The sequence below is a fragment of the Noviherbaspirillum suwonense genome (assembly GCF_900182955.1).
In the GTDB taxonomy this organism is placed as follows: domain Bacteria; phylum Pseudomonadota; class Gammaproteobacteria; order Burkholderiales; family Burkholderiaceae_D; genus Noviherbaspirillum_A; species Noviherbaspirillum_A suwonense.
Genome location: NZ_FXUL01000008.1, coordinates 113,203 through 170,187 on the forward strand (window position 1 = coordinate 113,203; position 56,985 = coordinate 170,187).

48 protein-coding genes and 1 pseudogene (2 of these 49 cut by a window edge) are annotated in these 56,985 nt (G+C 62.0%); 23 read left to right on the top strand and 26 right to left on the bottom strand.

Going from position 1 to position 56,985, the window contains the following annotated elements; translation table 11 throughout:
- The 6 genes from QOL82_RS12495 to QOL82_RS12520 form a co-directional block, all read right to left on the bottom strand.
- Positions 1 to 1,476 carry the 5' portion of an SIR2 family protein gene (locus tag QOL82_RS12495; protein WP_283442603.1) on the bottom strand. The gene continues 213 nt to the left of window position 1, outside the view, so 1,476 of the gene's 1,689 nt are visible here — the first part of the coding sequence; its start codon is at positions 1,474 to 1,476; its stop codon lies beyond the left edge, outside the window.
- A 352-nt stretch (positions 1,477 to 1,828) separates the two neighbouring features.
- Positions 1,829 to 2,461 carry an Abi-alpha family protein gene (locus QOL82_RS12500; RefSeq protein ID WP_283442604.1) on the bottom strand — a complete coding sequence of 211 codons (633 nt, stop codon included), beginning with the start codon at positions 2,459 to 2,461 and terminating at the stop codon, positions 1,829 to 1,831.
- Between the two features lie 200 nt (positions 2,462 to 2,661).
- Complete coding sequence (locus tag QOL82_RS12505) at positions 2,662 to 3,108, bottom strand: hypothetical protein (protein ID WP_283442605.1); 447 nt, start codon at positions 3,106 to 3,108, stop codon at positions 2,662 to 2,664.
- A 454-nt stretch (positions 3,109 to 3,562) separates the two neighbouring features.
- Positions 3,563 to 5,206 carry a M48 family metallopeptidase gene (locus QOL82_RS12510; RefSeq protein ID WP_283442606.1) on the bottom strand — a complete coding sequence of 548 codons (1,644 nt, stop codon included), beginning with the start codon at positions 5,204 to 5,206 and terminating at the stop codon, positions 3,563 to 3,565.
- On the bottom strand, positions 5,193 to 5,552 hold the full coding sequence (locus QOL82_RS12515) for a hypothetical protein (protein WP_283442607.1): 360 nt from the start codon (positions 5,550 to 5,552) through the stop codon (positions 5,193 to 5,195). The genes QOL82_RS12510 and QOL82_RS12515 overlap by 14 nt, the downstream gene beginning before the upstream one ends.
- Positions 5,553 to 5,569: 17 nt before the next feature.
- On the bottom strand, positions 5,570 to 7,141 hold the full coding sequence (locus QOL82_RS12520) for a CHASE2 domain-containing protein (protein WP_283442608.1): 1,572 nt from the start codon (positions 7,139 to 7,141) through the stop codon (positions 5,570 to 5,572).
- 311 nt (positions 7,142 to 7,452) lie between these two features.
- Between QOL82_RS12520 and QOL82_RS12525 the strand changes: the two genes are divergently transcribed.
- Positions 7,453 to 8,010: a restriction endonuclease gene (locus QOL82_RS12525; RefSeq protein WP_283442609.1), complete on the top strand. Its 558-nt coding sequence runs from the start codon at positions 7,453 to 7,455 to the stop codon at positions 8,008 to 8,010.
- Positions 8,011 to 8,079: 69 nt separating this feature from the next.
- On the opposite strand, the gene QOL82_RS12530 is transcribed toward QOL82_RS12525, so the two are convergent.
- The gene (locus QOL82_RS12530) at positions 8,080 to 8,799 is read right to left on the bottom strand and encodes an alpha/beta fold hydrolase (RefSeq protein WP_283442610.1); all 720 of its coding nucleotides are present in this window, start codon (positions 8,797 to 8,799) and stop codon (positions 8,080 to 8,082) included.
- A 91-nt stretch (positions 8,800 to 8,890) separates the two neighbouring features.
- On the opposite strand from QOL82_RS12530, the gene QOL82_RS12535 reads away from it, so the two are divergent.
- The 6 genes from QOL82_RS12535 to QOL82_RS12560 all read left to right on the top strand — a co-directional run bounded on the left by QOL82_RS12535 (position 8,891) and on the right by QOL82_RS12560 (position 12,031).
- Positions 8,891 to 9,268, top strand: coding sequence for a MerR family transcriptional regulator (locus tag QOL82_RS12535; protein ID WP_283442611.1), 378 nt, complete (start codon positions 8,891 to 8,893; stop codon positions 9,266 to 9,268).
- Positions 9,269 to 9,542: 274 nt separating this feature from the next.
- On the top strand, positions 9,543 to 9,779 hold the full coding sequence (locus QOL82_RS12540; RefSeq protein WP_283442612.1) for a hypothetical protein: 237 nt from the start codon (positions 9,543 to 9,545) through the stop codon (positions 9,777 to 9,779).
- Between the two features lie 168 nt (positions 9,780 to 9,947).
- Positions 9,948 to 10,142: a hypothetical protein gene (locus tag QOL82_RS12545; RefSeq protein WP_283442613.1), complete on the top strand. Its 195-nt coding sequence runs from the start codon at positions 9,948 to 9,950 to the stop codon at positions 10,140 to 10,142.
- A 411-nt stretch (positions 10,143 to 10,553) separates the two neighbouring features.
- On the top strand, positions 10,554 to 10,787 hold the full coding sequence (locus QOL82_RS12550; RefSeq protein WP_283442614.1) for a hypothetical protein: 234 nt from the start codon (positions 10,554 to 10,556) through the stop codon (positions 10,785 to 10,787).
- 67 nt (positions 10,788 to 10,854) lie between these two features.
- Entirely contained in the window at positions 10,855 to 11,145 is a 291-nt protein-coding gene (locus QOL82_RS12555) for a hypothetical protein (RefSeq protein ID WP_283442615.1), read from the top strand.
- 121 nt (positions 11,146 to 11,266) lie between these two features.
- Positions 11,267 to 12,031 (top strand): PP2C family protein-serine/threonine phosphatase, encoded by a 765-nt coding sequence (locus tag QOL82_RS12560; protein ID WP_283442616.1) that lies wholly within the window; start codon positions 11,267 to 11,269, stop codon positions 12,029 to 12,031.
- On the opposite strand, the gene QOL82_RS12565 is transcribed toward QOL82_RS12560, so the two are convergent.
- The 6 genes from QOL82_RS12565 to QOL82_RS12590 all read right to left on the bottom strand — a co-directional run bounded on the left by QOL82_RS12565 (position 12,028) and on the right by QOL82_RS12590 (position 20,112).
- Positions 12,028 to 13,320: a sigma-54 interaction domain-containing protein gene (locus tag QOL82_RS12565; RefSeq protein WP_283442617.1), complete on the bottom strand. Its 1,293-nt coding sequence runs from the start codon at positions 13,318 to 13,320 to the stop codon at positions 12,028 to 12,030. The genes QOL82_RS12560 and QOL82_RS12565 overlap by 4 nt on opposite strands.
- Complete coding sequence (locus QOL82_RS12570) at positions 13,317 to 16,376, bottom strand: peptidase domain-containing ABC transporter (RefSeq protein WP_283442618.1); 3,060 nt, start codon at positions 16,374 to 16,376, stop codon at positions 13,317 to 13,319. Before QOL82_RS12570 ends, QOL82_RS12565 begins: the two co-directional genes overlap by 4 nt.
- 48 nt (positions 16,377 to 16,424) lie before the next feature.
- Entirely contained in the window at positions 16,425 to 17,177 is a 753-nt protein-coding gene (locus QOL82_RS12575) for a peptidylprolyl isomerase (protein WP_283442619.1), read from the bottom strand.
- A 138-nt stretch (positions 17,178 to 17,315) separates the two neighbouring features.
- Positions 17,316 to 17,831, bottom strand: a complete 516-nt coding sequence (locus QOL82_RS12580; protein WP_283442620.1) for a DUF1269 domain-containing protein — start codon at positions 17,829 to 17,831, stop codon at positions 17,316 to 17,318.
- A gap of 93 nt (positions 17,832 to 17,924) precedes the next feature.
- Positions 17,925 to 19,532, bottom strand: coding sequence for a gamma-glutamyltransferase (gene ggt, locus QOL82_RS12585; RefSeq protein ID WP_283442621.1), 1,608 nt, complete (start codon positions 19,530 to 19,532; stop codon positions 17,925 to 17,927).
- Positions 19,533 to 19,665: 133 nt separating this feature from the next.
- The gene (locus tag QOL82_RS12590) at positions 19,666 to 20,112 is read right to left on the bottom strand and encodes a nuclear transport factor 2 family protein (protein WP_283442622.1); all 447 of its coding nucleotides are present in this window, start codon (positions 20,110 to 20,112) and stop codon (positions 19,666 to 19,668) included.
- A 233-nt stretch (positions 20,113 to 20,345) separates the two neighbouring features.
- On the opposite strand from QOL82_RS12590, the gene QOL82_RS12595 reads away from it, so the two are divergent.
- Both QOL82_RS12595 and QOL82_RS12600 read left to right on the top strand, forming a co-directional pair.
- Positions 20,346 to 21,785, top strand: coding sequence for a dihydrolipoyl dehydrogenase (locus QOL82_RS12595; protein WP_283442623.1), 1,440 nt, complete (start codon positions 20,346 to 20,348; stop codon positions 21,783 to 21,785).
- A gap of 125 nt (positions 21,786 to 21,910) precedes the next feature.
- Positions 21,911 to 23,095, top strand: coding sequence for a GGDEF domain-containing protein (locus QOL82_RS12600; protein ID WP_283442624.1), 1,185 nt, complete (start codon positions 21,911 to 21,913; stop codon positions 23,093 to 23,095).
- 80 nt (positions 23,096 to 23,175) lie between these two features.
- Here the strand turns inward: QOL82_RS12600 and QOL82_RS12605 are convergent, their stop codons facing one another.
- Both QOL82_RS12605 and QOL82_RS12610 read right to left on the bottom strand, forming a co-directional pair.
- On the bottom strand, positions 23,176 to 25,383 hold the full coding sequence (locus tag QOL82_RS12605; protein WP_283442625.1) for an ATP-binding protein: 2,208 nt from the start codon (positions 25,381 to 25,383) through the stop codon (positions 23,176 to 23,178).
- 258 nt (positions 25,384 to 25,641) lie between these two features.
- Positions 25,642 to 27,396: a methyl-accepting chemotaxis protein gene (locus tag QOL82_RS12610; RefSeq protein WP_283442626.1), complete on the bottom strand. Its 1,755-nt coding sequence runs from the start codon at positions 27,394 to 27,396 to the stop codon at positions 25,642 to 25,644.
- A gap of 309 nt (positions 27,397 to 27,705) precedes the next feature.
- On the opposite strand from QOL82_RS12610, the pseudogene QOL82_RS29255 reads away from it, so the two are divergent.
- The 3 genes and pseudogenes from QOL82_RS29255 to QOL82_RS12620 form a co-directional block, all read left to right on the top strand.
- A pseudogene (locus QOL82_RS29255) lies at positions 27,706 to 27,828 on the top strand (type IV pilin protein); the annotation flags it as partial.
- A gap of 24 nt (positions 27,829 to 27,852) precedes the next feature.
- A complete protein-coding gene (locus QOL82_RS12615; protein WP_283442627.1) occupies positions 27,853 to 28,200 on the top strand; it encodes a hypothetical protein in 348 nt (115 codons plus the stop codon).
- Between the two features lie 3 nt (positions 28,201 to 28,203).
- Positions 28,204 to 30,930, top strand: coding sequence for a putative bifunctional diguanylate cyclase/phosphodiesterase (locus QOL82_RS12620; protein WP_283442628.1), 2,727 nt, complete (start codon positions 28,204 to 28,206; stop codon positions 30,928 to 30,930).
- Positions 30,931 to 31,060: 130 nt separating this feature from the next.
- Here QOL82_RS12620 and QOL82_RS12625 read toward each other — a convergent pair whose 3' ends face one another.
- The 3 genes from QOL82_RS12625 to QOL82_RS12635 form a co-directional block, all read right to left on the bottom strand.
- Positions 31,061 to 31,930, bottom strand: coding sequence for a hypothetical protein (locus tag QOL82_RS12625; protein WP_283442629.1), 870 nt, complete (start codon positions 31,928 to 31,930; stop codon positions 31,061 to 31,063).
- A 550-nt stretch (positions 31,931 to 32,480) separates the two neighbouring features.
- A complete protein-coding gene (locus QOL82_RS12630) occupies positions 32,481 to 32,885 on the bottom strand; it encodes a hypothetical protein (RefSeq protein WP_283442630.1) in 405 nt (134 codons plus the stop codon).
- Between the two features lie 39 nt (positions 32,886 to 32,924).
- Positions 32,925 to 33,047 (bottom strand): helix-turn-helix domain-containing protein, encoded by a 123-nt coding sequence (locus QOL82_RS12635; protein ID WP_283442631.1) that lies wholly within the window; start codon positions 33,045 to 33,047, stop codon positions 32,925 to 32,927.
- Between the two features lie 231 nt (positions 33,048 to 33,278).
- On the opposite strand from QOL82_RS12635, the gene QOL82_RS12640 reads away from it, so the two are divergent.
- The 3 genes from QOL82_RS12640 to QOL82_RS12650 all read left to right on the top strand — a co-directional run bounded on the left by QOL82_RS12640 (position 33,279) and on the right by QOL82_RS12650 (position 37,059).
- The gene (locus tag QOL82_RS12640) at positions 33,279 to 34,538 is read left to right on the top strand and encodes a PQQ-dependent sugar dehydrogenase (protein ID WP_283442632.1); all 1,260 of its coding nucleotides are present in this window, start codon (positions 33,279 to 33,281) and stop codon (positions 34,536 to 34,538) included.
- A gap of 251 nt (positions 34,539 to 34,789) precedes the next feature.
- The gene (locus QOL82_RS12645) at positions 34,790 to 35,776 is read left to right on the top strand and encodes an alpha/beta hydrolase family protein (RefSeq protein WP_283442633.1); all 987 of its coding nucleotides are present in this window, start codon (positions 34,790 to 34,792) and stop codon (positions 35,774 to 35,776) included.
- Positions 35,777 to 36,042: 266 nt separating this feature from the next.
- Positions 36,043 to 37,059 (top strand): sulfurtransferase, encoded by a 1,017-nt coding sequence (locus QOL82_RS12650; RefSeq protein ID WP_283442634.1) that lies wholly within the window; start codon positions 36,043 to 36,045, stop codon positions 37,057 to 37,059.
- Here QOL82_RS12650 and QOL82_RS12655 read toward each other — a convergent pair.
- The gene (locus QOL82_RS12655; RefSeq protein WP_283442635.1) at positions 36,983 to 37,396 is read right to left on the bottom strand and encodes a PPC domain-containing DNA-binding protein; all 414 of its coding nucleotides are present in this window, start codon (positions 37,394 to 37,396) and stop codon (positions 36,983 to 36,985) included. The genes QOL82_RS12650 and QOL82_RS12655 overlap by 77 nt on opposite strands.
- Positions 37,397 to 37,813: 417 nt before the next feature.
- Here QOL82_RS12655 and QOL82_RS12660 point away from each other — a divergent pair, with 417 nt between their 5' ends.
- Positions 37,814 to 38,371, top strand: coding sequence for a GNAT family N-acetyltransferase (locus QOL82_RS12660; RefSeq protein WP_283442636.1), 558 nt, complete (start codon positions 37,814 to 37,816; stop codon positions 38,369 to 38,371).
- 139 nt (positions 38,372 to 38,510) lie between these two features.
- On the opposite strand, the gene QOL82_RS12665 is transcribed toward QOL82_RS12660, so the two are convergent.
- Positions 38,511 to 40,463, bottom strand: coding sequence for a PAS domain-containing hybrid sensor histidine kinase/response regulator (locus tag QOL82_RS12665; RefSeq protein WP_283442637.1), 1,953 nt, complete (start codon positions 40,461 to 40,463; stop codon positions 38,511 to 38,513).
- A gap of 603 nt (positions 40,464 to 41,066) precedes the next feature.
- On the opposite strand from QOL82_RS12665, the gene QOL82_RS12670 reads away from it, so the two are divergent.
- Positions 41,067 to 42,980 (top strand): bifunctional diguanylate cyclase/phosphodiesterase, encoded by a 1,914-nt coding sequence (locus QOL82_RS12670; RefSeq protein ID WP_283442638.1) that lies wholly within the window; start codon positions 41,067 to 41,069, stop codon positions 42,978 to 42,980.
- Between the two features lie 134 nt (positions 42,981 to 43,114).
- Here QOL82_RS12670 and QOL82_RS12675 read toward each other — a convergent pair whose 3' ends face one another.
- Positions 43,115 to 43,918 (bottom strand): hypothetical protein, encoded by an 804-nt coding sequence (locus QOL82_RS12675; protein ID WP_283442639.1) that lies wholly within the window; start codon positions 43,916 to 43,918, stop codon positions 43,115 to 43,117.
- Positions 43,919 to 44,145: 227 nt separating this feature from the next.
- Between QOL82_RS12675 and QOL82_RS12680 the strand changes: the two genes are divergently transcribed.
- From QOL82_RS12680 to QOL82_RS12690, 3 genes are all read left to right on the top strand, one after another.
- Complete coding sequence (locus tag QOL82_RS12680; RefSeq protein ID WP_283442640.1) at positions 44,146 to 44,817, top strand: DUF5625 family protein; 672 nt, start codon at positions 44,146 to 44,148, stop codon at positions 44,815 to 44,817.
- Positions 44,818 to 45,178: 361 nt separating this feature from the next.
- Positions 45,179 to 46,363, top strand: a complete 1,185-nt coding sequence (locus QOL82_RS12685; protein WP_283442641.1) for an MBL fold metallo-hydrolase — start codon at positions 45,179 to 45,181, stop codon at positions 46,361 to 46,363.
- Entirely contained in the window at positions 46,353 to 46,889 is a 537-nt protein-coding gene (locus tag QOL82_RS12690) for a hypothetical protein (protein WP_283442642.1), read from the top strand. The genes QOL82_RS12685 and QOL82_RS12690 overlap by 11 nt, the downstream gene beginning before the upstream one ends.
- Positions 46,890 to 47,017: 128 nt before the next feature.
- Here the strand turns inward: QOL82_RS12690 and QOL82_RS12695 are convergent, their stop codons facing one another.
- The gene (locus tag QOL82_RS12695; RefSeq protein ID WP_283442643.1) at positions 47,018 to 49,855 is read right to left on the bottom strand and encodes a cation-translocating P-type ATPase; all 2,838 of its coding nucleotides are present in this window, start codon (positions 49,853 to 49,855) and stop codon (positions 47,018 to 47,020) included.
- 62 nt (positions 49,856 to 49,917) lie between these two features.
- Positions 49,918 to 50,733 carry a formate/nitrite transporter family protein gene (locus QOL82_RS12700; RefSeq protein ID WP_283442644.1) on the bottom strand — a complete coding sequence of 272 codons (816 nt, stop codon included), beginning with the start codon at positions 50,731 to 50,733 and terminating at the stop codon, positions 49,918 to 49,920.
- A gap of 178 nt (positions 50,734 to 50,911) precedes the next feature.
- On the opposite strand from QOL82_RS12700, the gene QOL82_RS12705 reads away from it, so the two are divergent.
- Positions 50,912 to 51,295: a VOC family protein gene (locus tag QOL82_RS12705; protein ID WP_283442645.1), complete on the top strand. Its 384-nt coding sequence runs from the start codon at positions 50,912 to 50,914 to the stop codon at positions 51,293 to 51,295.
- A 78-nt stretch (positions 51,296 to 51,373) separates the two neighbouring features.
- The gene (locus QOL82_RS12710; protein WP_283442646.1) at positions 51,374 to 51,862 is read left to right on the top strand and encodes a cupin domain-containing protein; all 489 of its coding nucleotides are present in this window, start codon (positions 51,374 to 51,376) and stop codon (positions 51,860 to 51,862) included.
- Between the two features lie 148 nt (positions 51,863 to 52,010).
- On the opposite strand, the gene QOL82_RS12715 is transcribed toward QOL82_RS12710, so the two are convergent.
- The 3 genes from QOL82_RS12715 to QOL82_RS12725 form a co-directional block, all read right to left on the bottom strand.
- Positions 52,011 to 52,286: a hypothetical protein gene (locus QOL82_RS12715; protein ID WP_283442647.1), complete on the bottom strand. Its 276-nt coding sequence runs from the start codon at positions 52,284 to 52,286 to the stop codon at positions 52,011 to 52,013.
- Positions 52,287 to 52,398: 112 nt separating this feature from the next.
- Entirely contained in the window at positions 52,399 to 54,060 is a 1,662-nt protein-coding gene (locus QOL82_RS12720; protein ID WP_283442648.1) for a tetratricopeptide repeat protein, read from the bottom strand.
- Between the two features lie 24 nt (positions 54,061 to 54,084).
- On the bottom strand, positions 54,085 to 54,648 hold the full coding sequence (locus QOL82_RS12725) for a hypothetical protein (RefSeq protein ID WP_283442649.1): 564 nt from the start codon (positions 54,646 to 54,648) through the stop codon (positions 54,085 to 54,087).
- A gap of 1,563 nt (positions 54,649 to 56,211) precedes the next feature.
- Between QOL82_RS12725 and QOL82_RS12730 the strand changes: the two genes are divergently transcribed.
- Positions 56,212 to 56,985: the 5' portion of a D-alanyl-D-alanine carboxypeptidase family protein gene (locus QOL82_RS12730; RefSeq protein ID WP_283442650.1), read on the top strand. 441 nt of this gene lie beyond the right edge of the window; 774 of the gene's 1,215 nt are visible here — the first part of the coding sequence; it begins with the start codon at positions 56,212 to 56,214; its stop codon lies off the right edge, out of view.

Sequence of the window (56,985 nt, forward strand, 5' to 3'; positions counted from 1 at the left end):
GTTAATCTTATCGTCACTAGATGCAAAGAATATGCGTGCATCGACCCCTTGTACACAAATACGCAGTGCCCCTGAAGTTATTTCGGTCGGATCATCGACAGTAACCTCCCAACCGGAATCGTGCATTTCAAGCCCAATTACACCAAGGGTAGTAGCAACCTCTATCTGCCCTGTATATGGCAAGGTGGTATCTGCCGCCATTTGATGTGTGGGCTTAGAGTGCACCGGAGCGTAAGGCCGTTGCCCGACTTCACTCCTCCCGCCTAAAAATTGCTCTGTAAAGCGTCCCATTAAACGTGAAATTGTAATAGCGAGCCCGTATCTATCCGCATTGCCATGCTTAGCTGCCTTGTCCCGGAGCTTTTTAACGCCTTCAATGAGCATTTGTCTCCCTGCAACGTCGATACTTGGCGCATTAACCCTGTCCACAAGTGTTTCGATCTTCCGGGAAATATTTTGCAACAGCAAAGCCAAAAGTAACTGTTTGGAAAATGCCGGCAACTTTGCATCGGCGCAAATCTGGTCACGATTTGCCTCATATTCAGGATGATATGCGCCCTCGAGAATAGATTTTTGTCCCGCGGTTAAACTTTGCGCCGAAAAAATAATTGGTACGGGTTTATTGTTCCACTTCCATCCTTTTGAACCAAACATCAACTGGATATTAGAATCTTGCGCGGACAGACCTATCATCAAAGTTCTTGTTCGAGAGACAAGGGCGTTTAATTGAATGCGTATCTCATTGAAATTTTGGTTGCTAGACCACTGGTTAATAGTGGCTTCACGTGCGACAAGTAGATCCCGGTATTGGTTTTCAGCTGCAATCGCGCGATTGGCGCAACCATGAAATTTGTAAAGCGTAGCAGTTGCAACTGGTCCCTTTAAATCGTCACCCCTAACTGCCACTCGATAAAAATCTGCGGGCTGTCCTAACTCAACCATCGCTGCTTCTAGAAGCGCATCCCAGTTGGCAGTGGCTAATTCCGAGACAACTCCTTCTAACACCAGCATTCCAACAGCCAGATGTTCAGCATCAGGCACCTGGGATGAGAATGTGTTTTTAAAATCTAATACGTCCCACAATAAGTAATCGAGTTTTTGGCCCTGCACTTCTATGCCCAAAACTTTTGAATACTTGTTCCATAGACGATCTATTACAGTCGTTAGGCAGGGCCAGTTAGATGCAGCGATATTAAAGTCGACTCCCACTCGATCAGCTCGAGTAAGATCGGCAAGATCTAGGATTTCGGAGAGCGCCTGGTAGTGCGGGCAATCTACGGCGTTGCTTATCCTTTGTCGTAGGGATTCTAGGAGCTTCGCCAAAACTCCATCGAGGCCGACGACTCGTTCTCGAGATATTGCTGAGCCCAGCCACAAGGCATACATGCCAGTTTCAAATCCAGTAGCAAATTCTTTGAACTCGTTTTCGAGCAATCTAATAGTTTCCTCTATGGAAATATTCGCAGCGTTTGCCAACCGTTTTCTCCTCTATTTCTGATCCAGCGATTTTATTTTTTCAAACTATCATTATATAACGTATCGCATTAACTCGAAATTTGTTCAAGGCTGGACCATTAAAGTGTTGCCGTATTTTGGCTCCATTTCTAAGTTGATGGCTGCTTTACCAATTTTTTTCTACCGATCATTAGAAAAAGTCCGCTTCCAGTATGTATGACGCTTCGGGAAACTGCCGTTGACGCTGGCTGGGCCAACGGCATAAGCCCAATCCATCTGAACGTTGCCAGAACAAAAAAGCGGATTTTGATATGCATTTAAAAGTAACTTAACGGACCGGCAATTAGGTCGGTTGATGGTAAAGCGGCGTCCATTAAGATGGATCACTAACCACTCTCATAAGCTCTCTACCGACGGTAGTGAGGATCCATACTCGGTCTAACTCGGTTATTAATCCGAGTTTTGCTAAATGAACATGGTTGAATGTTTTTCGTTCGTTGAGCAGTCCTAGTGTCGTACGCGACGCTAATGCTTTAAGAATCTTAATGGTGAGCGGAGTCGCTTCATCTTGTTGAGCTATCTTTAGGAGCAAAACCGCATCGCGTGATGTCAATCTTGAAAGTAATTTTGCTATTTCTGGATGAACGCTGCCGTCAATAAATTCATTTGCTAATAAGTTCGCCCACAAACCTCTAATCGTGGTGTCAGTTTGATTGTCGGTATTTTCGAGTGCTTCATAGACAACTCCAGGCTTAACGATAACATCAGGTTTCAGTCCGGTTATCGATTCTTGGATTTTTTTGTGTGCTTCTTCAAAGCATTTCGCGGCGATAATCTTCTGTTCGTCTTCTAGTTTCGAGAATCGCAGTTCTATTAAACGGCCGATGCCTTCCGTAGTGGCAGTTAATGGATAGATCAGTTTCTCGAATGTGGCACATGCTGTTTTTGCAAGTTGAGCCCAAGCTTCCTTCGGAATCGACTTAACGATGTTTGCTGGATTGTCCATTTTCGTTTCGCCCAAAAATCTAATGTTTGCTAAGATCGGCAGGACAGACTTCACCCGGCTTGGCGAGCGATGCCGTTCAATTAAGGGACTAGGCCTGCCGGATGGCACAGATAAACAATCGTAAAATACGTAATCTTTTCTAACTCTGCGCCGTCGCAACCGCCTAATTTACTGGAGAGATCAAAGCGTCTCGATTCTTGCTAGCGAATTTGCCCCATCAGCGCATGCCAAGAACTTTGCAGAACCTCGCGAGTAAGTCCGCGTGTGGTTGGATAGGGCGCCACTTCATGCGCAATGCCTGCCGCTTCTACAATCGGCTGTGAATACTTCGCCTGTCCAATGCCAAGAATCCAGACGCCGTGGGGTTCGATCTGCTTGAGAACACTCTTAAACGGTTCGCACGCGGCTTCAAAATGCTCGTTTTTTGATCGACTTTCTCTGCCTTCTGCAATAGACCCCGGCACGAAATTGTAAAAGGCGATTTGATTCCAAAACCTCAGGCGGTCCTCCGGTGTCGATTTAGTTGTATGCATTCCCGAGCCGGTGTTAAAGATCTTGCTAAAGCTCATGTCGCGGACTTTGCGCGAAGCCCAACCACGAATGAATTCCGGCAGATCTTGCGTCTCTCCATACCATGACTCACCCAAGACTAGCACGCTCCGTTCTGCAGATAAGTAATTTTCGCCAATCCAAATGTCCCGCATAATTCTCTCTATTTAGTTTCCTAAATGCAATGCTAACAGAAAGATTGATCGCCTCGCAATTAAAAAAATTTGTAAAGATCGCGCAAGGCATCTAACTCGTCCGCTCGTCACCAAAACTTCCTACTATTGCAATAGTGGAAATGTCCGCTTACCGTCTAAAGCGGACGAATGAGCAATGAAAAGCCTATATCTTGGACAGATAAAAGAAATTAACTAATGCGGGTTCGAACAGAAAGTCAAAAAAGTTCGCCGGTCGGTTTGCAATTCTTGGCGGAGAACGCCACTTCTACGTTCTCCGCAGTCGACCTATCGCCTTAGAAGCATTGCTAAACATTCTCTCATCTAAAACGCAATTACTTCTACCCTCTTGATCCCCTCCTAATCCCCACTCCTCCCCTCACCTCTTCTTCATTATCTTGTCCACAATCTGCTCCGCCTTCACCTTGCTCTTCCGCTCCGCCTCGGCCAGTTCCGCCGGGCTGGCCGCCGCCTGCATGCATTGCGTCGACACCCTGCGGAAGTTCTTGCTGCACGTTGCCGCTACCCGCTTCGCCTCGTCCCAGCCCTGCGTTTCCCCGTAAAACTTCACCGCATACGGCCAGACGTCTTCCGCGTTCTGGAAATACGCCAGTCCTGATTCGAGAACCTTCTTTGCGGCGGCGGTCTGGTTGCCTTCCTTCAGCCGCGTGCTGCGTTCCTCGTAGGTTTTCCAGGCGCGGTCGGGTTCGGACTTGAAGTTCGCTTCGAGTATCAGGCCGGGGTCGACGCGCCTGCCGGCAGCGCCTGGCTGCACGTTCGTTACGGTGTAGAGCGCGAACAGCGGCACCGCGTGGGTTGCGGTGGGCGCTGTGACGGCGCTTCTTGCCTTGTCGAGTGCGCCGGGGTCGTTCGGCGCATTGATGGCCTTGAAGGCCAGCGAATAGTTCTTGAGGATGGCGGCGGTGCGCTTGTCCTGCAGCGCGGTCTTCAGCGGCCGCACGATGGGTTCCGCGCCGGTCTGGAGTTCCGGGAACGGGTCGACTGCCAGCGCGAGCGCATCGATCCGGGCGGTAGTTTCCGGGTGGTTGCTCTTGATCTTGTCGGACGCCTTATTGATCTCGAAGCTGAGCTGCTGCAGCGCCGCGCCGAGGCCGCCGCTGATCTCGCCGCTTGCCTGTCCGAGCGCCTGGCCCAGCTGGTTGGCGGGCTGCCTGGCGCTGGCCTGCATCGCCTTGTCCATCGACTGCTGCCGCAGCGCCTTGAGCAGCTGTTCCTGCCGGGCCTTGTCGCGTTCCTCGTTGCGGTCTTCCCAGGTCGCGATGCGTTCCAGGAAGGCCTTCATGCCGTGCTCGTAGGAATACCCGAGCTTGACGGAGAGGTTGAGGCCGAAGTTGTCGGCGGCGCTTTCCTGCGTGCGGCCGTAGATGGTGGTGGCGAGGCCGCGTCCCAGCATGTAGGCGGTGGCCAGGCTGTCGACCTGCGTCCAGCCGGTGGCCTGGCCGGTCTTCTTGGCAATCGCCACGGTCAGGGTCACGACCCCGGCGGCCGTGTTGGCGTCCTCGACCGCGCCTTCGAGCTGGTGATAGTGCAAATAGATATGGCCGAATTCATGGCTGAGCAGCGCCACCATTTCGTCTTCGCTCTCGACCGATTCCAGCCAGGGCAGCGAGACATAGATATGGCCGGCGCCGGTCGCGTAGGCATGCAGCGCCTCGTTCGCCACGATATGCACGGAGCCGGGCCAGTCCGGCACCCCGGCCTGCTTCTTGATGCGCGCATACAGGCCGTTCAGGTAGCGCTGCACGTCCGGCGCATTGACCAGGCCAAAGCCGCGGGCGCGCTGGTTGAGCACGTCCTGCGCTTCGTTGGGCCAGGTGCGCGGCACCGGCGGCGCGAGGTTGCCCACGGGGCTGGCCGGGGGCTTGCCGTCCTTGACGATGGACGTTATGTCGGCCATGCTTTTTGGCATGGTTTCGCAGCCGGCCAGGGGCAGCAGCGCCAGCGCCATTGCAAGCGCCGGCAAACGGAACGTGGAGCGCAGGCGGCGCTTATTTGCAGGCATCTTTACCTGCTCCCGGCGTGGCGGCGGTCAGTCCGCCGGAACCCAGCGCCACGGTGCCGCAGCTGGCCGTGGTGTCGCGGCTGACACGCACCTTGGAACCCCGGACCCAGTAGTCCTTCCCGCCTATCGCCACCTGGTAGAAACCGGCTTGCCGCGCCTGTATCGGCAACGGCAGGCCCGCCTCGGCCACGCTGATCTGGCGCGCGGCTTCGGGCGCGGCCGGCTGCTCGTAGAGGTCCAGCACCGAGGCGTTGGCCGGGCTGAGGCTGACGACCTTGTCTTGCGCGATGGCCGACGACGCGGCCAGTGCGAGCAGGCCGAACAGCATGGGAGAGAGGCGTTTCATGGGTTTCCTTTGCGGTTTTACACGGGGGATGTTGGAGCCGGTGCGGGAGGCGCTGTCGCTCTGGTTTCGTCGGGCACCAGCGCTCCCAGCTTCTTCATGTAGTTGAATCCTTCCGCCAGCAGCGTCATGGTGACCAGCTCGACCACGGGCAGCATGCCGATGCGGAACAAGGTCTGCAGGATGGCAATCAGCGCCATGGCGGCCACGGTTTTGAGCGTCATCTTGAGCAGCCAGGCCAGCACGCCTAGCGCTGCGCGGCCGATCTTTCGCGGCGTGATCCGCCTGGCGTCCTCCGCCGCAGCGCCGGCGTTGTGCGCTTTAGGTTTTTTAACGAAGCCGAATTTTTGCGAGACCTTGCGCCAGCCGACATTCACCAGGAACACGGCCAGTACGGCCAGCAGCGCAGGCTTGATCAGGTTGGGGAAATGCTCCGGCTCCCAGCCGGTGCTCTGCTTGTAGTTGCCCTGGTAGGTCAGCAGGTTGTCGAGCGCCATCGCATGCAGGTGCACGCCGGGAATCAGGCCGTGGACCGGGGAGTTCGCGAAGTCGTTGTAGCCGGGGACATTCGCGCCCACCAGCAGGTAGCGGTCCTTGAGGAATGGCGCCAGCACGTCTTCGGGCAATTCCCCCAGCTGGGCCATGGAAAGCGTGTTGTGATACGGGCAAACCGGGGAAGACGGGTTCTGGAAGAATTGCCGGATGATGCCCGGCACATATCGCGCCGCGTCGTAGGCGCCCGGCTTGCAGTACGACAGGCTGTCGGGCCGCTCGCGCTGCGGCGCGGACTTGAGGCCCCACACCAGCGCGAGCGGCGCGGTTTCCCTGCCCAGCTCGATATGCGCGACATCCTGCGCAATGGTCATCGCGGCGCTGCGGTAGGCAGGCGGGGTCGCGGCGGCGGAAGGTTCTCCCGTCCCGTCCTTCCAGCCGCTCTCGGCGCGGTGGCGCGTGAGCCGGTAGTCCCAGGCCAGGCCGTCCAGCGTGTCCGGCAGGTAGTCGACGCCGACCAGCGTGTAGCACGGCGCTTCGGTCGATGACGGATCCGGGCCAAGGCCGTTGCGCACCGCCAGCTTTCCGGTTTCCGGCGACGGCAAGGCGGCCAGGAACACCGGCACCTTGTATTCGTTCCGCACCGTGCACAGCGCCTGCCGCAGCGCCGGCAGGGTTGGGTCCTTGCGGTTCTGGCCGAAGGTAATGTCCAGCATGATTGCCTTGGGCCGGGCATTCGGGTCGCCGGCCAGGCGCAGCAGCCAGTCCGCATGGTCCTGGTAGCTGATCGGCCAGGCGCTGTCCGTGTGCTTCAGGAACTGCTGGTCGTACATCACGACGGTGATCCGGTCCCGCATCGCGGTCGGGTAGCCGACCTGCGCCGTTAACGTCGCCTGCGCCCTGGCCATGAAGCGGGTCAGCACCATGTCCTTGGCATTGAGCTTGTCGCCGATCGCCAGCATGACGAGGGACACGATGAAAAGGATGAGGAATGCGCATGCCAGCGTGGCGAAGGACATGCGCTCGCCCTTCACGGGCGGGTCGGAATACCGGAGCGCTTTTCTGAAGGTATCTTTTACGCCGCCAGGTATTCTTGTCATATTCATGCTGCAGCAACGCTGTTTTTATCGTTTGAATGCGGCTCGATAGCTTGTCAAAGCTTCAACATCAAGCTTAGCATGCCGCCTGCCGTGTTGGCATCACACAAATTAACTATAGGGAACATCTTGCTTTACCGATGCGACCCGGCAGCGCTGGCTGGTCGCGGTGCGCCGCGCCGGCGGAAATGCCTGCCGTCGCGCTGGTCCATTCATAAACGTTGCCGCGTGCGCCTGCCTTTGCGGGAATCGCAACGCACTTGGACTAGAATGGCGTCCAAATCCAGTGAGAGGGCCGGCTTATGCGTTTGAAGATGAAAGAAAATTCCCTGTTCGCAGTCCTGCTGCGCTCGCCCTGGTGGATCAGCTTCCTGGTCTCCGCGATCATTGGCGTGGTCGCGATGCTGGCGATGCCGCTGGAATACCGGGCACTCGCGATTTTTTCCGGGGGACCGTTCTTCATCATCGGATGCATGGCCGCATGGCGGCAGTGGCGCACGCCCAGCGCCACCAAGGTGACCGCCGCGCTGGATGCCGCATCGCAGATGCCGTCGGCGGCGTTCATGGCCGCGGTCAGCGAGGGCTTCCGCCGGCAGGGCTACACGGTCAAGCCCTACGCGGGCCGCGGCGCCGACTTCGAAGCCGACAAGGCCGGCCGCATCGCATTGATTGCCTGCAAGCGCTGGAAGGCCGCGCGGCATGGCATCGAGCCGTTCCGCGAGCTGCAGGCCGCCGCCGACAGCCGCGGCGCGCAGGACTGCATTTACATCGCGCTCGGCGAAGTCAGCGACACGGCGCGCCGCTTTGCGGTGGACTCGAAGATCGACATCGTCCAGGGCGTGCGCCTGGCGCAGCTGGTCAAGGCGGGCTAAGGGCGGGCCGGCGGTTAACGACGGTTGCGATTGGCTGCTTAATCGGCTTTTAGGATGCGCTGCGGGTTTTTAAACGGCGTCGATCCAGCGCGACATTGCCCTGATGACGGCGTCAGGCTGTTCAAGCGGCGCCATGTGGCCGCAACGCTCCAGCACCAGCATTTCCGCTTCACGAATCCCGGATGCCATCTCCTCGCTGCAATCCAGGGGCGTGACCTGGTCTTCGCGTCCGCACAGGACCAGGGTCTTGCAGCGTATATCTTTGAGCAAGGGCCGGCTGTCCGGCCGACCTATCGCCGCCCGCTGCTGCCGTACGAATCCGTCCGGGCCGACGCTGCGGGCCATCGACAGCAGGAGATCGCCAAGCGCCGCATCGTTGACCCGCGACGCATGGACCAACCGCGGCAGGAAGGCAGCCGCCAGCGCATCGAAGCCGGCTGCGCCGCTGCGCGCATTTACCAGCGCGGCAATCATGCGTTCCCTGCCGATGATCGATTCCGGCAAGTCCGGGCGGGCGCTGGTGGCGATTAATGCCAGGGCCGCCACGCGCTCCGGCGCGCGACGCAGTATCTCGAACGCCACGTAGCCGCCGAGTGAAAATGCCGCCAGCGCAAACGGGCCGGGCGGCGCACTGGCAAGCGCCGTGGCGGCCAGCGCGGCGACGGACGCGTGGCCGGAGCAGTCCGCGACCTGACATTGATGCTCGTTCATCGCGGCAATGACAGGCTGCCAGACGCGGGCGTCGTTCATGAGACCTGGAAGTAAAAGTAAGGGAATAGGTTGATTCATCGCTCGTTTCCAGAGAGTTAAACTGGCTCTACACTAAGTCTGGAGTGCGCTCCATGGTCAAGGGGTGCAACACAATTCATTGGAAGAAGGCATGTTGATTTCTGAATTTGCGAGCGCTTCGGGGTTGAGCATAGACACCGTGCGGTTCTATCTGCGGCAGGGATTACTGACCCCGAAACGCAGCAGTAAAGGCGGCGCCGGCGGCTACCGGGAGTTCGGTCCCGACGAATTACGCATTGCGGCCGGGATCCGGACAGGCCAGGCGCTCGGCCTGTCCCTGGCCGAGATCAAGCGTTTTATCGTCGAACGACGCTCGGGTCCCCGCTCCGCTGGAAAAGGGATCGATGTAATGGAAATGCATCGCGAGCGGCTTCATCAACGACTGCTTGAATTGCAGCGCCTGCTTGCCTACATGGACAGGAAGATCGAGTGGATGAAAGGCGAAGGCGACGAGCCGGCGTGGCCCTAGGCGGCAACGGTTTTCAGGCGCGCACGAAGACCGGCTTGGCAAGCATAACGATGGCGGTTGCCGACAGTTGTCAAAAACATGTCCGGCGAAATCGGACACGGCCACCGCCAAAATCTTGCCGCCCTTGTATCAAAACCGCGGTTTCGATGCCATCCCGATATCGTTTTGCGCGTTTCATGGCTTTCCGGTGCGCTGGCACGGTTGATGCGATATGTGCTGCGAGCCCAACGAAAGCTCGCCAACCAACCAAACCACTCAACTTAGGAGAACTACCATGAAAGCACTGATGATCAAGGATCTGGCCGTCACCAAGCAACTCGGCGCTGAAGAAATGTCGGCTGTGCGCGGCGGCAGCAACTACAACGTCCACAACGTGAACTATGCCAAGAGCGGCGGCTTCGCCAGCCCGTCGGCGGTGATCGCGCCCGTCACGCAGGTGGATGCGACTTCCCACACCACGAACAATGTGCTGCAGAACTTCGGCGGCGAACAGTTTGCCGGCCTGTTTTAATCCGGATGGCGGAGCCGGGCGCTGCAATGCGGCTCCCGGCAGATGCACATCAATATCCATCGCCGCGCCGTCCCGCAGGGACTGGCGCGGCGCCTATACTGGAAGCGACAGCGCGTTACTCCTTGCGCCGCTTCCGGCGACCGACCCACATTGATGGAGGTAGCAACCATGGCGACCATACACATTAAAGACCTGAGCGACAGCACCGAACTGGACCGCGAGGCCATGCGCGCCATCGTCGGCGGCGCACGCGGCGGCAGCCAGCCGTGGCAGGCCATCGCCGAGGTGTTCAAAGACAGACGCATCGTCGACTACCCGCCAGGCTTCAAGCCGCGCACCCCCGTGCCAGCCAGCAGGAAATAAAGCGGCAGGTTGCCGACACATCCACCTTCGGGTGGATTTTTTTTGCGTGATGGTTGTTGGCGAGCAGACGGCCTGTATCGGCCGAAAATCAGTCTGTGCTTCGGGCATCTCCGGAACGTCTCCCGATCCGTATTCGTACAGATGCAACCAGGCCGACGGAAGAGGAAGCGTGTGCGGCTCGGGTCGGTTGTCGAGACCAGACAGTTGTCCAAAAGATGTTCGCCCGCGCCATACGCCCGCCGCGCCCGTATGTGGTCAGCCTGGCACCAAAACCCCGGTTTTTGATGTCCTTCCAACATGTTTTCCCCCGTTTTCCCCGCCCCGGCGCGCTGGCACGGTTGATGCGATAGGTACTGCGAGCCCAACGAAAGCTCGCCAACCAACCAAACCACTCAACTTAGGAGAACTACCATGAAAGCACTGATGATCAAGGACCTGGCCGTCACCAAGCAACTCGGCGCCGAAGAAATGTCGACTGTCCGCGGCGGCAGCAACTACAACGTCCACAACGTGAACTACGCCAAGAGCGGCGGCTTCGCCAGCCCGTCGGCGGTGATCGCGCCGGTGACCCAGGTCGACGCGACGTCCTATACGCATAACACCATGCTGCAAAACTTCGGCGGCCTGCAAGGCGCCATTCTGTAAGCAGGCGACGGGCCGGGAGCGGCGACACCGCTCCCGGCAGCGCCCACCGACCACGACGGAGACCGACATGAGCACATTACGCATCAGCGACCTTGAAACGAGCCGCGTCCTGGGCAGCCAGGCGATGTCCACCATCCGCGGCGGCGATGGCGCCCGCTGGGTGTATGGATGGATCGCGGCATTCAATCCGCTGGCAGGCCGCGCCAGTTCGGCGGCAGTAAATTTTGTGCAGAACAACACGATCTTTATGGCCGAGCAGATGACCAACCAGTTCCTGCAGGTCGGCGTGAACAACACCGGCGCCGCTGCCAACATCAACGTGATGCCCACCACCGTCGGCATCACGCAGAAACAGTAAGCGCCGCGCGCAAACTTGAGCCGGGGTCAAACATTGGTCGGGTAGCCTTGCGCCGGCCGCAAATTCGCGCCCTTATACTGGTCCTTCGCATCGCAACCCAGCGTGCTTTCCGGAGGCTCAGATGGCGCAAGCTTGCCCATTCCGTTGGCAGTCCGCATCCTGCTCGCATGTCGGCAGGATACGCAGGATCAATGAAGACTCCCTGCTCGACCAGCCTGAACGCGGCCTGTGGGCAGTGGCCGACGGCATGGGCGGACACACGCTGGGCGATGTCGCAAGCCGGATGGTGGTCGACGCGCTGGCCCGCCTGCCCGACGTCACCGCCAGCGACATCCGCCTCTGCCTGAGCGAGGTCAACCAGCGGCTGATGAAGGAAGCGGCGATGCGCGACGTCCAGCTCATCGGCAGCACCGCGGTCGTGCTGATGGCCGCCGACGGCCGCTGCACCTGCATCTGGGCCGGCGACAGCCGCATCTACCGCTACCGCGACGGCATGCTGCAGCAGCTCACCCGCGACCACAGCCATGTCGAGGACCTGGTGTCCCGCGGGCTGCTGACGCCGGACGAGGCGAGCCGCCATCCCGGCCACAACCTGATCACCCGCGCGATCGGCGTGGCCGACCTGCTCGAACTCGAGGAGACCGACACCGAGGTCCAGGACGGCGACATGTTCGTACTGTGCAGCGACGGCCTGAGCAATGAAGTCGATGCGCCGCAGATCGCAGCGCTCCTGGCGCCGCATGACTGCCGGCTGGCCGCGCAGCGGCTGGTGGAGGAAGCGCTGGCGCATGGCGGGCGCGACAATATCACGGTGGTCGTGGTCATGGCGGTCGACCCCGCGCATGACGAGATGACGGCCATCAACCCGGCGCTGGACCGGGGCTAGGCCGCGCCGTTGCCGGTCGGCCGGAAGTCGCGGGAGCGGATGCCGTGCTTCTTCAGCAGCATCTGCAGGTGCGGCCGGTTCATCTCGCAGCGCCGCGCCAGTTCGGCCACCGTGCCGCCCACCTCGCGCAATCCCCTTTCCAGGAACAGCCGCTCGGCCTCGTCGCTGGCCGCGCGCCTGGCCTCGCCGAGCGCGCCGGCCGACATCGCCACCGGCGGCTGGTCGGGCTGGGCCTGTACCGGCGCGGAGCGCGGCCGGATGTCTGCCGGCAGGTGCGCCAGGTCGGCGGTGTCGCCGGCGAGGCAGGACAGGCGGTAGATCAGGTTGCGCAGTTCGCGGATGTTGCCCGGATATTCGTAGGCCAGCAGGAAGTCGCGCAGCCGCGGCGTCATCCGCAGCGGCTGGCGCTTCAGGCTTTCCGCGGCTTCCGCGCCGAAGTAGGCGAACAGCAGCGGTATCTCGTCCTTGCGGGCGCGCAGCGGCGGCAGCGTGACATGGATCACGCTGAGCCGGTAGAACAGGTCCTCGCGGAACGTGCCGTCGACGATCAGCTGCCGCAGGTTCTTGTTGGTCGCGGCGACGATGCGGGTGTCGACCGAGATGGTCTCGTCCGAGCCCACGCGCTGGATCTCGTGCGACTGCAGCACCCGCAGCAGCTTCACCTGGCCCGGCAGCGGCAGCTCGCCGATCTCGTCGAGGAAGATGGTGCCGCGGTGCGCGCTCTCGAACTTGCCCTTGCGGTCGTTGGCCGCGCCGGTGAATGCGCCCTTCCTGTGGCCGAACAGTTCGGACTCCAGCAGGTTCTCCGGGATCGCGCCGCAGTTGACCGAGATATACGGCCGGTCGGCGCGCGAGCCGTTGGCATGGATCACCTTGGCCATCAGCTCCTTGCCGGTGCCGCTCTCGCCGTCGATCAGCACCGGCAGGTCGGTCGGCGCCGCCTTCTCCGCGACTTCCAGCGCATCGAGCAGGTCGGGATTGTCGCCGAAGGTGCCCTCGAACACGAAGCTGCGCGCCAGCAGCGCGCGGCGGCGCTCGCCGGCCGGCAGCGGCCGCGCCGCGGCGCCGGCGCCGGCCGCTGCCGCCACGAAGCGCTCCTTGGTCGACAGCTGCATCACCTCGTCGCGCAGCGCATTGGCCTGGCGCAGCAGCTTCTCGATGTCGGCCCGTTCGAGCCGGCTGGCCCAGCGCAGCGCCGAGCGCAGGATCTCGATCTTTTCCAGCAGGCCCGCGGTGGACACGGTGGAAAGGCTGGACGGTTCGGCCAGGTCCTGGTTCAGTAGGGTCATTGGGCGCTCAACTGTTTTTGCACCAGCTGGTAGTACATGCCGCGACGCTCGACCAGCTCGTCATGCCGGCCCTGCTCGACCACGGCGCCTTCGTACAGCACGAGGATCTTGTCGGCCCGCATGATGGTGCTGAGCCGGTGCGCGATGATGACCGCGGTGCGTCCCTTCAGGATCTCGTTCATGTTGCCGATGATGTTGCTCTCCGACTGCGTGTCGAGCGCGGACGTGGCTTCGTCGAACACCAGCAGCCGCGGGTCGTGGTACAGCGCGCGGGCGATGCACAGCCGCTGCACCTGGCCGCCGGACAGGCCCATGCCGCGCTCGCCCACCACCTGCTCGTAGCCCAGCGGCAGCTTGGCGATGAACGCATGCGCGTCGGCCATCTTTGCCACCTCCTCGATGCGGCGGCGGTCCATGCTCTCGTCGCCGCTGGCGATGTTGGCGGCGATGGTGCCGGAGAACAGCAGGTTGCTCTGCATGACATAGCCGACCTGCGCCCGGTAGTAATCCTTGTCGATCACGCTCATCTCGTAGCCGTCGACCATGATCTTGCCCTCGGTCGGCGGATAGAAGCCGACCAGCAGCTTGGCCAGCGTGGTCTTGCCCGAACCGCTGCGGCCGACGATGGCGACCAGCTCGCCGGGGCGGATGTCGAGGCTGATGTTTTCCAGCACGTAGGCGGTCTCGTTGCCGCCATAGCGGAAATAGACATTCTCCAGCCGCACCTCGCCCTGCAGGTCCGGCAGCACCACGCGCGAAGCGACGTCGCCGGGCTTCTGCTCGGGCTCGATGTCGAGCACGTCGCCCAGCCGTTCCATCGCGACGCCGGCGTCGTTGAGCAGGTTCCACAGGCCCACCAGCCCCATCAGCGGCCCCAGCACGCTGCCCATCAGCGCATTGAACGCGATCAGCTGCCCGATGGTCAGCTCGCGGCTCAGCACCAGGTTGGCCCCGACCCACAGGATGGCGATGGTGACCGCGGCATTGAGCAGCTGGCTGGCCAGGCCCACCCAGATATGGAAGGTCTGCGCGCGGTACTGGGTCTCCAGCGCCTTCACGTATTTCTTTTCCCACTTCAGCCGCACCGGCCGCTCCATGCCCATGCCCTTGATGGTCTCCACGCCGCCCAGCGCTTCCATCAGGAAAGCCTGGGCGTCGGTCGACGCGGTGAACACGTCGCGGGCATAGGCCTTGATGCGCGGGGTGGCGACCACGGTCAGCCCGACGATGGGCACGACGAAGGCCATCAGCAGCAGCGTCAGCTTGACGTTGTACATGAACATGATGGTGAAGTAGATGAACACCATCAGCAGGTTCAGCAGCGTGGTGACCGTGGACTCGGTCAGGAACGCGCGTATGGTCTGGTTCTCCTGGAAGCGCGCGAGGATGTCGCCGGTCTTGCGCTTGGCGAAGAAGGAGAACGGCAGCGACATCGTGTGCTTGAAGAACTGCGACATCATCGTGAAGTCCATGTTGCGCACCATGAAGTTGGCAAGGTAGGCGCGTATGGTCGTCATCACCTGGGTGAAGACACTGGAGATGATCAGGCCCAGGATCAGCAGGTGCAGCAGGCTCAGGTTCTGGTGCACGATCACGCCGTCCAGGATGTTCTGGATGATCAGCGGCGGCACCACGCCCAGCATCTGGATCACGAAGGTGGCGATGAACAGGTGCAGCAGCAGTTTCTTGTACGGCTTCAGGTAGCCGACGAAACGTATCCACGGCGAGCGGGCCGCGCCCAGCTCGGCCTGCTCCTGGCCGGGCGTGAACACCAGGCAGGTGCCGCTCCAGCCGCGCTCGAACTCCTTCACGCTCATCTTGCGGAAGCCCAGCGCGGGGTCGGCCACCCAGACCCGGTCGGCGCTGATGCCGTAGACCACGACGTAGTGATAGCCCTCCCAGTGCACGATGAAGGGCAGCTCGAAGCCCAGCAGCGAGTCGTACGTGCATTGCATGCCGCGCGTGGAGAAGCCCAGCGTCTCGCCGACCTTCGCCAGGCTTTCCAGGGTCGCGCCCTGGGTCGTCACGTTGGCCAGCTCGCGCAGCTTGCCGAGCGTGATCGAGATGCCGTAGTGCCGGCACAGCATGGCCAGGCAGGCCGCGCCGCAATCCATTTCCTCGGCCTGCTCGACCAGCGCGAAACGCCGGATCAGCTTCTCGTAGCCGTCGGCGCGCGACTGCAGGTCCAGCACCACCGGGCGCTTGCGGCGTTCAGCCAGCCGCTTCTGCCGGTCGAGTTCGCGCTCGACGAAACGGATGCGGTCTTCCAGCACCTCGCGCAGCTTGGGATTGCGCTCCAGCACCTGGTGCACGGTCTTTTCGGGGATAACGAGCAGCGTGACGTCGGTGACGGCGGTGACCGAGGCCATCTGCTCCTGGCGCAGCATGCAGGCCTTCTCGCCGAACAGCTCGCCCTGGCCCAGGGTGGCCAGCGGGTACTCGGCCCCAGCCTCGGTGCGCGCCAGCCTGACCTCGCCGCGCCGTATCACGTAGAGCCGCCGGTCCTCGCGGCTGTCCTGCTTCAGGATTTCGCGCCCGGCGCCGATGCGCTTGACGCCGACGCTGCGCACCAGTTCCTCCAGCTCCGGCTTGCTGACCTTGCCGCGCAGGTCGAACAGCTTCGTGACGAAGCCGCCGGCGGAGCTGATGGCGACATAGCTGGTGACGAAGTCGCGCGCGGCCATGTTGCCGGCCACGACAGGCGCGATCGCCTCGCGCGGCAGCACCAGCAGTTCGGTCTTGCCCGACGCCCGCACCGACGACTCGTGCAGGTGCTCGCGCAGCATCGCGATCTCGGCAAAGACCTCGCCGGGCTTCCTGACGCCCATGCTGATTTCCTTGCCGTTTTCCTCGGTGAAGACCCGCACCGAGCCGGACTTGACGATGAACAGCCCCGCCGCCGGCTCGCCGGCGCTGCAGACCGTGTCGCCGAACGCATAGAAACGCGACTGCGCGTCGGCGGCAAGGCGCTCCATTTCGTCCGGCGACAGCGGCGACAGGATTTCCACCGTCGCCAGGAAGCCGGCCAATGACTGCCCGGCGGACGGTGTGCTCATGGTGTGTTCATTGCGGTCGGCCTCCCCCGCCACGCGCCGCTTGCAGCGCTAGCGCGCCTCGATAATGTGTTCCTGCGCCCGCGCCAGCAGCCAGTCCTCGCGCAGCAGGCGGCGGATCTCGGCGGCGGTGTCCTCGTCCAGCGTCGCCGGATGCCTGCGGTTGACCGCGAAGATCTCGAAGCAGCCGCGCTCGGCCGACTGGAACGGGCCCAGCAGGTCGCCCGGGGCCGCATTGAACACCTTGGCCTCGACGTCGCTGCGCAGCGAACCGCGCAGCACGCGGCCGATGACGCCGCCGGTAGCGCGCGTCTCGGCCATCGAGTGCTCGGCGGCCATCTCGGCGAAGCTGTCGGGGTCGTCGGACAGGTAGGCCATCAGCTCGCGCGCCTTGCCTTCGCTGTCGACCACGATATGGCTGATCTCGATGGCGTCGAAGCGCGGCGAGTTGAGCTTGAAGTAGTCGTCGACGCGGCGCGCGTCGCAGACCGTCTCCAGCACCTTCTCCTGGTACAGCGTGTCGGTGATGAATTCCTCGAATTCATCCAGGCTCACGCCGATGGCGTCGAGATAGCTGTTCATGTCGGCGGCCCGGTGCAGGCCCCTGACGCGGCGGAACTGGTCCGCCCGCTCCTGGATTTCCTCGGCCTGCACGACCACGCCCTGCTGCCGCGCCGCCAGGACGGCCACCCGGTCCCTGACGAGCTGCTCCAGCAGTCCGTCGAACTGGCCGCCCAGCTTCAGCGTCCTGACAAAGTCGTCGGTGGTGACGACCTTGTCATCGATACGCACTATCGTTGCCATGGCATCCTCGAATCGGCTTGCTTGCTCCAACCATCCCGCAAGTCTAGGACGCGCACGCCGGGCATGCCTGACATGGATCAATAGCCCGGTCGCACCGGCGGCGATCGGTCGGTCGCGGGGCGCGCGGCGTCAGGGCCGCTACGGGAAGGTCGGTATGTGCGACTCCTCTCCCTTGAACCGCATCTCCGGATGGCGCTCGGCCATTATCGTTTCCACCTTTTCGATGCTGCCGGCGGGCACGTCGGCGATCAGCAGGATATTGCCGGCCTCGAGCTCGGGCGCAAAGGCCGCGAGCCGCGAGTTGGGCAGCGACGCGCCCTGCATGCTCGACGCCCATGCGCCGAACAGCATGCCCAGCAGCGCCGCGATGACGACCACGGCGGCCTTGACGCCGGCCCGGTCGAGGTCGAAGTAGTACAGCAGGCCGATGCCGGCCAGCAGCCCGAGCGCCGCGCCGGCGGCCATGCCCATTTCGGCGCCGCGCACCACGTCCGTCCTCTGCAGCAGGCTGGCTTCGGGCAGGTCGGGCGGCAGCGACGGCCCGGCGGTCATGAACCGGATGTGCCGCGCCTCGATGCGCGCCAGCAGCAGTTCGTCCATGGCGGCGCGGGCGGCGGCCACGTCCGGCAGCAGGTAATACAGGCGATGTCTCATGATGGTCTCCTTCACGAAGGGACTTCGTAGGACCAGTATAGGAATTCCTCCGTAAAAGTCCCGGACACAATCGCCCGGCCCGCCAAAAACCGTCTACATGCCGACCGGATACCCGTCCTTCCGGTGGTCCGACGCGGCGATGTAGCCGCCGTCTATGCGCATGGCCATCTGCGCGCAGCCGAACTCGGTGTCGAAGCGCGGCGCGATTTGTACCTGGTGGCCGCGCGACTTCAGGCCCGCGATGGCCTCGGCCGGGAAATTCCATTCGACCGCGATGGTCGCGTTGTCGTCCATCACGCGCCAGCGCGGCGCGTCGCTGGCGGCCTGCGGATTCTGGCCGTGGTCGGCGATGCGGGCCGTCATCTGCAGGTGCCCCTGCGCCTGCATCGAGCCGCCCATCACGCCGAAGCTCGCCAGCGGCGCGCCGTCGCGCATCAGGAAGCCGGGGATGATGGTGTGGAACGGCCGCTTGCCCGGCCCGACCTGGTTCGCATGGCCGGGCGCGAGCGAGAAGCCCCAGCCGCGGTTATGCAGCGCGATGCCGGTGTCCGGCACCACCACGCCCGAGCCGAAGCCCTTGAAGTTGGACTGGATGAAGGAGACCATCATGCCGCTCTCGTCGGCGGCGGTCAGGTAGACCGTGCCGCCGGTGTGCGGCGAGCCGGGCCGGGCGACGGCGGCGCGCTCCGGGTCGATCAGCCTGGCGCGGCGGCGCAGGTAATCCGCGTCCAGCAGGTGCGTCGCCTGCACCGCCTGCATCGCGTCGGGGTCGGCCACGTATTCCTGCATGTCGGCGAACGCCAGTTTCATCGCCTCGACCTGCAGGTGGACGGTGGCGGCGGTGTCGAGGCCGCGCGCGCGCAGATCGAAATGGTCGAGCATGCCGAGCGCCATCAGCGCGCCGATGCCCTGCCCGCTCGGCCCGATCTCGAACAGCTCGAGGTCGCGGTATCGGACGCTGATCGGGTCGACCCAGTCGGCGCGATGGGCGGCCAGGTCGGCCTCGGTCATCGCGCCGCCGGTGTTGCGCGCATGGGCCGCGATGCTGGCGGCCAATTCACCGTGGTAGAAGTCGTCGCCCTTGCTGGCGGCGATGCGTTCCAGCGTGCGCGCCTGGCCGGGGCAGATGAAACGTTCGCCAGGCAGCGGCGCGCGTCCCTGCGGCGCGAATGCCTCCCGGTATCCCGGGTACGGCAGCAGGTCTTCCACCTGCGCCTGCCATTGCCGGTGCACGGTCGGCGACACCAGGTAGCCGTCGCGCGCATAACGCAGCGCCGGCTCGAACAGGTCGCCGAAAGGCAGCCGGCCGAACTTGTCGGACAGCGCGCGCCAGGCCGAGACCGTGCCCGGCACGGTCACCGAGTCCCAGCCGCGCAGCGGCATGCCGCTGCGGCCGGCGAAATGGTCCGGCGTCCATGCGGCCGGCGCCCGGCCGGACGCATTCAGGCCGTGCAGCTTTTTCCCGTCCCACAGGATCGCGAAGGCGTCGCCGCCGATGCCGTTCATGCACGGCTCCACCACGGCCAGCGTGATCGCGGTGGCCAGCGCCGCATCCACCGCGTTGCCGCCGCGGGCGAACATCTGCAGCCCGGCGGACGACGCCAGCGGCTGCGAGGTGCTGACCACGTTCGCCGCGAGCAGCGGCATGCGCTGGGATGGGTAAGGGTAATCGAGCAGCGATGCCAGCTTGCCTGCTTCCATGGTCGTCCTTCCTGAGTAATGTGCCGGGGAAATGGGCCAGCATAGCGGCAGCCAGCCTGAGCGGCAACCGCACAAGCTTGCTTTTTTTCAAACGTTGCCCTTGCGAACCGGCGCCGGAAGGCCGGCAACGCATTCAGTGGCGGGCAGATTGCTGCGGCTGTGCAGCCGTCGATGCGGCCATGGCGCTGAAGGCGGCGACGGCGGCAGCCGTGTTGTGGAATTGCTCGAAGCGCACCGTTTTTCCATTTTTCATGGTGAAAATATGCACCCAGATATCGTCATAGGTCGCCCCGGTGGCGCGCACCCGGACCGTGGAAACGCCCGCCACCGCGACCTTGTCCTCGTCGGCAATGAAGGACTGGGGCTGGTAGTCGAGGAACTCGACCGTTGCCGCCAGCTTCTGGAAAAAGTCCGACACGCCGGCCTTGCCGTGGAATGCGCCCGCAAACGGAATGCTGGGCAGGTCGGCGCTGGTCCATTCAATGTCGTCCGAACACATGTCCAGCACGCCCTGGATGTCGCCCTTCAGGAACATCTGGTAGCCGTTGATCGCCAGCTGCTTGTTCTCCTGCGTCGTCATGATTTTCTCCTTGCACCCGAAACCCGCCCCTTGCCTCCCTGTCGTCAACACACCATAGGCGCGGCGTCCAAGGTCGGTCTGTGCCCGATCAAGGCGGCTGACGATATATAGTGTGGTCGGGTAGCGCACGATGTACTGGGTGGACGGCTTGACGCCAAAGGCGGCCGCCTGCCCTACCGCGGCGGCGCGCAGGCAAAACCGCTACACAGGTTTGAACAGGGAAAGGAAACGCAATGAAACGTCTCGCCGTCGATGTTGCAATCATCGGCGCCGGCAGCGCCGGCATGACAGCCTACCGCGCAGCGCTTGCGCATACCGACAAGGTCGTGGTGATCGAGTCCGGCGACTACGGCACCACCTGCGCGCGGGTCGGCTGCATGCCCAGCAAGCTGCTGATCGCGGCGGCCGACGCGGCGCATGCGGTGGCCGGGGCGGGCCTGTTCGGCATCCGGGTGGACGGCTACGCGGTCGACGGCAAGGCGGTCATGCGCAGGGTGCGCGACGAGCGCGACCGCTTCGTCCGCTTCGTGGTGGACGCGGTGGAAAGCTGGCCGGCCCGGCACAAGCTGCACGGCCGCGCCCGGTTCGTCGCGCCGCACCGGCTGCAGGTGGGCGACCATACCGAGGTGGAGGCGGCGCGCGTCGTCATCGCCACCGGCTCCAGCCCGGTGCTGCCGCCCGGCTGGCGCGAACGTCTCGGCGACCGGCTGATCGTCAACGACGACGTGTTTTCCTGGCAGGACCTGCCGCGCTCGGTCGCCGTGACCGGGGCCGGCGTGATCGGCCTCGAACTCTCGCAGGCCTTGTCCCGGCTGGGCGTGCAGGTGCGGCTGCTGGGGCGCAACGGCCGCATCGGCCCGCTGACCGATCCGGCGGTGATGGAAGCGGCGCACGCCGTCTTCACCGGCGAACTCGGCTTTTCCCCGGACACGACGCAGGTGCAGGCGAAGCGGGAAGACAACGGCGTGCGTGTCGACTACACCGAGAACGGCATCCAGTATTCCGAGCATGTCGACTTCATGCTGGTCGCGGCCGGACGCCGCGCCAACCTGCACGACCTCGACCTGCAGAATGCCGGGCTGGGCCTGGACGAAGTGGGCGTGCCGCGGGTTGACCGCCAGACCGGCCGCATCGGCGAGAGCCACGTCTTCATGGCGGGCGACGCCGGCACCGACACGCCGCTGCTGCATGAGGCGGCCGACGAGGGCTACCTGGCTGGCGACAATGCGGGCCGCTATCCGCAGGTGCAGCCGCACCCGCGCCGGGCGCCGCTGGGCATCATGTTCACCGACCCGCAGATCGCCATGGTCGGCGTCGGCCATGCCGCGCTGACCGACCAGGGCGTGCGCTTCGAAACCGGCTTCGTCGATTTCGAGGACCAGGGCCGCAGCCGGGTCATGGCGCAGAACCGCGGCCGGCTCGCGGTCTACGGCGAAGCCGGCACCGGGCGCTTCCTCGGCGCCGAGATGATCGGCCCGGCGGCGGAACACATCGGCCACTTGCTGGCCTGGGCGCTGCAGCAGCACCAGACCGTGCTGCAGATGCTCGCCAGCCCGTTCTACCATCCGACCGTCGAGGAAGGGCTGCGGACCGCGCTGCGCGACCTGGAAAAACGGCTGCGGCCCGTGATGGCGATGCCGGACGATTGCATGGGCTGCACGCCCGGGACCTGACCCGCAGGCAGGCACGGAAAGGCGGTGCAATCCGACAACATGTCTAACCGGCATCATTATCGAGGATTGACGGATTGTGTAGTATCCTGTACGCAACTTTTATGACGTTGCAGTACGAGAGAACGATGCTCAGCACTTTATTCATCATGCTGTCCGGCGCCGTGCTTTGCTTCATCCTGCTGCTGGTGCTGCTGTCGTTATGCAGGACCGGCGCGCCGGGCGTGAAGGCATGGTGCGTCGCAAACGGGCTGAGCATGATCGCCTTCACGCTGTACGCCTTTGGGCGCCAGCTGCCGCCCGTCCTCAGCTATGAACTCGCGAACGGCGCCTGCCTCGGCTCGGTCGCCGCCGTCCTGGTCGGCTATCGTCATTTCTTTGGTTATCCGCTCCGCCTCGGACTGACCTCCGCGAGCGTGCTCTGCGCGCTGGCCGGCGTCACGGTCTACCATTATGTTTACCCGTCCTTCATGCTGCGCACCCTGATCGTCTCGGCCTTCTACGCGACCTGCTGCATCGCGATCGGCCTGACCGTATTCCGGGCGCGGGCCGCGTGGACGTCGCGCTACGCCTACCTGTTCTCCGGCACGATGGCCTTCGTCGTCGCCTTCGGCCATGCGGCCCGGGGCGTCGCCCAGGCCGTGCTGCCGTCCGCGCCGGCCTCGCTGCTGGAGCCATCGGCCTGGAGCCTGACCGCGCTGTCGGCCAGCACCTTCGTGATGCCGGTGCTGACGCTGGGGCCGCTGATGATCGTCCACAGCAAGATGATCGCCAAGTATGAATATGCGGCCAACCGCGACTTCCTGACCGGCGCGCTGTCGCGCCGCGCGTTCTGGGAAGCGGCCGCGCGCGAGATCGAGCGCGCCCGGCGCGTGGGCCGGGGCCTGACGCTGCTGACCATCGACGTCGACCACTTCAAACGCATCAACGACACCTACGGCCATGCCGAGGGCGACGAGGTGCTGAAGGACATGGTGCTCGCGGTCGAACGGCGAATGCGCAGCATCGACTACTTCGGCCGCATCGGCGGCGAGGAATTCGCGGTGCTGATGCCCGACACCAGCCTCGAAGGCGCCGCGGCAGCGGCCGAACGCCTGCGCATCGGACTGGCGGAAGACCGGGCGTCCGTGCAGCCGCAAGGCCACGCCGCCGGCGCGCGCGACTACACGCTGAGCATGGGCGTGGCCGAGCTGCGCATGTCCGACAGCTTCCACGACCTGATGCAGCGCGCGGACGCGGCGCTCTACCGGGCCAAGGAACGCGGCAGGAACCAGGTGGTCTGCGAGGCGGCGCTGGAAGAAGCGCTGGCCTAATCGCCGATGTAGTCGCCGATGTGATCGCGGCGCCGATCCGTCATGGCGGCCGGCAGGTCAGGCGACGGCGCGCCGGACCGTCAGGCCGTCCGCGGCGTCGCGGGCAGCCACGCCTCGACCTCGATCCAGCCGTCATCCATGCGCACCTCGATCCGCCCGCCGTGCGCCTTGATGATCTCCGAACTGATATACAGTCCCAGCCCCTGCCCTTTCGGATTGCGGCCCTTGTTCAGCGAGCTCGCCTTGAACGGGTCGAACAGGCCCTTCAGCAGGTCCTGCGACAGGTGCTCGGCCTGGTTGCGCACCTGGAAGGCCACGATGTCGCCGGTCTTCCTGGCCGATATCTGCACCGGCGACCCGACCATCCCGTGCTTGCAGGCGTTGCCGACCAGGTTGGCCACGACCTGGCTCAGCCGGTCCGGGTCGAGCCACACCACGCCCACCGGGTCGAAGCAGGTCTGGATGTCGGCGCCCGGGTGCGCGGCCTTCAGCTCGTCCGCCAGTTCCTCCAGCAGCGCATTGAGTTCGACGCTGCGGCCGTGCATCGGCAGCGTCTGGTGATGCTGTATGGTCGACAGGTCGGACAGCTGGTCGATCAGACGCTGCATCCGGTTGCTCGACGACGTGATGCGGTGCGAGAACCGGTTGCTGCCGTCGCTGATGCTGAGCATTTCCGACGCCATCTTGATAGCCTGCAGCGGGTCGCGCAGGTCGTGCCCCAGCGTGGCCATGAACATCTCGCGGGTCTTGCTGGCCGCATGAGACTTGGACAGCGAGATGTCCTGCAGGTCCACCCGCAGCGATGAGGCGATCTCCAGGTCGGTAGCTTCCCACGGCACGCTCTGTCCGCGCACGGTCTGCTTCCATTCCTCGAACGAGCCGCGCGGCGTCAGGCGCCGGCCGAGCGGGCCGACCGTCACGTTCTTGTCCGGCGGGCCGCCCCAGCGGACGTTCTGCACCTGCTCGTTGCGCAGCCAGAACAGGTAGCCGTTCTGCTCGCGGTTGTAGCGGATCGCCAGCACGCCCGATACCGGCCCGAACAGGTCGGCCACCGCCTGCGGCACGTCGCGGCGCAGGTGATCGGAATGAAAGACATCGGGCGCCGCGCTTTTTCCCAGCCATTTCACCAGTTCGGCGATGGCCTGGCGGCTGATGCAGGCCTGCTGCGCATGCGCTTCCGCCTCGAAGGACGCGGCGACGCAGTCGCACTTGATCAGCGTGAAGAACGGCGTCGGATTGGCCGCCACCGCGGACACCAGGCTGTCATGGTTTTCAAACAGGCCGATGATGGCGTTGCGGGCGCTGGCCGCCTGGGTCAGGCTTACGGTGCGGTCCGACGCCAGGTGGCGGTCGACGATCATGCTCACGCTCTGGGCCAGCACCTGGCAGGCCATGCGTACCGCATGCGGCACCAGGTAAGGCGTCATGTGATGGCAGGCGAACAGGCCCCACAGCTTGCCGTCGACGACGATCGATATGCTCATCGAGGCCGCCACGCCCATGTTCTGCAGGTACTCGATATGGATCGGCGAAACGCTGCGCAGCGCGCTATGACTCAGGTCGAGCGTACGCCACTGCGCGATGCCCGGCGCCGTCAGGGCCGCCGGCTCGAGCGCGACCGGCGCATAGCCGGCGTCGACGATCAGCCTGATGGGATTGAGCACGTACAGCCGACGCGCCTGCTGCGGGATGTCCGATGCCGGATAACGCTGCCCGAGGAAGGGCGCCAGCCCGGCGCGTCGATGCTCGGCGACGACCTCGCCGCTTTCGTCATGCAGGAAGCGGTAGGCCATGACCCGGTCGAAACCGGTGAGCGCGGCAATCTTCTCGACCGCTACCGTCAGCACCTGGTGGATATCGCGCTGGCGCTGGATGAAGACGATCGCCTTCTGCGCCTGCAGCGCGAACACTTCCAGGCTGGTCTGCCCGTCGGGGCGAAACTCGAATTCGACCACCAGCAGTCCGTCGGACTGGTGCATGATCACATCGACCAGGTGCCCGTCGAGCGAGTCCGTCATCGCTCCCAGCACGTCCTCGAAGCAGTCCAGCGCGCTGCCGATCTCTTCCCTCAATGCCGCATTCAGGTGCCGGGCGTCGAGCGCCTCGCCGATCTCGGGAAGCGCCCCGAGCAGCGCGCCCGCGTTCCGGCTGCGCACGGCGAGGATGCCGTCAGCGGTGAAAGCCAGCAGGGCGCCGTGGGGTTGTATCGAGCCGGGGATATGTATCGGCTCCTGGTCGCAATTGCTGAGATCCGCTACCGCCACCATCGGGTTACTGACAGGCTTCATATTGACAATAAATTACCGCTGATTCCGATTCAAAATAATTCTGTGTCTGCGCCGCAGTTTAACCCAACCTTAAACCGCCGGTAAGCGCCGCCGACCCCGGGCGCTGCGTGAAACCGGCATCCGGGACGGGATTAAATCCATGAATAAGCAGGAAAATTAATGAATCGATCACGAAGCAGGCAGCAAGGCTGCAACGGGCGGTTTCGTCGCAGCGCGACGCATCGGGATGCGCGGCGCTGTCCAATGGCCGGCCGTCGTTCAGAACTCCTCCCAGTCACCCTGGCTTGCAGGCGCGGCGGCGATCTGCCGGGTTGACGGCGCCGCTTGCCGGGAGGCGATGGACGATGCGACAGGCCGGGCTGCAAGTTTGGCCATCGGCCTGGCTGCCGGCTGCGCCGGGGCCAGGGCCGGGACTTGCGCCTGAAGGTGCCGGTAACCGTCGCCCAGCTTGAACACCGACACCAGGCCCGCAAGCCGGACCGCCTGTTCCTGCAGCGAACCCGACGCGGTGGCGGCCTGCTCGACCAGCGCCGCATTCTGCTGCGTCGCCTGGTCCATCGCGCTGACCGCCTGGTTGACCTGGCCGATGCCCGTGCTCTGCTCCTGGCTGGCGGACATGATGTCAGCCATGATGTCCGTGACCCGCTTCACGCTGGTCACGATCTCGGTCATGGTCATGCCGGCTTCGGACACCAGCTTGCTGCCGGCCGCAACCTTGTCCACCGAGTCGCCGATCAGCGCCTTGATTTCACGCGCCGCCGCCGCGGAACGCTGCGCGAGGCTGCGCACCTCGGTCGCCACCACCGCAAAACCGCGGCCCTGTTCGCCGGCGCGGGCGGCTTCCACCGCCGCGTTCAGCGCCAGGATATTGGTCTGGAAGGCGATGCCGTCGATGACGCTGATGATGTCGACGATCTTTTTGGACGAGTCGTTGATGGAATCCATCGTATCGACCACCTGGGACACCACCTCCCCGCCCTTGACCGCAACGTCCGACGCCGACACGGCCATCTGGTTGGCCTGGCGGGCATTGTCCGCATTCTGCTGGACCGTGGCCGTCAGTTCCTCCATCGACGACGCCGTCTGCTCCAGCGACGATGCCTGCGCCTCGGTGCGCGCCGACAGGTCCTTGTTGCCGGCCGCGATATGCTCCGACGCGATGGCAATCGTGGACGTGCTGCCGCGCACGTCGGCAACGATGCCGACCAGGCTGTCGCGCATTTCCTTCATCGCGAACAGCACGCTGGAACGGTCGCCGTCGGCAGTCGCGATGTTGACCGCGAGGTCGCCGGCGGCAATGCTCCGGGCAATCGCGCTGGCCTCGCTGGGCTCGCCGCCCAGCGCCCTGGATATGCCGCGGCTGACGATGAAGGCCACCGCCACGCCGACGGCGAGCGCTCCGGCGCACATGGCCAGCATCAGCACGGCGAAGCCGCTGGCCAGTTCCCTGGCGGCAGTGGACTCGGCCTGGTTGACTTTCTCCTGCAGGTCGATGAACTGGTTGATCCTGCCCAGCCACTCGACGAATGCCGGCCGCGCGTCTTTGAGCATCATTTCCCTGGCCTGGTCGATGTTGCCGCCCTGGCGCAGTTCGATCACCTTCCTGATCATCGGCAGCGTGCGGCCTTCCGTTTCCTTGATGCCGGCCAGGATCTTCTTTTCTTCCGCGCCGCTGTCGGCGCGTTCATTCATCATCTTGTCGAGCAGCACCGCGGACTTTTCATAATCCGACGACAGTTTCTCGATCCCCGCGAGCACCGGCTTCAATTCCCCGTCGGCCACCAGGGTCACGTCGCGCAGGCTGATGGCCCGGTCGTGGACGCTGCCGCGGAAGTTGATCGCGTAACGCTGCTTGACGCTATTGACGTCGCCTATCGCGGCGAGGCTGTCCGCAATGGCGACCACGCGGCCGGTGCCGATGCCGGTTACCGCGAGCATCACCAGCAGAATCGCCGCAAAGCCGAGGCCGATGCGCGCCTTGATGGTGAGCCCGGAAGCGGAAGTTTTATTCATGGGGGTCCTGAATCTGATGGTTGTGGGGACGCTGCAAGGACGCAAATGATTCCCGTGAATACTGCCGCGGTGGATGTACTACGGCAGGTGGGGGGCTTTCTTGAGATGTATTCCTGGCCATCTGCACAGGAAAAACAGGCTGACTACGAATCCGTCAATAGTGGATCGATGGGCGTCGCGGGATGAAGCCGCGCGCGAGCCTGGAAAAATTTGTGGCGGCAATAACACATCCGCAAGAAACAATATTTCTACTTGGCATTATTTCCGGCGGCGACGCATAATGACCTTTTCCACGAGTCAGGTTTTGCCATGTGTCGCAATCCTCACGGCTCCGCTTTCCCGGCGCGGGCCATCCGGACAATCCGTCATTCGGGGTTTACGCTCGTCGAACTGATGATTGCCGTGGCGGTAGTCGCAATTCTCAGTTCCGTCGCGATTTCGAGTTATGCGGGATACATGGAGCGCGCGCGCGTCGCCCAGGCCAAGGGCGACATCGTCGCGCTTTCAGTGCGCATCGAGCAGTACTACACGGAGTGGATGCGTTATCCATCCGCCATCGGCGACATCGGCGCGATTTCGCTCGACCCCTGGGGCCGGGCCTATGTGTATGTCGACCTGACGACTGGAAACGGCAACGGGATGGCGCGTCGCGACCGCAGCCTCAATCCCCTGAATTCGGACTTCGACCTCTACAGCATCGGCAAGGATGGCCTGACGAAGAAGCCCATTTCACAGAAAGACAGCCTCGACGACGTGCTGCGCGCGAACGACGGCCGTTTCGTGGACCTGGCGTCGAAGTTCTAGAACATGCGCGTCGAATGGAAACTGCTGCACAGCCGCGTATCGCTGCGCATCGTCGGTCTGTTCCTGGTAGCCGCGCTGGTGCCGGCCCTGATACTCGGCACGCTGACCTATCGCGCCGTACATCGCTCGATCCTGCAGCAGCAGCAGAAGGAACTCGTCGAGGCCAGCCGAAGTTATGCGCTTGCCGTGTTCGGTCGCCTGCTGCTTGCCCGTTCCATCGCGGAAGGCGCCGGCGAGGCTACCGACGGACCGCCGCCCGGCCCAGTTGCGCCAGGCATGATGTTCACACAGGCGACCAGCGTTAAAACCACGGCTGCGCCTGGCGTCAATGCCGGGAATGCCGCAATCCCCCAGCTGGCGCCGGCCAGCGGCCGCAAGTCCATCGCACCGCCACAGCTGCTGGTGCGGCCGCCCGCGACACCCGGCGCAGCGCCGTCCGTTTCCCTGGCCATCCTGAAACCGTCCGCCGGTCGCCTGCCTTTCCTGGTCGGGCTCCAGCCGCTGTACTTGTGGGGAAACCAGGATGACATCAGCGCCGCTTTCAATATCTGCGTCTATGCGTCGGACGGGATGCGGCTGCATTGCGGCTATCCCGACGAGGCGTCGGCGCCCCCGGAGGATCGCGGCGACGCCGGCGGTTCGTGGCGGCTTTTCCTGAAGCCCGAGTTCGGCAACGGCGAATGGACCTTCGTCGCAAGCCGCCGGTTCTTGGCCAGGGCAGCGGACCTGTCCGCCTTCCTCGACGTCTTCATCGCCGTCGCCGCATCGAGCGTGCTGCTGATCACCCTGCTCAGCCTGATGCAGATCCGCCGCACGATGGTGCCGCTGGAACGGCTCATCGCCGGCGCGCGCCGGATCGCGGCCGGCGACTTCAGCGCCGTCGACGTGCGCTCGCAGGACGAATTCGGCGAACTCGCGACGGCGGTCAATACGATGTCGACCCGGATCAAGGGACAGCTGACCGCGCTGCAGACGCTCACCGCCATCGACGACGAGATGCTGCGGCAGCTATCGCTGCACAAGGTATTCGCCATGGTGGGCGACGCGATGCGGGCGATAACGCCCGGGGCAAGGCTGCTGATTGCGCACTGCTCGGAAGACAGCAACAGCGTCGGCTACCTGTACATGCAGGCGCCGCAGCACCGGCGCATCGAGGAAAGGCGCATCGAGCTTTCCCCATCCGACATCGCCATCCTCCAGGGCGACGTCCCTGACGGCGACGCCATCGACAGTCGCGATGCGCGTCCGCTGTTCCTGCCGCCCAGGGAAGCGGGCACGCACGGCTGGCGCTCCGGACTGATGTGGCAGGGGCGGCAATTCGGCATCCTGCTGGTCGAATGGCCGGCGTCGGAAGTGGCGGGCCGGCATGTCGAAGAGGAACTTGGCGAGCTGGCTAACCGGATCGCCATCGTCATCAAGCTGAACCAGCGCGAGCAGCGGCTGCTGTACCAAGCCCGCTTCGACAGCCTGACCGGGCTGCTCAACAGGCGCGGATTCGAGGAAAAGATCGAGGCCGCCGCCGCGTCCGATGCAAGGTGGGCGATCTTCTTTGTCGACATCGACCGCTTCAAGATGGTCAACGACACGATGGGACACAAGGCAGGCGACGAACTCCTGAAGGATATCGCGGTCCGCCTCCGGCACGCCGTCCCGGACGGCGTCGCGGCCCGCCTCGGCGGCGACGAATTCCTGCTGCTCGTGCCCGACGATGGCGCAAGCATGACGATCGACAGCAGCGCGCAGGCGCTGCTGGCCGCGCTGGCCTTGCCCTTCCACATCGGCTCGCAGGTGCTGCAGATGACCTGCAGCATCGGCATCGCGCAGCATCCGTCGGATGTCGAGGATGGGCACACGATCATCGAGCGCGCCGACATCGCGGTGTACCGCGCCAAGCAGCTCGGACGCAACAATTTCCAGTTCTACGACGCGCAGCTCAACGCGGAAGGGCAGGCGCGGCTGCAGATGGAGGCCGACATCCGGCTGGCGCTGGAGCGCGAGGAGTTCGTGCTCCAGTACCAGCCCAAGGTCGATCTGCACACCGGCCGCATCGCCAGCGCCGAAGCGCTGGTTCGCTGGCGCCATCCGCAAAAGGGCATGGTGCCGCCGCTCAGCTTCATCTCGCTTGCCGAGGAAACCGGCCTGATCGTCCCCCTCGGCGCCTGGGTGATGCGCACCGCCTGCCTCCAGAACATGGCCTGGCGGCAGGCCGGCATCGGCCCGCTGCGCATCGCGGTGAACGTCTCGGCGCGGCAGTTCGCCAGGCCGGATTTTGTCGAGACCGTCTCGTCGATACTGCGCGAGACCGGGCTGCCGGCCGACGGCCTGGAAATCGAGCTTACCGAGAGCATGGTGATGGAGGATGTCGGCAATGCGATCGGCGTGATGACCGCATTGCGCGACCTGGGCGTGCTCCTGTCGATCGACGATTTCGGGACCGGATTTTCCAGCCTCGCCTACCTGAAGCGGTTTCCGATCAGCGTGCTGAAGGTGGACCAGTCATTCGTCCGCGACATTGAAAAGGATGACGACAGCCGGATGATCGTCCTGTCCATCATCGACCTGGCGCACAACCTGAAACTGAAGGTCGTCGCCGAAGGTGTCGAGACGGCCAGCCAGTTCGACTACCTGCGCAGCCGCGGCTGCGACGAGATCCAGGGCTATTTTTTCAGCAGGCCGCTCGACGCCGCCGCGTTTGCCGCGCTGTATGGGAAGCATGGCGAAACCGCCTGATCGAAAACGCGGCCAACGGAATGATTCCATTTCTTCGCATAGCATGGCAGGCCTGCCCGGATCTTGCGCGACGGCTGGAACGGCGTGGCTGGGCGCCGCGGCCCGGCCGGCACGTTCCGCAATCGCCTGATCAGGGCTTGACGATCGCTGAATTCAGCGTCTGCAGCAAGGTTTTGGTATTAGGCACCATGTCCTGCTTGAAATACCACCAGAAATATCCGCCAACGTAATTTGGAACGTTAATCCGGGTGCTGTAGTAGCGGTTAATATATTCAGCTTTCTTGCCTTTTTTCCGTGTTCCTACTTCTCCAAAACCAATTTTCGAATTAGGGAACATTACTGAAAGTTTTTTGAAGACTTGTGGCCAGTCTGGTTGCAGCCCATTGCAATCGTCTTCGTAATAACTTATAAGAACGTAGTCCAGCCCTTGTTTCATCCGAGGTGGAACGTTCTGATTTGCCCACGTAAACATTTCATTTTGCGGACGCGACCAGCAGTCCTGGTTGTAGTAGAGCGTCAATTCGGCGGTCTTGCCCTGAGCTTTTACCAGGTCGTATGCGCCGGTCATTTTCGCTACCACGTCCTGGTTATTTCCCAGCCATTCCCCATTAATTTCATTCCCTACCTCCCAAATATCGACAACATCGCCCAATTCCGACAGATATTCGCTCGTACGGTTTAAGTAATCCTGTACCGAATAGGTTTTGACATAAAACGAATCGAGGATTTCCCCCATGACATAGCTCACGTTGCGTATCTTGACTGTGGCGTCGCGATAATCCGCTGCTGGAATATTTTCATCAAAAACGATGCGCGTGGTGGGAACCGCATTAATGCTGTTCAAGCTTGCGACTATCGCCGATACATTCGAAATGCTGTCAGTCGTCACTCCCACCATTGGAACGGGAATTGGCAGCGCAGGCCGCGCACGGGTTTGCATTGTAGAGGTCTGAGCCGCAACATCGGCACTACCTGCGATGCCGATGATCGCAGTTGCCATTATAATAAAAACCTTCGTGGAGGAAGATGCTGGAGTAAATTTACGCATTGTAAAATTGGCCACTAAATAAAATATTAATGAAGAAAAAACGTGGAAAGCGGCCGGTTGACTGAATCAAAGTGATCGAAGTTCATTTCCATAGAACACTGTTTTGTGGTTAATTAATTAACCAATAGTATAAAAATTCCTTTGGAACAGACGTGCTGGCTGAAAGCGGATGAATTCAAGTTTCAGATGCACGATAGCCGCAGCATTCTTTAATATTTCGCAACGGGGTTTTTTATCGAATTAAGCTGCCATATTGGCAACAGCTTGAGCAGTCCGTAATTTCTGGTTGCAATTCATGAAATAGATTGGCGGAATTAAAAGGTTTGCCGAAAACGGCTTTCGTTGTCCGATGCAGGACATCAACGCCAGGCTCACTGGATGTAGGCGGGTCGTACCCGTGAACCGGCACGCCGCCTAGGCCTGACCTGCATTCTCCCGGCTACCCCCTGGCAGGATCAGCAACCCGCTGATGTTCCATCCGCAGCCGAAGCATCGCGGGCAGTCAGGCGGGCCTGCCCGCCTCCACCGTCGCAACCGCCATCTTGATCATGCCGTCGACGACCTTCCGCAACGCAGGCAGATTGCCGGCGGAAGCTTTCACGCCGGTCGTCGCCACGCGCAGGATGTAGGCGATTTCTCCGGCGCTCATGGCGCTCGCGTCCTGCATGGCTGGCGCCAGCACCGCTTCGAGGTGCGTCTCGAGGTGCGCATAAATCTCGTCCAGCGCGTCCGGCGCGTAGCTGCCGCAATTCGCCATCATGTCGATGCCGTTCGGCGAGTCGACGACCGACGCCACCGGCTCCACGACCCAGATGTCGAACAGGCAGGCCAGCTTTGCAAAAAGGCCAGCTGCGCCCGGCAGGTGTTGCGCGGTCGCCGATTCATTGCGTTCGCATTGCCGACGCACCAGCGCGGAAAAGATGGCCTCCTTGTTAGCAAACGATGCTTACAGCGTCGGCCGGGACATCCGGCACGCTTCGGCGATGTCGCTCATGCTGACCTTGCGGTAGCCATGGCGATAAAACAGTTCGAATGCGGCGTCGACGATCGTTGTTTCTTTCGGGTCCATCCCGGCTATTTTATGGATGCAGGCGCGACGGCCTGCCAGCTTACACTTTACACAATGTGTAAAGCTGTGGGGATTCTTACAGTTTCAACCAAGTGTAAAGCCCAACCCAGGAGGAGTCCATGAACGAGATCGACGTTTGATAGCGGACGCCACGCTCCCGTTCGTTGATGAAATGATTACAATAATGCAGCTGCCGCGTCCCGGCGGCAGCGTATTGAACGGGGGCCTGCGATGACCACGACCGCGTTGCACGTGCTGAAGCTGCAGTTGGCGCTTTCCCTGCTTGTCCTCGCCGGATGCGGCGGCGGGTCGGGCGGAGGCGGTACGGGCGCTGCCGATACCAGCGGCGCCAGCCAGGAAGCGGCGCAGCCGGCCCCTGCTTCCCCTGCTGCCCCTGCTGCCACTACCGTGCCGGTTCTGGGCCTGCAGCGCGTTGCCACCGGCCTGTCGAGCCCCTTGTTGCTGATCGCGCCGAAAGACGACCCGCGCCTGTTCGTCGTCGAGCGGGGCGGCAGCATCCGGGTCTTGCGCGACGGGGCGCTCCTGCCCACGCCATTTCTCGATATTCGAAGAAGCACCACCACCGACGGCGAACGCGGCCTGCTGTCGATGGCCTTCGATCCGCAGTACCAGGCGAACGGCTTCTTCTACCTGTATTTCACCGACCTGAACGGTGACATCGCGATCGAACGCTACCGTGTTTCGGCCACGGACCCGGATGTGGCCGACCCTTCGTCGCGACTGCGCATCATCTCGATACCGCATCCTGCATTTTCGAATCATAACGGCGGCCTGGTCAGCTTCGGCCCGGACGGTTTCCTCTACATCGGCACCGGCGATGGCGGCGGCGCATTCGACCCGGGCGGGAATGCGCAGAACCTCGGTGTTCTGCTGGGCAAGCTGCTGCGCATCGACGTCTCGCGCTCGACCGCGAGCCAGCCGTATTCGATCCCCGCATCGAATCCCTTCGTCAACCACGGCGGCAGACGCGCCGAAATCTGGGCATACGGCCTGCGCAATCCCTGGCGGTATGCCTTCGATGCGACCGACAAGCTGTTGTACGTCGCCGATGTCGGGCAGTCGGCGCGGGAAGAAGTGAACGTGGTCGGCGTCGACCAGGCCGGCGCGAACTATGGCTGGAACCGGATGGAAGGCAGCGTCTGCACTGCCGGCGGCCCCTGCACGAGCCAGGGCAGTGTGCTTCCGGCCCTCGACTATGCGCACGACGCGGCCAGCGGCAATGCATGCTCGATCATTGGCGGCTTCACTTACCGCGGCGCCGCGATCCCGGAACTGCGCGGCACCTATCTTTACTCGGACCTGTGCGCAGGCTGGCTCAAGGGATTCCGCTACCAGAATGGCGCAGCTACCGGCCAGGTGGATTTCCGGATAACGGGCGCGGGAACGATCCTGTCTTTTGGCGAAGACAGCCTGCGCGAGCTTTACCTGCTGACGGCCGAGGGCAGCGTGTATCGCATCGTCCGGCAATAATCGGCGCCAGTTCCCGGGCGGCGCGGCGCCCACGGCAGCGGCGGCGCTCGAACAAGGCGGGAGAGACGGCATCCCTTTCCGCCCGGCATGGAGCGGGAGCTTTTTCTTCCCGGTGCTGCGGTTCGCCAATGCGATTCAGCGACAAAAGCCTACCGTTCACGGCACGATACCTTCGTTCCGTCGCAAGGCGTTCAATGAACATGCCAGGCCGGGCGGATACTTCGGTCACCCCAACCAACAGGCCGACCACCATGCAACGTCTACTATTGCTCGTCATGCTGTTACTCGCTTCGTCGCTGGTGCGCGTCCAGGCGGCCGGCTTCCAGGTCGTGACTATCAAGGGCGTCGGCGACACGCCAATGCAGCTTGCGATCTGGTACCCAAGCGCCGCGCCCACCGCGGCGACGAGCATGGGCCTGGCCTCTCAGGAGGTGGCGGCTGGCGGCGCAATCGACGGCGCATCGCTGCCGCTGGTCATCGTTTCCCATGGCACCGGCGGATCCGGCTTCAGCCACCTGGATACCGCGCTGGCATTGGCGCGCGCCGGCTTCGTGGTCGCGGCCGTCACGCATCCCGGCGACAACTATGCGGACCAGAGCAAGTCCGTCTCCGTCCTGGACCGGCCCAGGCACATGATGCGCACGGTCGACTACATGCTGGCCGAATGGCCCGGCCACGACCGCATCGATGCGAAGCGGGTCGGCATCTTCGGTTTTTCGGCCGGCGGCTTCACCGCACTGGTCGATGCAGGCGGCAAGCCCGATCTCAGCCTGATCGCGCCGCATTGCGCGAAGCATCCAGGCGATTTCGCTTGCATGCTGCTGTCGAAGCAGAATGGGCCGCCGCCGCAAGCCCAGGCCGCGGCGGTTTCCGCCAGGGACCTCGGCGACAAGCGCATCCGGTCCGCCGTCGTCGCCGCCCCGGCCCTTGGCTTCACCTTTACCGAAGAGGGATTGCGCGACGTGCGGATACCTGTCCAGTTGTGGCGCGCGGAAAGCGACACCGTGCTGCCCCATCCCTGGTATGCGGAAGCGGTATGGAATGGCTTGCCGGTAAAGCCCGAGTACCACGTCGTGCCGAAAGCGGAACACTACGAATTCCTCGCGCCCTGCACCGAGAAACTGGCCGCGGTCGCGCCGCAGATATGCAGGAGCCCGGAAGGCTTCGACCGCGGCGCGTTTCACGAGCAGTTCAATGCCGACGTGGTCGGCTTCTTCAGCAAGACGCTGAAGCAATAGGCGCAGCCGGGCGCAAGCCCCGGCGAATTGCACTGGCTGTTTTGCATCGCTTGCCTCTCAGGCGATGCATCGTCGCCGACGCCTGCATTCCGACTCTCCTCTCTCTCCGCTTTCGCGGAAAATGCCGGTCGCTGCCGCCGGCCGGTACAATCTCCCTCCTTCAGCCTGGACGCTCGTCCCGGCCGGACAGATGCCATGCCGGGAATACACGCTGCTTCCCTGTCGCGGCAAGGCTGGACGACTTTGTAGAGACGCATTGACCGCGGATGACCGATAACGATACGACCCCTGCCTCCGGATTTCGCCATGACCTGCCCAGGTGGCAGCACCTGGTATCCGCGCAATGGCTTGCAGGCCTTGCCGCCGGCCGGCAGGTTGCGGCAGCCCCGGCCAGCGACTGGCGCCTGCTGGAAATCGGCTTCAATGCGGAGGAGGCCTACCTGCAGGGCCATATTCCCGGCGCAAACTACGTCGACACCTGTGAATTCGAGCGCGGGCCATTGTGGAACAGGGTCGCGGACACGGAACTGATCGCCCTGCTGCTGGACTGCGGGATACGCCGCGACACCACCGTGGTGCTGTATGCACGGGACCCGCTGGCGGCAGCCCGCGCAGCGCACCTGATGCTGTATGCCGGCGTCGAGGACGTGCGCTTCCTGGACGGCGGCTTTGCCGCGTGGACCCGGCTGCATCTGCCGCTCGAACAAGGGCACATGCCGCGCCTGCCGGCCGCCGGCGATTTCGGCTGCCCCTGCCCGGCGCACCCGGAGTACCTGGTCGATATCGACGAGGTCAGGAGCCTGCTGGCCCGGCCCGATGCCTGCCTGGCAAGCATACGTACATGGAACGAATACATCGGCAGGACATCGGGCTACAGCTATATACCGGCCAAGGGCGACATTGCGGGTTCGCTGTGGGGCCGCTCGGGCGGCGATGACGATGTCAGCAGCATGAGCGAGTTCCATGATGCGCAGGGCAGGATGCTGGCCGCTTCCGACATCCGCCGCATGTGGAAGGAAAAGGGCATAGGCCCCGACCGGCGCACGGTGTTCTACTGCGGCACCGGCTGGCGTGCGTCGCTGGCCTTTTTCTATGCATGGCTGATGAAGTGGGAGCGGATCAGCCTGTATGACGGCGGATGGTGCGAATGGAGCCGCGACTCGCGCAATCCGGTGGTTTGCCGGGTCGATGCGTCCTACGAACGGTTCAGGCACCGCCTGGAGGACGAACAGCTCGAATCGCCAGTTCCCTGTAGCCCGATTCCGCATCGGGAAGCCGACTGAACTGGACATCCGGCAGCAGCGCAATCAGGATTTCAGCGGTAGTGCGGACAATGCATCCATACCCGGCATGTCCGCCGAACACGCGTCCCTGCGCGTCCGACAGCGCAATATGCAGATGCGCGCCGTCCGGCGCCAGCGACCCGGCGAGCGTCAGTATCTCCAGGCTGCCGTGCATTGCGGTCGTCCCGGACACGCTGGCGAAACGGACCTGGGCGGCGCTCAGGCTGCCTATTCCCTGCAGCACAAAAGCGGCGGACATTCGATGGTCGGCCAGCACCGATTCGAGCGAGGCCCGCAAGTCCTGTCCTGGACGAAGTCGCAGCGGCAATGTTTGCATCGGGTGGCGATCCAGAAGGTTGTGAGGTTGGCCAGGGCGGCATCCGATTGTACTCAATGCGGTTCGGGATGGCGTGTGGGAGATCGCCGCGCGCCGACGGCGGTTGCCTGCGCCGGGAAGGCTGGTAGTCGCGGACTGAAGAATTGACCAGCCCACTCCCGGTACCTCCCCGGCGCCCGGCCTCAGATTGGCGGACTGTCTTCCAGCGCGGCTCGGTCGCCCGACGCCGCCGACGCGGCGCACGTCGAGTACGGCCGACAGCCTGACCGATCCCCGTAGGCGTCGACCCGCTCTGCCGCCTTGCCTAGGCGTTTTCGGGCGCTGACCTTGCGCCGCTCATCTGGACGGAGACCGGGAAACCAGCGCCCGCCGTGCCACGTGCTAGATTGCGATTCCAGCATCCCGATTAACCATGCCATGCCAGCCATCCAGGAAATCGAAACCGAGCGGCTCCTGCTTCGCCAATGGAAATCCACGGATTTCCCGGCCTTCGCGCAACTGACGTCCGACGAAGAAGTCATGCAGTTCTTCCCTTCGACCCTGAGCCAGGAAGAGAGCCGGGCAATGGCGCAACGGTGCGCGGACCTCATCGCCGGCCGCGGCTGGGGCTTCTGGGCTGCGGAAGACAAGGCGTCCGGAACGTTCATGGGGTTCATCGGGCTGCATGTCCCGGCGGTCGAGCTTCCATTTTCGCCATGCGTGGAGATTGGCTGGCGGCTGGCGCGGGCCTGGTGGGGCAAGGGACTCGCCACGGAAGGCGCCAGGGCGGCGCTGCAATTCGCTTTCATGTCGCTGTCGCTTGAGGAGGTCGTCTCATTTACTTCCGTGCGGAATGCCCGGTCAGAAGCGGTGATGCGGCGTCTCGGCATGCGCAGGGACGCGGCCACGTTCGAGCATCCGTCGCTTCCCGTGGGGCACCCGCTGCGCGAGCATTGCCTGTACCGCTCAACGGCGGCAAGCCTGACAGCAGCTTGATTGCAGCTTTGCGCACGCCATCCGGCACGCGCGAGGTCCACGCACTGCGCCGACCATGCCCTGCCGCGATTTTCCCGCGCAAGCGAGGGCCATGCGCCGCCAGCAGCGCTACCTGCGGCTCACCGCCTGCACCCGGGTCTCACGGCCCATCCCGCATTGCACGCCCGGCCTTCGAAGCGGCAAGCTCCCCAAGCAGCACGGTCAGTTTCGCCATGTCCACCGGCTTGACGAAGTGATGATCGAATCCGGCCGCCGCCGTGTTTTTCCTGTCCTGCTCCAGCCCGTAGCCGGTCACCGCGATCAGCATCGACGACGCTGACCCTGGCTGCGCGCGCAGTCGCCGCGCCAGCTCGTTGCCGTCCATATCGGGCAGGCCGATGTCGAGCAGGAAGACATCCGGACAGTCGGTGCATGCGCGCTGCAGTGCGCAGCGCGAGTCGTTTTCCACGATCACGCGATGGCCTGCGGCTTCGAGGAACATTGCCAGCATGCTGGCGGCATCGACATTGTCATCGACGACCATGAGCCGCAGGCCGGCCGCGCCGGCCTGCTCCATGCGGTTCTCCGCCTGCGGCGTCCTGTTTCCGGGCGCAGCGAGGCGCGGCAGCTGGACCGTGAATTCGCTGCCCTCGCCCAGTCCCCCGCTATGCACCGCGACGCTTCCCTGGTGCAGCTCGACCAGGCTCTTGACCAATGCCAGGCCGATGCCCAGTCCGCCTTGGGAGCGGTCTGCCGTCCTCTGCGCCTGGCTGAACATGTCGAACACGCCCGTCAGAAAATCCGGCGCAATGCCGATGCCATTGTCCTTTACCACGATTGCGACGATGTCGCTGCTCAGATCGACCCGCAGGTCTATCGTCCCGCCTTCCGGCGTGTACCTGGCTGCATTGTTAAGCAGGTTCGTGATGACTTGCACCAGCCGCTCGGCGTCGCCGGAAACACAGGCGGACTCGGGCGGCAGATGCACCGTCAGGCGATGCCGCCGCGCCTCGATGAGCGAGCCGACCTGTTCAACGGCATCCGACACAACGCGCTTGACGTCGAGCGCCTTGCGCTGCAGCGTGATCAGCCCCCGGGTCACTCGGGAAACATCGAGCAGATCGTCGACCAGGCCGGTCATATGCCTGACCTGGCGCGCAATGATCTCGCTGGTCTGCCTGATGCGCGGGTCGTCCAGCTTCGCCAACTGAAGCAGGTCCGCCGCCGCGCTGATCGGCGCCAGCGGGTTCCGCAACTCATGCGCCAGCATCGCGAGGAACTCATCTTTCCGGCGGCTGGCGCTTGTCAGCTGTTCCTCTGCAAGCTTGCGCACGGTAATGTCGCTCGCGGAACCGATCCATTCACGGATTTCACCTCCGGCGTCGAGGATGGGCACGGCCTTCGAATAGGTCCACCCACGATTTCCGTCGGTGCGCAAGACGCGGTGCTCCAGTTCGAACGTCGATTTATTGCGAACGGCTCGCTCAATGGCCGTCCGGACAAATTCCAGATCTTCAGGCGGAACATAATCGGCAAGCCGGTATTCGCTGAACGCTGTCGTGTCTTTCAGGAAGCCGCGTCCGTCGAGCTGATGCATGTGCGTCCAGTTCGGGCTCATCCGGTAGATCACGTCCGTCGTCGCGTTGGTCAGGGCCCGGAATCGTCTTTCACTTTCGCGCAGCGCATTTTCGGACAGCACCTGCTCGGTAATATCCACCGCATGGTGAATGATGTGCGTGAGCCGGCGCTGATCGTCGAATACCGGCGTATTGATCGGACTCCAGTAGCGCTCCTCGAATGCGCCGTCGTCCCCTGTCCCGGTGGGAATGTCGTACTTCAACACGGCGAGCCGGTCGGCAACGCCGGTTTGCAGGACGCGTTCCAGCGATTCATGCAAGGTCTTCACGCCATCGGCTTCAGGCTCCAGCGGATTGGCGGGAAATGCATCGAACAGGTATCTGCCAAGAACGCTTTCCCTGTTCCGCCGCGTCAATTCCAGGTAAGCGCCATTCACGTCAACGATCATGAGCGCGGTATCGAGGATCAGGTACCCGCTTGCGGTTGCGGCAAAGATCGCTGTGAAGTCAGGGGCGGTTTGGATAAAAGTGCGCATGTGCATTCAGGTTGGAGACCAGCCGTAATTTGAGAAAATCGCTGGACCCCCATGGATCATCGCAACCAACTATTTCGCGACAGCGTGCAGTTCGCGTATACGTCAAGTCAGGATCCGAAACCGTGAATTGCAGTGATGCAGCATTTTAGATTAAACCATAATTAATGCATCTGGCGAGTTTCAATCAAAGCGTCAGGGCGCCATTAGCGATGTTCCGGCATCGGTCTCAATGAAAGGCCTGCCGCTTGCTGGAACGCGACGATGCCGGATGATAGAACCCGATGTTTCGACTGGCCGTTGCAGCCGTCGACCCGGATCCCTGGTCCCTGCCGATACGCCGTCCCGCCTGAGCTGCGATGTCCATTATTCCGTCCACGGCGACAGGCAGGAACGTGTCGCCGTTAGCGGCGGGCCCATGCCTTTGCCGACGGAGATTTTGACTTATGGAGGAACTCTTGGTTTAACAAAGTTCATGGTACCCTCCGTGGCTTTGTCGCCCACGCATTTTTCGCCTTTCACTACCAGGGGCGAGGCGTGCGAACTGCCAGGTCTCCAGCGCGCATGCCTGCGACTTCGAACGTCGGTGTAAGGAATTTCAGCCAGATGACAACTTCACTCGCGTCCCTGCAGCGCTCTTCCTATGCTAATTTCCGGCTGCGGCTGCTGCTGGGATTCAGCTTTCTCGTGCTGCTGCTGCTCGCGCTCATGGGCTGGAAAATCCATTCTGATTATCAGAACGATCGCAATACGGCGCTCTGGCAGACCAAGAGCTTTTCCCAGGCAATGGGCGCACACGTCAGCAGCCAGATTGCTGTCGTTGATTCGGCGCTGCTGCACGCGACGGAAGCCATTGCAAAGCTTGGGGAGGAGAAGACGCCTTCCGCGGCGTCGATACGGGGCATCCTGGCGCCGTCCAATGGCGCGCCGGACGACAATTTCTGGATGGCGTTCATCGATGCGCAGGGCATGGGCGTGACGTCCTCGACGAATCTGCCCATCCAGGGCATTTCCTATGCGGACCGGCCCTACTTCGTCGCCCACCTTGGGCCTGAAGAACGCGGACTGTTCGTCGACGCGCCGGAAGTCGGCCGGATCTCGAAAAGGCCCTTGTTTTTTCTGAGCCGGCGGGTCATGACGCCGGGCGGAAAGCTCATCGGCATTGTCGTCGCATCGATCGACGCCAGCGTATTTGCGCGCGTGTTTCGGAATGCCTTATTCCAGCCCAGCCTGTCGATCACCCTGATCCATACGGATGGAAAGATCATTGCGCGCGAGCCGCGTTTCAAGGAGTCCTTTGCCGCGGTGATCACCGAAACGGAATTCTACCGGCATGTCAAAATCTCGCCGAACGGCAGCTACGAACACCAGAGCCTGATCGACGGCCAGCAGCGCATCTACTCGTTCCAGACCCTCGACCGCCTCCCCCTTGCGCTATCGGTAGGCATCGCGAGCGAAGCATGGACGAACGGCATCGAGGAAGGCCTGACTGCAGCCGCCGCGGTGTTCGCCGTCATCCTCGCGGTAATGGTTTTCAGCGGCCGCTTCGCGCTGCACAGCTTCCGTCGCCTCGAGGAAAGCGAGGCCGGCCAGAAAAGCCTGAATCAGGATCTGCGTTCCCTGCAGGCCGACCTGACGCGCGGCGAGAAGCGCCTGCGCATGATCGCCGACAGCCTGCCGGCGCTGGTGTCCTATATCGATGCGGAGGAACGCTATGTTTTCCATAATTCCTATTACCGTCACGTCTTTGGCGCGGACCTGCCGGCCATGGTCGGGCGAACCATGCGGGAAATGTTTGGCGATGCAATGTACCTGTCGATCAAAACCGAAGTCGATGCGGCATTGGGCGGCAAGCGGGTGTCGTTCGAGCGCACCATGTCCGTCCACGGCATTGAACGCCACCTGAAATTCCAGTACACGCCGGACTTCGATGCCGCAGGCAAGGTCGTCGGCTTTTATACGATGGTGACCGACATATCGGACATGAAGCTTATCCAGGCCCGGCTGATGGAGATGACGCGCATCGACGCCCTTACCGGGCTGCCTAATCGAAACCAGCTTCATGACCGATTGGCCGAGGCGCTTACACGCGCACGACGCTGCGGACTGCAGGTGGGTTGCCTTTACCTGGACATCGATAATTTCAAATCGATCAACGACACGCTCGGGCATGCCGCAGGCGACCAGGTTCTCTGCCAGTTCGGCGCCCGCCTTCAGCGCAGCGTGCGGGAAGCGGACCTGGTGGCGCGGCTTGCCGGCGACGAGTTCGTGATCGTGCTGGAAGGAATCCACGAACCCGATGAAGCAATGCGCGCCGCCGAGAAGATCGTCGATGCGATGGGCGTTCCCTTCGACATCGATGGCCCTCCCCGCATCGTCACCACCAGCGTGGGCATAGCGGTTTCGGATGACGGCGACGACCCCGATGCATTGCTCAGGAAGGCGGACGCGGCACTGTACATCACGAAGCGCGCCGGAAAGAATGGCTTTGAATTACATGTGCCGGGCGCCGTGACCTGACAATGGCGATCCCGGCGGAACGGCCCGGGAGGCCGTCCGCAGCCGGCTTCGATCCGGCCCGTGGCGACGCGTTCCTGTTCCCAGGTTTCATTCGGCGCGCGGTTTCAACCAAGGCTTAAGGGCATGCGCAGGCATCAGGGCGCGGCGGCGGCGTCGAACATCGCTGTGTCGATCTTCCGCCCCACCTTGACCGATACCGGTTCGGTTAAGACTGCCCCCGACATTTTCTGGATGATGGTCACGCGGGAAGAAAGAATGATCGGTTCACCACCAACGTGCGTCAGCGTGCCGGGCTTCAGATCCGCGATGCACAGCTCGGTGAGCAGCTTGTCCGAATTCGGCAGCATCGGCATGCACTTGACGGCAAAGCCCTTGACCACCTTTGGTTCTGTGAAAACATGTTCTTTATTCTTGCGCGGCATGGCCCATTCTCCCGGCGGTTCACTGACGCGCTTGCCCGCATTATCGATCGCGGCGTAGTACATCTTCCCGTCGCGCACCAACTCCGTGTCAGAAACTTTCTGCTCGCTCGTTTCGCAAGTGGGAGCCGGCATTGTCATGGACACGTCGTATTGGAAATACTCGTTTTTTACAAGATAGGCCTTGCCGTCGCTGGCAAAGGTTGTCCGCTTCGAGATGAAGTCGGCCGGCGGCTCCTTCATTGCTGGCGGCGGAGGAAGTTTTTTGGCTTCCCTCACTCCGGCGCACATGTCGTAGCGCGCCTTGTACAGCTTGTGAAAGTCGGCGACGGACTCGGGACGTTCGACCGTAACCACCTCATAGGAAACCTGAGCGTCCGCTTTGGTGGCTGGCAAGGACGCTGCGACCGGCGCGCTCGTCGCAGTTGCGGCAGCAGTGGGGTCGGTTTTGGAACAGCCTGCGACAGCTGCGCACAATGCAGCAAGGATCACGATCGAACTACATGAACGAAATGGCATGCCAGCCTTCCATTTATGAAAATAATATTGTAATTAGCTGCACATTGATGTTCGATTCGTTCGGATCAAACATTTGGAAAAAATGCCCTTCCGGCTTGTGATCAATCCATCCAATTCGATGGCTGCTGCAGGCGATGATTCACCTGCACCGTCATTTCCAATTAAAATTGCCTTTCATCATTTTTTAATCGGGTCATCCTGCGCGGGATTTCTCAACTGTCATACCCATGCAAAATCTCGTGCATTACCTTCGCCGGCAAAAAAAGCTTCTTGCCCTTTTGATCCTGACCATGCTTTGGCTTTCGCTCTTTCCGGCCTGGGTGCACCGGGTTACCGCAAAACCCCTGGACGATGCAATCACGCTGTCCCCTTCCGGCACGATAAACAGGGAGATCGAAGTCGCCATTCCGGAGCATTACGAAATTAACCTCGTATTCGAACGGGCCAGCCTGCCATTCCAGGAATTGAAGACGCTGCTGGGAGACTGGGCGTACAGGGATGGGCAGCCAATTCCTTCGGGAGTCAGGGTGCCTGTCCGGTGGTCACTGAAGAAACTGCATGACGGTTCGATCGCGGCTTCCGGCGAAAACGATACTTTCGGAGCAATCGCCTGGTCGGCCGCGGAAGTCGACCGCAAAGTGGGCGGCTTCCGGGTAAAGCCGGGGCGATACCTGTTCAACGCGCAGGTGTTGCATGATGTGCCAGCGCTTGCGCACATCGGAACGCGCCTTTCCATTAATCTTCCGTCCAAAGCGTCGTCCACCTGGCAGATGACGCTGGTCTGGTGGGGATCGATTGCCAGCTATATCGTCGTATGGCCCGCTGCCGCCGTCATTGCAATGTTTTTGATCCTGCAGGCAGGCCGCAATTTCTTTTCCGCGCGAGCAGCACGTACATAAAGCCCGGCTCTCTTCATCGGCTTTGCGCGGCAGCCGGACTAGGCGCGTCAGATAAGGCCCTGCCCGTTTGCATGGGCAATGATTACGCCGATTACGCGCTTCAAAAATAAGCTATTTCTCGTGCAGGCGAAGGAACGACAGACAGGGTTCGTTTCGCATTTCAACGTGATTGGAATCCAAAACGGGCCACGCATTTATCCCTGAATTAACACCGGTTCTGCCGGCATTTATGCATCGTCAGCATGATCAAAATTATTGGCGGATAATTTGAAATACGCAATTGGGTTCAGGATCTATTGCATGCATGAAGCAAACTGACGATGAGCTCATCCGTAAAATAAATCGATCCCGGAGACAAATCATGCGCAATTCAAAACCCGTTTCTATCGTAGGGAAACAAATCCTGAATGCCACCGCCGTCGCCGCGCTTGTCGCTGTCGGCATTTACGGCTGCGGCGGTAGCGATAATGACGACAACGCCGGTAATGGCGGCGCGGCATCGGCCACTGTGCTGGTCCCTGCCTCCGGCAAGGTGGCGCCGACCGAAGTGCGCATGACCTGGTTTGGCGTATCCAACTGGACCTTTAAAATCGGCGACCTGAACATCATGATGGACGGTTACATGTCGCGCATCCCGCAGGACTATTTCTCGGGCGGCGGGGGCGGCCTGGCGTTTACCAAGGCGGCATGGCCAATCGACAGGGCGTCCGTGGACAAGGTCAACGGCGTGCTCAGCAGCAGCACCGGCAGTCCGATCAACCTGCTCCTCACGGGCCATAGCCATTTCGATCACAGCTTCGACACGCCGTACTGGGCGCAGCTCACCAAGGCGCCGATCGTCGGCTCGAAGACCACCTGTTTCCAGGTCCAGGCATTGGGCGTCCCGGCCCAGCAATGCACGACGGTCAACGGCGGCGAGACCATCGTCCTCAATGATTACGTCACGATGCGGGTCGTGCGCTGGAATCACAGCGGCACCCATGAGCTCAACCCGGAGCAGCACGATCCGGTGGAGCTGCAGGCAGTGCCCAAGCCGGACGGGAACGGCAACCTGCGCGGCGGCGTGGCCGAGGACTTTCCCAATGGCGGCGGCAACCGGGGCTACCTGTTCACCGTCAGGACCGCCGCCAACGGCCAGCTGACCTTCTTCGTGACCAACTCCGGTGCGCCGCAAGACCTGGTGACGGACAACATCACCGATGGCGTCAACTACGGCAAGCCGATCGACAGCCTGAAGACCGCAATGGCCAATGCGGGACTCAGCGCGGTCGACCTGTGGATAGGCGCAGGCGGCCAGCCTGTCGCCTCACTCACCCTGCCGGTGCTGAAGCCCAAGGCCTTCGTGCCCAATCACCTGGGCAGTTTCTATGCGCCTTTCCCGCAAGGGAATACCGCGCCGTTCAACGATGCGACCCTTACCGGCTATCTCGCCTCCAGCAATGTCGCGCTGGTCGTGCCCAGGCAATACTTCGACGCCTACGTTCTCGACGCCAATGGCTTCCGCCAGGTCGACAATCCGGCAATGAAGCAGGCTTATGGCTTCTGATATCCAGGGCCGGCTGCAAGTAGGCCGGGTACCGGCGGGCGGCATCCTGGTCGCTGCGGCGCTTGCGCTTGCATGCATGTGCAGCACGGCGCAGGCCGACGCTGAGGCGCCGGCTGCAGCGGGCATAGGTAATCCGCCTGCGGCAAGTATCGGCGTCCGGCATGCATTGCGCTGGCCGCAATTGCAGGCGCTTGCCGGTCAACGGCTGCACGACAAGCAAGTGTCGGCGCTCCTCGCGCCGACGCTGCAACGGGTGCTGGGAGCCCGCTACGACGGCTTCAAGTCCTCGCTGGTCGACGAAAAGCCGCTGCGGGTCGAAGGCGCATCGCTGGTTGGGGAAGGCATCGTGCCGAACACCCTGGGCTATCGCGGCGCTTTCTTTGCCTTCGGAAGCCGTGGCGATGTGCTTGCCCTGATCAAGAGCGGCCGCCACGGCACGACGATAGAGCGTTTCGGTTCGCTCGATCTGCTGAAGGACCCGGCGCTGCTGCATGCTTACCAAGAATTTATCGGCATCGATGAATAGGGGCCTGGGAAAGCCGAAGCATGCACCGCCATCGTCGGGCGGCGCCGCCTGACCGGCCGGGCGCTATCGGCTGCAGCGCCCGGCGATGGCTCGAACCGGCAAGGAATGCAGGCAACATGCCCGAAGCATCAATCAACGGCCGTTGGGGCCGGTACCGCCTTCCTGCCCGCCCCCTGCCCGCTGATGAAACGGCCCGTGATCTTCCACAGCTCGCTGAACCACAGCACGATGCTCGCCATCGCGACGCAGGACAGCCACTGGTCGAGCGCAAGGGGCGCGGTGCCGAAGGCGAGGTTGAGAAACGGGACGTGGACGACGGCGACTTGCAGCACGACCGAGAAGCCGATCGCGCACCACAGCCACTTGTTGGAAAAGACGCCGCGAAATGCGCTGGTCGTGGCGGAGCGCGCGTTGAAGCTGTTGAACAGTTGCGCGAAGACCAGCACCGTGAAAGCCGCGGTGCGCGCATTGTCCAGGTCGTGCGTGCCCGCGATCAGTCCTCCCGGCAGATACATGTCCAGCGTGAGCAGCGTCGCCATGGCCATCACGGCGCCGACGCCCGCCACATTCATCCACATGCGGCTGTCAATTGCGCGCTCGTTCGGGCCGCGCGGCGGCCGGGCCATGACATCGTCGGTCTCGGGGTCGACACCCATGGCCAGCGCCGGTCCCGAGTCGGTCAGCAGGTTGATCCACAGGATCTGCGTCGCGAGCAGCGGCAGCACGACGGCGCCTGTCGGATCGGTCAGCCCGATCACGCCCGCCAGCACCACGCCCAGGAAGACCGTCAACACTTCGCCCATGTTCGACGACAGCAGATAACGCAGCGACTTGCGGATATTGTCGAAGATTGCCCGCCCTTCCCGCACCGCCTGGACGATGGTGGCGAAATTGTCGTCGGCGAGGATCATCCTGGCCGCCTCCTTCGTGACCTCGGTGCCGGTGCGGCCCATCGCTATGCCGATGTCGGCCGCCTTCAGCGCCGGCGCGTCGTTGATGCCGTCGCCCGTCATCGCCACCACGTTGCCGTCGGCCTGCAGCGCATCGACGATCCGCAGCTTGTGCTGGGGCGCGACCCGCGCGTACACCGACGTGGCCCGGACCGCGTCCATGAATGCGGGCTCATCGAGCGCGTCCAGGTCCAGCCCGGTCAATGCCGGCGTGCCTGGCGCGACGATGCCGAGGTCGGCGGCGATGCGGGCGGCGGTGCGCGGATGGTCCCCGGTGATCATGATGACCCGGATGCCTGCCCGCTGCGCCTCGCGGATCGCCAGCCCCGCTTCCTCGCGCGGCGGGTCGATGATGCCGACCGTCCCGACAAAGATCAGGTCATGCTCGAGCGCTTCGCCGTCCTGCGCCTGTTCGCCAGGCTCGAGCGGTCTGTACGCGACGGACAGGGTGCGCAGCGCCGCGTCGGACAGGGTGTTGACGTCGGCCAGGATGCGGTGACGAATGGCATCGTCGAGCGCAATGACGTCGTCGCCGACACGCACGCGGTTGCACCACTGCAGCAGCACGTCCGGCGCGCCCTTGCTCATGACGACGGGCTGGTCATCGTGTTCATGGTCCAGTTCGATCGAGGACATCATCTTGCGTTCGGATGTAAACGGTATTTCCTGCACGCGCAGGAAGCGCCGCTTGCGCCGCTCGGCGGTGCCCAGTTTCTGTTCGGCGACGAGGAACGCCGCCTCGGTCGGATCGCCCTGTATTTCCCAGACGCCTTCCGCCGTCTTGCGCAATTCCGCATTGCTCGCCAGGCTGCCGCCGCCAAGCACGACGATGTTCTCGGTGAACACCGGCCCGGCGCTCAGTTCGTCGCCCTGGTGCTCGATGCGTCCGTGCGGCGCATACCCGATGCCGGTGGCGCGGGTGCTGCCGGAGGCCGTCATCACGCGTTCGATGGTCATCTCGGAGCGGGTCAGCGTGCCGGTCTTGTCGGACGCGATCACCGACGCCGAACCCAGCGTCTCCACCGACGACAGCCGTTTGACGATCGCATTGCGGCGCGCCATCCGCTGCACGCCCATCGCCAGCACGACCGACAGGATGGCCGGCAGGCCTTCCGGCACGGCGGCCACCGCCAGCGACACGCCCAGCAGCAGCACCGTGGTGATATCGCGCGTGCCGCGAACGTCCTGGACCAGCAGGATGGTGGCCACCACGATAAGCGCGATGACCACGACAGCCGTGCCCAGCATGCGCCCGATCTGGCCGACTTCCCTTTGCAGCGGGGTCGGTTGTTCGCGGGTGGCCTCGAGCATTTCGGCGATCGCGCCCATTTCGGTGTCCGCACCGGTCGCCGTGACGACCGCGCGGGCTGTGCCCTGCGCAACCGCCGTTCCCTTGAACACCATGTTGACCTTGTCGGCGAGCGCCGACAAGGTGCCCAGCGTGGCCGTGTCCTTCAGCACCGCCTCGCTTTCGCCGGTCAGCGAGGCTTCCTGCACCCGCAGCGTCGACACCTGTACCAGCCGCGCATCGGCCCCCACGGCATCGCCTTCCCCAAGCACGAGCAGATCGCCGAGCACCAGTTGCGCGCTCGGGATGCGCATCGCATGGCCGTCGCGGATGACAGACGATGTCACGGCCGTCAGGCGGCCGAGCGCAGCCACCGCGTTCTCCGCCCTGGCTTCCTGCACGAAGCCCAGCACGGCGTTCAGGACCACGATGACGGCGATGACGATCGCATCCACCGGCCAGCCGACCCGGCCTTCGAGCAGCCAGGCGGCCGTCGCAATCAGGATCGCGGCCAGCAGCAGGTAGATGAGAGGATCGCGGAAATGGGCCGCCAGCCGTCTCCAGGCCGCCGCACGCGGCGCGGCGCGGATCTCGTTGGGACCATCTTCCGCGAGCCGGCGTGCGGCCTCGGCCGCGGCGAGTCCGCGATCGAGGTCCGTCCCGAGCGCCTTTGCGATGCCTGCAGCATCGACCGTGGAAGGATCCTCGTTGCTAGCTGCTTTGGCCATAGGTCGGGTTCGATCCGGTGGGCGCGACGCTGGGTTTGATCGACCTGGTGCGCCTGGTCGACTCAATGATCCGGGAAGCGGCGGTAGACGAGGCGGTAGACCAGGCCCACCAGCACGCTTCCGCCGACGATATTTCCCAATAATACCGGCAACAGCCTGCTGAAAAAACCGGTCCAGGTGATTGCGGGACCGCCGGCGTCGGCAACCTGCTGCAATAGCATCGCCATTGGAATCAGGTACATGTTCGCGACGCTATGCTCGAAGCCGGCCGCAACGAACGCCGAGATCGGGACGACAATGGCGACGACCTTGTCGACCACGCTGCGGCCCGCCAGCGCCATCCATACCGCGAGGCAGACAAGCGCATTGCAGAGGACGCCCCTGAAGAAGGCGGTCCAGAATGGCATGGCGATCTTTGCCGCGGCGATCTTCAGGTATTCCTGGCCTATGGCGCCATTGTTGAGTTCCGCATGCCGGGACAGGAACACCAGCAATGCCAGCCCGACCGCGCCGATAAAGTTGCCGGCACAGACGATGAACCAGCTTCGCAGCAGCTCGGCGGTGGAGATCTTCCGGTCCGCCCATGCCATCACCAGCAGATTATTTCCGGTGAAGAGTTCGGCGCCCGCGACCACGACCAGGATCAGCCCCAGCGCGAACGCAATGCCGCCGAGCACCTGCCTGGACGCAAAGCCGAGCGTCGGATCGGAGCGCACCACCACGAAGTACAGCGCGCCGAGCCCGATGAAGGCGCCCGCCAGCACACCCAGGACTAGCATGGACAGCAATGGCAATCGTGCTTTTGCCACACCCACTGTCTCGACCCGCTCCGCAATCTCCCGGGGTGAGTAGGCATCGAATTCAAAGAGAGCAGGCATGGAAACCCTTCTTTAAAATGGACCCGGTCCAGGCCGTCCGGCCTTGGCAAGGACGGCATCGGCTTGTCCCGGAGACGGCGGTCATCCCCGGCGATGGATGGCGGGCATCCTCTTTTTCCGTCCGGCTGCGCTACCGTGGAGACACATTGGAAAGGGACCCTGAACAAGGAGTTGCGACATGAGCGTGCAGCTTAACCATACGATCATCTGGTGCCGGGACAAGCAGACTTCCTCAACATTCTTTACGGAAGTCTTCGCTCGGCGGCCCGCCGTCCGGTTCGGACCGATGCTGGTCGTCAATCTCGACAATGGCGTCTCGCTCGACTTCTACGAGAAGGAAGGCGACATTTCAGCGCAGCACTATGCTTTTCTGATCAGCGAGGAAGAGTTCGACCAGATCTTCGACCGTATCCGCGGCCGTGGATTGCCATACTGGGCCGATCCCGGCAAGCGCCGCGCCGGTGAAATCAATTGGAACGACGGCGGCCGGGGCGTCTACTTCGACGACCCCGATGGACACGTTCTCGAAATCATCACCCGGCCTTATGGCAGCGGTCCCTGACGCCTGCCCGGGCACTGCCCGCCCTGCCCATTTCACGCTCGACGCAACTCGACGCAACTCCACAAGAAGGGAATACGCTTGCCACATCATCCTGATCGACCCATCGCAGTCATTGCCGCCGAAGCGCCAGCCCGCACCAAGCCTTCCAATTATCCCGAGCCGTTCGCGTCGACGATGAGCGGGCGCGTCAAGCGGCCGCTGGGCGACCTGTTCGGCCTGCAAAGTTTTGGCGTCAATCATGTCACCCTGCCCGCCGGCGCCATCTCCGCGCTATTTCACCGCCATTCGGTTCAGGATGAATGGGTCACCATGCTGAGTGGGGAAATCACGCTGGTGCATGACGGCGGCGAGGCGGTGCTCACCGCGGGAATGTGCGCCGGCTTTCCCAAAAACGGCAGCGCGCACCAGCTCGTGAATCGGTCGCAGGCCGAAGCGACCTACCTGGAAGTGGGCGATCGCCAGGCAGGCGACAGCGTCAGCTATCCGCGTGACGACCTGGTCGCCATGCGGGCGGAAGGCGGGTGGACCTTTGCGCACAAGGATGGAACGACGTACGACCAAACCTGATCGGCTGCGGCGGCACGGAAGGTCCTCGTGCCGCCCACAGTCTGCGACGCAAAAATCCTGTGCGCCTGCCGGAAGGGTTGACAGCCAACCTGGACAGTTTCTCAAGGCGGAGAATGGGTACGTTCGACTTCGAGCTGACCCTGAACCCTTACTTACCGTTGAACTCAACGTGGTGACTCAGGCACTTGGCGGTCCGCAGCACTTCTCGAAAGCTGCGCGTGTCCAACGCAATCCTTTGTAAATGTGTCGGCAGCACCATTTCATAAAACGGTGTTTGTCTGGCAGATGAACAAATAGCGACCGGCTGTCGTGTTCGCTCAGCCAGCGCGAACCGCACGGGACCACGTGTCTTGTGCTGCATGACCATGGCGCGCAGGAAAATGCTTTTACCCGGCGCAATGTCAGCGGATATCGTGCTGATCATCAGCGATATAGGAACAGTGCGCCACTACGGGTGGTGGATGTAAACGCAGCCTGCGAGCCCATCCTTCCAGCAGGCTGCGTGCAAAGTTCATACGGCAAAGCATGATCCCTTATCAGTTCGCTGCCAAAAACACGTTGGCCCGCTTCACCTCTTGTCGTTTGGTGTCCGCTTCGGACGCCAAGCTACGGAGCTTTTCGTAATAGGTCTTTGCAGCCGCACTGTTCTTTGCCGCTTCGGCTGCAACAGCAGCCCCATAGACGCTGCGGAAACGATTCGGCTCCCGCGCAAGCGAGCCTTCAAACTCAGTCAAGGCGGCTGCAGGCTGGTCAATTCGCAGCAACATCTCAGCCAGCAATTCCCGCATTGGCACAATGCTCCCTGGCGTGACCGGGTGCTTATCGCTCGCCTCTTCTGCTTCAGCCGCACTGCGCATGAGTTGCAATGCCCGCTCCGGCTGTTTTTCCTCGAGTGCGATCCAGGCTTCGATGGCTTTCATCTGAAAATCGGTCTGTCCCGGCCAGTAAGCAATCTTAGCCGTCGTCATGGCTTCCTTTAAATCTGCCAGGCGCACGAGATCTTTTCGTGCAGCAGGCACGGCGCCGGTTCGAGCCGACGCCAAACCGCGCACGGATACGAGCACCGCTTCTGCTTGGGGAAATTTCTGCCATGCCAAGTCGGGCGGACTAAGCTGCAGCGCGGATGCCCCTTTCCAATCATTGCGTTCCACGGCGTAGCGGGCCGGAATAGCAGCCAGCGCATACGCTGCTACAAAGTTTTCGACATTTACGGTCTTTATCTTGGCGACTTCATCGACGACTGCCTTCGCAGACTTATCCCGCGCCTGCTGCAATTCACCGAATACCAAGTAATCCATCGCATGGAGCGCGTCATAGGTTCCGATGCTCAGCGTCTTCTCGGACAATTCGTTCTTGGCGGCCTGGTAGGAAGCGCGATTGCCCTCGACCATCTCCTTCCAGCTTCCAACCCGAGAAAAAATATGGGATGGCATGTGTAGAGCATGGGGCACCGATGGTGCAATGCTGGAGTAAAGACGCGCTGCAGGAAGGCCTTTTCCGGCAAGTTCAGTGTAGTCATAGGTGTGTATCAAATAATGCGCAACGCCAGGATGGTCGGGATACCTTTTCAGCAACGGCTCAAGTATTGCTGCGGCCCTCAGTTGATTTGTGCACGTCTTGTCTGCCGCAAGCGCGGTCGCATCAAGTAGCAATGCGTGCAAAATTTTCGCTTCATCGTCTCCCGGATTACGTGCTGCGACCTCACCCATTGCTTTTTCAAATGCCACAACGCGCGGCCGATGTTCCGTCGTTTCCCAGTTCAGAAAAAGGGCTTGCAGCGCATCGATATAGTCACGCTCGCGCTGGGTTTTTGCGCCGACGCTTTGCGCATTAGTTGCCGCAGCCGCAGCTGCTTTCATTGCTGCCGGGTTGGCAGGCCAGGCGAAGGGATTACCCAGGGACATTAGCGCTATGCCCCAATGGGCCATCCCGCATGCGGGGTCTTGCTGAAGCACCTCCGTGAATGACTGCTTCGCTGGCTCAAACCAGAAAGAGTGGAACAAGGCCATTGCACGGTTGAATACCTTCTGGGCGGCAGCATTGCATTGCACATTGAAATTGACTTGGCCAAGCGCCTCGGGAGGCTTGCCAGGATGCGCATGCATGTCGCCATGTTCCGCATGGACAGTTGAGAGCATCACGCCCAGCATGCATCCGATACCCACGGTACGTATGATGTTGCGATTCTGAATATTCATGCTCATCTCTCAAATAGTGAGTTGCTATTGATAAGCGCGCCGTCTATCCGTGCCTATGCTGCCGCCCTGCAAGCAATGCCGATCCGGCGCATGGGCTTTGTTGGCGCGAACCGGGGAGACGACCCTGCCCATGCATACGGTGGTTGGCGGACCTGAGGGCACATCGGTTGGATACCATGCAATGGTCTTGAAGACAGCTGCGACAAATGGGATCGTTCCATTGTCATTAACGAAACCTCTCGTTATAGAACCGACGTTCGGTTCAAACGTAATGCCTGCACCAGTCTGCTCATTGATAAATGTATTGCTCGTGGTCTTGCCAGCGAACAAGTAGCGAATCAGATTGCCTTTTTTGTCGGGAAATATTTTTTTGAAGATCGGCTGCTGCTCCACGATCGTGTTGGTGAGGGGGAAAGTGCAAGCTTTTCCAATTTCAGGCGTGTAGGTCTGCGACCGCGCTGTCGCTGAACGCATCGGCGCTAGCGTTCCCGCTAGAGCAGGAGTTGCAATCGCTGCGGCGCGTATTTTTCTCGTGGCCATTATTGTCAGCACGGTGCTTGAAACCCGCAGCGTAAAACCGTGTTCCACGATGGCACCTCATCGATTGTCGCTAAAGTGCGAGGCAATGGCTGCATATCGAGCGCCCCGCTTTGACATTAGGCGTCCATCCGGTTGCTGAAAGCCCGTATCGCCATAAGGTTGGCGAATCTCAAATGACAAGGCGATTTCCATGCAAGCTGGCGGTCATTAATGATGCGTGCCAGTGCAACCACTTTTGCCGATATCAATCGGCCGCCAAACTCAAGCCTTGCTCTGTAGCATTCTTAACGTTTTCCGTTGTAAGTAACTACGCATTGAATGTACAAAAGTCTTGCTTTATTGCCAAGCAGCTAAATCTGCATATTTAGTAGCTTGCAATTTTATTCCCCCATGAATATTGATGCTGAAATGTTTGCAATGCTTTAATACAAAATCATCCTAAACTTACTGACGTAACTGATATTTTTATCTTTTGATATTCGATGTGAGACCCTGAATGCGTTTCACGGCACGTTTCGACGTTTAACCGATACTGAGATTTACCAGGCGTAACGGACCTTATTGTCGCCGTAGGGTAGGAGCGAGAACGTTCTGTAATCCGCATGATGAACGCCGGGATCTTTGTCTGCAAAGGCAGGCAAAGGTCGAGCTTCTTTATTCAGGAAATTTTTGCAGGGTTCACGATGCTTTAATTCGCTGTCCGGTATTTTTTCCATAGCAGAAAAACCCCGAAAAGCATCAGGATAATGGTCGGCGGTTCCGGCAATTCATTTGGCCCGGGCGGAACGAAACCAGGCGGAGCGTAAGCGGTTGGCCGGAAGTCGTCGGGAGAACCTGGATATACAGGAAGTGGACCAGTTGCGAGGTACGCCGGTGTCGGCGTGCCCCATTCCGGCCGCGGTCCAACATAAGGAACGCTATAGCCAATGCGGATAGCCCCTGGAGGCATACTCATAGGCGCCAGACAATCATGCCTGGATGCCGTGCTGAGCTTAATGCGAGCTGGCGTCGCAAACGGCCTTACCGGGATATAGGGCGTGAGATGTAATTTCGGCCCGATTACAGGAGCAGCCGCGACTTTATGCTTGAGACGAACTGGAGGGCGAACCGATGCAGAGGGAATTGACTGCTGATTACTGCTTTCGCATTGATCGACGCCGGCGAATACAGAAACTGGGACTAAAAAGAACAGCAATGCAGAAAACGTTTTCATGTCGTTCAATTACGGGGCTGAGTAGGACTTTGAGATAAACCACGCACGTTTCAGCGCAACGCGATTTCCTAGTTCCCACTAGCGCCTCGTGTTGCTCCTTCCTGCATATTGAACGTGTTAAATACTTTTCTCCAATAGTTTCAGGTTTCAGATGAATAAGCCCTGCAAAACCGTTGCTAAGTAGTAACACCAATGCAACCAATATTTACCATGAGAAATTAATTCGATAGCATTTAATTAAGAATTGGGTTTTTGCCATTTATATTGCCGGTTGTTTGCCTAAAAAATTTCGTGAATTCAGCGTAGTCGCGAATCTCGTCTCGTATCGACGGCGGGCACGGAAAGTTTGCGGGTAGAATCTCTCGCGTTCCTATCATTCCCTTCCCTGTAGATATCCTATGCTGCCCTCCAGCCTGACCCGCCTTACCGCTTCTGCTTTTGCCAGCACTCTTTTAGTTCTGACACTTCCCGCAACCGCAGCACCGACGGCCGCGCAGCCTGCCGCGCCCGCCGCGCCAGCTGCGGCCCCTGCGTCGGCCTTGCCGCCGGTGCAGGCTCAGACCTGGGCGTTGTACGACCCGGCTGCGGGCAAGATGCTCGCCGCTTATGAAGCGGAGAAACGCATCATCCCGGCCTCGCTCACCAAAGTCTTGACCGGATATATTGTTTCCGAAGCCCTTCGCGACAAGAAACTGAATCCCGACCAGATGGTAAACGTCTCGTTAAATGCATACCGGGTCGATAAATCCAGTTCCAAGATGTACATCGACCCAAAAGTCCCAGTCTCCATCAAGGACTTGCTTTACGGTCTGATCATCCAGAGCGGCAACGATGCGGCGGTCCAGCTGGCTGAAGCCGTTTCGGGAACGGAGGAAGCATTCGCCTCGGTCATGAACAAGAAAGCGGCCGAACTTGGCATGAAGGCGTCGCACTTCGAAAATGCGTCTGGCCTGCCCGGCGCACAGCATTACTCCACGTCGGAAGACCTGGCCGTGCTCGCGGCGCGGGTGATCAAGGACTATCCCGAGGATTACAAGATCTATGCGATCAAGAATTGGGCATACAACAAGATCAACCAGGGCAATCGCAACCTGCTGCTGTACACCGATCCGACGGTGGACGGCATGAAGACCGGCCACGTCAAGGAAAGTGGCTACAACCTTATCGCGTCG

Excerpts from the sequence above, each read along its gene's own strand:
- QOL82_RS12675 (WP_283442639.1), bottom strand. The coding sequence starts at position 43,918 with ATGCCATTTCGTTCATGTAGTTCGATCGTGATCCTTGCTGCATTGTGC.
- QOL82_RS12625 (WP_283442629.1), bottom strand. The coding sequence starts at position 31,930 with ATGGCAACTGCGATCATCGGCATCGCAGGTAGTGCCGATGTTGCGGCT.
- QOL82_RS12640 (WP_283442632.1), top strand. The coding sequence starts at position 33,279 with ATGACCACGACCGCGTTGCACGTGCTGAAGCTGCAGTTGGCGCTTTCC.
- QOL82_RS12685 (WP_283442641.1), top strand. The coding sequence starts at position 45,179 with ATGCGCAATTCAAAACCCGTTTCTATCGTAGGGAAACAAATCCTGAAT.
- QOL82_RS12555 (WP_283442615.1), top strand. The coding sequence starts at position 10,855 with ATGAGCACATTACGCATCAGCGACCTTGAAACGAGCCGCGTCCTGGGC.
- QOL82_RS12525 (WP_283442609.1), top strand. The coding sequence starts at position 7,453 with ATGAAAGAAAATTCCCTGTTCGCAGTCCTGCTGCGCTCGCCCTGGTGG.
- QOL82_RS12510 (WP_283442606.1), bottom strand. The coding sequence starts at position 5,206 with ATGCCTGCAAATAAGCGCCGCCTGCGCTCCACGTTCCGTTTGCCGGCG.
- QOL82_RS12715 (WP_283442647.1), bottom strand. The coding sequence starts at position 52,286 with ATGATCAGCACGATATCCGCTGACATTGCGCCGGGTAAAAGCATTTTC.
- QOL82_RS12565 (WP_283442617.1), bottom strand. The coding sequence starts at position 13,320 with ATGACCCTACTGAACCAGGACCTGGCCGAACCGTCCAGCCTTTCCACC.
- QOL82_RS12655 (WP_283442635.1), bottom strand. The coding sequence starts at position 37,396 with ATGCAAACATTGCCGCTGCGACTTCGTCCAGGACAGGACTTGCGGGCC.
- QOL82_RS12550 (WP_283442614.1), top strand. The coding sequence starts at position 10,554 with ATGAAAGCACTGATGATCAAGGACCTGGCCGTCACCAAGCAACTCGGC.
- QOL82_RS12570 (WP_283442618.1), bottom strand. The coding sequence starts at position 16,376 with ATGAGCACACCGTCCGCCGGGCAGTCATTGGCCGGCTTCCTGGCGACG.
- QOL82_RS12660 (WP_283442636.1), top strand. The coding sequence starts at position 37,814 with ATGCCAGCCATCCAGGAAATCGAAACCGAGCGGCTCCTGCTTCGCCAA.
- QOL82_RS12590 (WP_283442622.1), bottom strand. The coding sequence starts at position 20,112 with ATGACGACGCAGGAGAACAAGCAGCTGGCGATCAACGGCTACCAGATG.
- QOL82_RS12700 (WP_283442644.1), bottom strand. The coding sequence starts at position 50,733 with ATGCCTGCTCTCTTTGAATTCGATGCCTACTCACCCCGGGAGATTGCG.
- QOL82_RS12530 (WP_283442610.1), bottom strand. The coding sequence starts at position 8,799 with ATGAATCAACCTATTCCCTTACTTTTACTTCCAGGTCTCATGAACGAC.
- QOL82_RS12560 (WP_283442616.1), top strand. The coding sequence starts at position 11,267 with ATGGCGCAAGCTTGCCCATTCCGTTGGCAGTCCGCATCCTGCTCGCAT.
- QOL82_RS12645 (WP_283442633.1), top strand. The coding sequence starts at position 34,790 with ATGCAACGTCTACTATTGCTCGTCATGCTGTTACTCGCTTCGTCGCTG.
- ggt (WP_283442621.1), bottom strand. The coding sequence starts at position 19,532 with ATGGAAGCAGGCAAGCTGGCATCGCTGCTCGATTACCCTTACCCATCC.
- QOL82_RS12500 (WP_283442604.1), bottom strand. The coding sequence starts at position 2,461 with ATGGACAATCCAGCAAACATCGTTAAGTCGATTCCGAAGGAAGCTTGG.
- QOL82_RS12595 (WP_283442623.1), top strand. The coding sequence starts at position 20,346 with ATGAAACGTCTCGCCGTCGATGTTGCAATCATCGGCGCCGGCAGCGCC.
- QOL82_RS12515 (WP_283442607.1), bottom strand. The coding sequence starts at position 5,552 with ATGAAACGCCTCTCTCCCATGCTGTTCGGCCTGCTCGCACTGGCCGCG.
- QOL82_RS12600 (WP_283442624.1), top strand. The coding sequence starts at position 21,911 with ATGCTCAGCACTTTATTCATCATGCTGTCCGGCGCCGTGCTTTGCTTC.
- QOL82_RS12670 (WP_283442638.1), top strand. The coding sequence starts at position 41,067 with ATGACAACTTCACTCGCGTCCCTGCAGCGCTCTTCCTATGCTAATTTC.
- QOL82_RS12650 (WP_283442634.1), top strand. The coding sequence starts at position 36,043 with ATGACCGATAACGATACGACCCCTGCCTCCGGATTTCGCCATGACCTG.
- QOL82_RS12635 (WP_283442631.1), bottom strand. The coding sequence starts at position 33,047 with ATGGACCCGAAAGAAACAACGATCGTCGACGCCGCATTCGAACTGTTT.
- QOL82_RS12695 (WP_283442643.1), bottom strand. The coding sequence starts at position 49,855 with ATGGCCAAAGCAGCTAGCAACGAGGATCCTTCCACGGTCGATGCTGCA.
- QOL82_RS12610 (WP_283442626.1), bottom strand. The coding sequence starts at position 27,396 with ATGAATAAAACTTCCGCTTCCGGGCTCACCATCAAGGCGCGCATCGGC.
- QOL82_RS12575 (WP_283442619.1), bottom strand. The coding sequence starts at position 17,177 with ATGGCAACGATAGTGCGTATCGATGACAAGGTCGTCACCACCGACGAC.
- QOL82_RS12540 (WP_283442612.1), top strand. The coding sequence starts at position 9,543 with ATGAAAGCACTGATGATCAAGGATCTGGCCGTCACCAAGCAACTCGGC.
- QOL82_RS12690 (WP_283442642.1), top strand. The coding sequence starts at position 46,353 with ATGGCTTCTGATATCCAGGGCCGGCTGCAAGTAGGCCGGGTACCGGCG.
- QOL82_RS12680 (WP_283442640.1), top strand. The coding sequence starts at position 44,146 with ATGCAAAATCTCGTGCATTACCTTCGCCGGCAAAAAAAGCTTCTTGCC.
- QOL82_RS12605 (WP_283442625.1), bottom strand. The coding sequence starts at position 25,383 with ATGAAGCCTGTCAGTAACCCGATGGTGGCGGTAGCGGATCTCAGCAAT.
- QOL82_RS12705 (WP_283442645.1), top strand. The coding sequence starts at position 50,912 with ATGAGCGTGCAGCTTAACCATACGATCATCTGGTGCCGGGACAAGCAG.
- QOL82_RS12620 (WP_283442628.1), top strand. The coding sequence starts at position 28,204 with ATGCGCGTCGAATGGAAACTGCTGCACAGCCGCGTATCGCTGCGCATC.
- QOL82_RS12665 (WP_283442637.1), bottom strand. The coding sequence starts at position 40,463 with ATGCGCACTTTTATCCAAACCGCCCCTGACTTCACAGCGATCTTTGCC.
- QOL82_RS12545 (WP_283442613.1), top strand. The coding sequence starts at position 9,948 with ATGGCGACCATACACATTAAAGACCTGAGCGACAGCACCGAACTGGAC.
- QOL82_RS12520 (WP_283442608.1), bottom strand. The coding sequence starts at position 7,141 with ATGACAAGAATACCTGGCGGCGTAAAAGATACCTTCAGAAAAGCGCTC.
- QOL82_RS12615 (WP_283442627.1), top strand. The coding sequence starts at position 27,853 with ATGGAGCGCGCGCGCGTCGCCCAGGCCAAGGGCGACATCGTCGCGCTT.
- QOL82_RS12720 (WP_283442648.1), bottom strand. The coding sequence starts at position 54,060 with ATGAATATTCAGAATCGCAACATCATACGTACCGTGGGTATCGGATGC.
- QOL82_RS12535 (WP_283442611.1), top strand. The coding sequence starts at position 8,891 with ATGTTGATTTCTGAATTTGCGAGCGCTTCGGGGTTGAGCATAGACACC.
- QOL82_RS12580 (WP_283442620.1), bottom strand. The coding sequence starts at position 17,831 with ATGAGACATCGCCTGTATTACCTGCTGCCGGACGTGGCCGCCGCCCGC.